Annotated in this window: 56 protein-coding genes (2 of these 56 only partly in view); 34 read left to right on the plus strand and 22 right to left on the minus strand. The window is 62.7% G+C overall.

Annotated elements, in window-relative coordinates:
• A protein-coding gene (amyA, locus tag GT753_RS02540; RefSeq protein ID WP_088381364.1) for an alpha-amylase crosses the window boundary here: on the minus strand, positions 1-328 show its beginning. 1,163 nt of this gene lie to the left of the window's left edge; the window shows 328 of its 1,491 coding nt (coding positions 1-328); it begins with the start codon at positions 326-328; its stop codon lies beyond the left edge, outside the window.
• Between the two features lie 500 nt (positions 329-828).
• Between amyA and GT753_RS02545 the strand changes: the two genes are divergently transcribed.
• Positions 829-1,734 carry a helix-turn-helix domain-containing GNAT family N-acetyltransferase gene (locus GT753_RS02545; RefSeq protein ID WP_041922195.1) on the plus strand — a complete coding sequence of 302 codons (906 nt, stop codon included), beginning with the start codon at positions 829-831 and terminating at the stop codon, positions 1,732-1,734.
• An 84-nt stretch (positions 1,735-1,818) separates the two neighbouring features.
• Positions 1,819-3,117, plus strand: a complete 1,299-nt coding sequence (locus GT753_RS02550) for an SLC13 family permease (protein WP_160125225.1) — start codon at positions 1,819-1,821, stop codon at positions 3,115-3,117.
• Here the strand turns inward: GT753_RS02550 and dapF are convergent.
• The 3 genes from dapF to GT753_RS02565 form a co-directional block, all read right to left on the minus strand.
• Positions 3,092-3,967, minus strand: a complete 876-nt coding sequence (gene dapF / locus GT753_RS02555; RefSeq protein ID WP_015377084.1) for a diaminopimelate epimerase — start codon at positions 3,965-3,967, stop codon at positions 3,092-3,094. The genes GT753_RS02550 and dapF overlap by 26 nt on opposite strands.
• A gap of 113 nt (positions 3,968-4,080) precedes the next feature.
• A complete protein-coding gene (locus tag GT753_RS02560; RefSeq protein WP_004939517.1) occupies positions 4,081-4,338 on the minus strand; it encodes a YdgH/BhsA/McbA-like domain containing protein in 258 nt (85 codons plus the stop codon).
• A 193-nt stretch (positions 4,339-4,531) separates the two neighbouring features.
• Positions 4,532-4,789 (minus strand): DUF1471 domain-containing protein, encoded by a 258-nt coding sequence (locus GT753_RS02565; RefSeq protein ID WP_015377085.1) that lies wholly within the window; start codon positions 4,787-4,789, stop codon positions 4,532-4,534.
• 175 nt (positions 4,790-4,964) lie between these two features.
• Here GT753_RS02565 and GT753_RS02570 point away from each other — a divergent pair, with 175 nt between their 5' ends.
• Positions 4,965-5,609: a TetR/AcrR family transcriptional regulator gene (locus GT753_RS02570; RefSeq protein WP_160125226.1), complete on the plus strand. Its 645-nt coding sequence runs from the start codon at positions 4,965-4,967 to the stop codon at positions 5,607-5,609.
• Positions 5,610-5,644: 35 nt separating this feature from the next.
• Here GT753_RS02570 and GT753_RS02575 read toward each other — a convergent pair whose 3' ends face one another.
• The 4 genes from GT753_RS02575 to GT753_RS02590 all read right to left on the minus strand — a co-directional run bounded on the left by GT753_RS02575 (position 5,645) and on the right by GT753_RS02590 (position 9,014).
• The gene (locus GT753_RS02575; RefSeq protein ID WP_004939506.1) at positions 5,645-6,463 is read right to left on the minus strand and encodes a MetQ/NlpA family ABC transporter substrate-binding protein; all 819 of its coding nucleotides are present in this window, start codon (positions 6,461-6,463) and stop codon (positions 5,645-5,647) included.
• A gap of 19 nt (positions 6,464-6,482) precedes the next feature.
• Positions 6,483-7,151, minus strand: coding sequence for a methionine ABC transporter permease (locus tag GT753_RS02580; protein ID WP_004939505.1), 669 nt, complete (start codon positions 7,149-7,151; stop codon positions 6,483-6,485).
• Positions 7,144-8,169, minus strand: coding sequence for a methionine ABC transporter ATP-binding protein (locus tag GT753_RS02585; protein ID WP_021503958.1), 1,026 nt, complete (start codon positions 8,167-8,169; stop codon positions 7,144-7,146). Before GT753_RS02585 ends, GT753_RS02580 begins: the two co-directional genes overlap by 8 nt.
• Positions 8,170-8,570: 401 nt before the next feature.
• Positions 8,571-9,014, minus strand: coding sequence for an acetyltransferase (locus GT753_RS02590; RefSeq protein WP_015377088.1), 444 nt, complete (start codon positions 9,012-9,014; stop codon positions 8,571-8,573).
• A 242-nt stretch (positions 9,015-9,256) separates the two neighbouring features.
• Here GT753_RS02590 and GT753_RS02595 point away from each other — a divergent pair, with 242 nt between their 5' ends.
• The 3 genes from GT753_RS02595 (at position 9,257) to GT753_RS02605 (ending at position 11,951) form a co-directional block, all read left to right on the plus strand.
• Positions 9,257-10,129, plus strand: coding sequence for an oxygenase MpaB family protein (locus tag GT753_RS02595; protein ID WP_015377089.1), 873 nt, complete (start codon positions 9,257-9,259; stop codon positions 10,127-10,129).
• A 162-nt stretch (positions 10,130-10,291) separates the two neighbouring features.
• Positions 10,292-11,395 carry a suppressor of fused domain protein gene (locus tag GT753_RS02600; protein ID WP_082996965.1) on the plus strand — a complete coding sequence of 368 codons (1,104 nt, stop codon included), beginning with the start codon at positions 10,292-10,294 and terminating at the stop codon, positions 11,393-11,395.
• A 28-nt stretch (positions 11,396-11,423) separates the two neighbouring features.
• A complete protein-coding gene (locus GT753_RS02605) occupies positions 11,424-11,951 on the plus strand; it encodes a cysteine hydrolase family protein (RefSeq protein ID WP_160125227.1) in 528 nt (175 codons plus the stop codon).
• Between the two features lie 32 nt (positions 11,952-11,983).
• Here the strand turns inward: GT753_RS02605 and GT753_RS02610 are convergent, their stop codons facing one another.
• Positions 11,984-12,859, minus strand: a complete 876-nt coding sequence (locus tag GT753_RS02610) for an NAD(P)-dependent oxidoreductase (protein ID WP_021503956.1) — start codon at positions 12,857-12,859, stop codon at positions 11,984-11,986.
• A 290-nt stretch (positions 12,860-13,149) separates the two neighbouring features.
• Here GT753_RS02610 and trpS point away from each other — a divergent pair, with 290 nt between their 5' ends.
• The 16 genes from trpS (at position 13,150) to GT753_RS02690 (ending at position 33,923) form a co-directional block, all read left to right on the plus strand.
• Positions 13,150-14,157, plus strand: a complete 1,008-nt coding sequence (gene trpS, locus GT753_RS02615; protein ID WP_160125228.1) for a tryptophan--tRNA ligase — start codon at positions 13,150-13,152, stop codon at positions 14,155-14,157.
• 117 nt (positions 14,158-14,274) lie between these two features.
• On the plus strand, positions 14,275-15,108 hold the full coding sequence (phnC, locus tag GT753_RS02620) for a phosphonate ABC transporter ATP-binding protein (RefSeq protein ID WP_004939485.1): 834 nt from the start codon (positions 14,275-14,277) through the stop codon (positions 15,106-15,108).
• A 41-nt stretch (positions 15,109-15,149) separates the two neighbouring features.
• Positions 15,150-16,082, plus strand: coding sequence for a phosphonate ABC transporter substrate-binding protein (gene phnD, locus GT753_RS02625; RefSeq protein WP_004939482.1), 933 nt, complete (start codon positions 15,150-15,152; stop codon positions 16,080-16,082).
• 78 nt (positions 16,083-16,160) lie between these two features.
• Positions 16,161-17,024, plus strand: coding sequence for a phosphonate ABC transporter, permease protein PhnE (gene phnE, locus GT753_RS02630; RefSeq protein WP_021503954.1), 864 nt, complete (start codon positions 16,161-16,163; stop codon positions 17,022-17,024).
• Complete coding sequence (gene phnE / locus GT753_RS02635) at positions 17,021-17,920, plus strand: phosphonate ABC transporter, permease protein PhnE (protein ID WP_033633798.1); 900 nt, start codon at positions 17,021-17,023, stop codon at positions 17,918-17,920. Before phnE (GT753_RS02630) ends, phnE (GT753_RS02635) begins: the two co-directional genes overlap by 4 nt.
• 230 nt (positions 17,921-18,150) lie before the next feature.
• Entirely contained in the window at positions 18,151-18,615 is a 465-nt protein-coding gene (locus tag GT753_RS02640) for a DUF1456 family protein (protein WP_004939471.1), read from the plus strand.
• 177 nt (positions 18,616-18,792) lie between these two features.
• Positions 18,793-21,360 (plus strand): putative mucin/carbohydrate-binding domain-containing protein, encoded by a 2,568-nt coding sequence (locus GT753_RS02645; RefSeq protein ID WP_031299709.1) that lies wholly within the window; start codon positions 18,793-18,795, stop codon positions 21,358-21,360.
• A gap of 223 nt (positions 21,361-21,583) precedes the next feature.
• On the plus strand, positions 21,584-23,413 hold the full coding sequence (gene atzF, locus GT753_RS02650; RefSeq protein ID WP_160125229.1) for an allophanate hydrolase: 1,830 nt from the start codon (positions 21,584-21,586) through the stop codon (positions 23,411-23,413).
• A 2-nt stretch (positions 23,414-23,415) separates the two neighbouring features.
• Positions 23,416-27,036, plus strand: coding sequence for an urea carboxylase (gene uca, locus GT753_RS02655; protein ID WP_160125230.1), 3,621 nt, complete (start codon positions 23,416-23,418; stop codon positions 27,034-27,036).
• A gap of 14 nt (positions 27,037-27,050) precedes the next feature.
• Complete coding sequence (locus tag GT753_RS02660) at positions 27,051-27,761, plus strand: GntR family transcriptional regulator (RefSeq protein WP_033634128.1); 711 nt, start codon at positions 27,051-27,053, stop codon at positions 27,759-27,761.
• Between the two features lie 35 nt (positions 27,762-27,796).
• Positions 27,797-29,065: an urea ABC transporter substrate-binding protein gene (gene urtA / locus GT753_RS02665; RefSeq protein ID WP_033633796.1), complete on the plus strand. Its 1,269-nt coding sequence runs from the start codon at positions 27,797-27,799 to the stop codon at positions 29,063-29,065.
• 56 nt (positions 29,066-29,121) lie between these two features.
• Positions 29,122-30,702, plus strand: a complete 1,581-nt coding sequence (urtB, locus tag GT753_RS02670; protein WP_160125231.1) for an urea ABC transporter permease subunit UrtB — start codon at positions 29,122-29,124, stop codon at positions 30,700-30,702.
• The gene (gene urtC, locus GT753_RS02675) at positions 30,702-31,778 is read left to right on the plus strand and encodes an urea ABC transporter permease subunit UrtC (RefSeq protein ID WP_031299706.1); all 1,077 of its coding nucleotides are present in this window, start codon (positions 30,702-30,704) and stop codon (positions 31,776-31,778) included. The genes urtB and urtC overlap by 1 nt, the downstream gene beginning before the upstream one ends.
• Entirely contained in the window at positions 31,775-32,581 is an 807-nt protein-coding gene (gene urtD / locus GT753_RS02680) for an urea ABC transporter ATP-binding protein UrtD (protein WP_015377102.1), read from the plus strand. The genes urtC and urtD overlap by 4 nt, the downstream gene beginning before the upstream one ends.
• A gap of 12 nt (positions 32,582-32,593) precedes the next feature.
• Complete coding sequence (gene urtE, locus GT753_RS02685; RefSeq protein WP_021503947.1) at positions 32,594-33,292, plus strand: urea ABC transporter ATP-binding subunit UrtE; 699 nt, start codon at positions 32,594-32,596, stop codon at positions 33,290-33,292.
• A 118-nt stretch (positions 33,293-33,410) separates the two neighbouring features.
• Positions 33,411-33,923, plus strand: a complete 513-nt coding sequence (locus GT753_RS02690; protein ID WP_160125232.1) for a DUF2165 family protein — start codon at positions 33,411-33,413, stop codon at positions 33,921-33,923.
• Between the two features lie 21 nt (positions 33,924-33,944).
• On the opposite strand, the gene GT753_RS02695 is transcribed toward GT753_RS02690, so the two are convergent.
• From GT753_RS02695 to GT753_RS02715, 5 genes are all read right to left on the minus strand, one after another.
• The gene (locus tag GT753_RS02695) at positions 33,945-34,457 is read right to left on the minus strand and encodes a GNAT family N-acetyltransferase (RefSeq protein ID WP_099982641.1); all 513 of its coding nucleotides are present in this window, start codon (positions 34,455-34,457) and stop codon (positions 33,945-33,947) included.
• Positions 34,458-34,481: 24 nt separating this feature from the next.
• Complete coding sequence (locus GT753_RS02700) at positions 34,482-34,829, minus strand: type II toxin-antitoxin system RelE/ParE family toxin (protein WP_015377105.1); 348 nt, start codon at positions 34,827-34,829, stop codon at positions 34,482-34,484.
• Entirely contained in the window at positions 34,789-35,049 is a 261-nt protein-coding gene (locus GT753_RS02705; RefSeq protein ID WP_033637606.1) for a type II toxin-antitoxin system Phd/YefM family antitoxin, read from the minus strand. The genes GT753_RS02700 and GT753_RS02705 overlap by 41 nt, the downstream gene beginning before the upstream one ends.
• Positions 35,050-35,117: 68 nt before the next feature.
• Positions 35,118-36,353, minus strand: a complete 1,236-nt coding sequence (locus tag GT753_RS02710; protein ID WP_160125233.1) for an FAD-dependent oxidoreductase — start codon at positions 36,351-36,353, stop codon at positions 35,118-35,120.
• Positions 36,354-36,429: 76 nt separating this feature from the next.
• On the minus strand, positions 36,430-36,999 hold the full coding sequence (locus GT753_RS02715) for a DUF4865 family protein (RefSeq protein WP_160125234.1): 570 nt from the start codon (positions 36,997-36,999) through the stop codon (positions 36,430-36,432).
• Between the two features lie 105 nt (positions 37,000-37,104).
• Between GT753_RS02715 and GT753_RS02720 the strand changes: the two genes are divergently transcribed.
• Positions 37,105-37,974, plus strand: coding sequence for a LysR substrate-binding domain-containing protein (locus GT753_RS02720; RefSeq protein WP_160125235.1), 870 nt, complete (start codon positions 37,105-37,107; stop codon positions 37,972-37,974).
• Here the strand turns inward: GT753_RS02720 and sseA are convergent.
• Complete coding sequence (gene sseA, locus GT753_RS02725; protein ID WP_160125236.1) at positions 37,971-38,816, minus strand: 3-mercaptopyruvate sulfurtransferase; 846 nt, start codon at positions 38,814-38,816, stop codon at positions 37,971-37,973. The genes GT753_RS02720 and sseA overlap by 4 nt on opposite strands.
• Before the next feature lie 106 nt (positions 38,817-38,922).
• Here sseA and GT753_RS02730 point away from each other — a divergent pair, with 106 nt between their 5' ends.
• Entirely contained in the window at positions 38,923-39,345 is a 423-nt protein-coding gene (locus GT753_RS02730) for an NUDIX hydrolase (protein WP_160125237.1), read from the plus strand.
• A gap of 9 nt (positions 39,346-39,354) precedes the next feature.
• Here GT753_RS02730 and GT753_RS02735 read toward each other — a convergent pair whose 3' ends face one another.
• From GT753_RS02735 to GT753_RS02750, 4 genes are all read right to left on the minus strand, one after another.
• Positions 39,355-40,020 (minus strand): hypothetical protein, encoded by a 666-nt coding sequence (locus GT753_RS02735; RefSeq protein WP_015377112.1) that lies wholly within the window; start codon positions 40,018-40,020, stop codon positions 39,355-39,357.
• Positions 40,017-41,042 (minus strand): AraC family transcriptional regulator, encoded by a 1,026-nt coding sequence (locus GT753_RS02740; RefSeq protein WP_160125238.1) that lies wholly within the window; start codon positions 41,040-41,042, stop codon positions 40,017-40,019. The genes GT753_RS02735 and GT753_RS02740 overlap by 4 nt, the downstream gene beginning before the upstream one ends.
• Positions 41,043-41,052: 10 nt before the next feature.
• Complete coding sequence (locus tag GT753_RS02745; protein ID WP_160125239.1) at positions 41,053-41,937, minus strand: oxidoreductase; 885 nt, start codon at positions 41,935-41,937, stop codon at positions 41,053-41,055.
• 81 nt (positions 41,938-42,018) lie between these two features.
• On the minus strand, positions 42,019-43,455 hold the full coding sequence (locus GT753_RS02750) for a PLP-dependent aminotransferase family protein (protein WP_021503937.1): 1,437 nt from the start codon (positions 43,453-43,455) through the stop codon (positions 42,019-42,021).
• A gap of 180 nt (positions 43,456-43,635) precedes the next feature.
• On the opposite strand from GT753_RS02750, the gene GT753_RS02755 reads away from it, so the two are divergent.
• From GT753_RS02755 to GT753_RS02765, 3 genes are all read left to right on the plus strand, one after another.
• Complete coding sequence (locus GT753_RS02755; protein ID WP_004939404.1) at positions 43,636-43,818, plus strand: DUF1127 domain-containing protein; 183 nt, start codon at positions 43,636-43,638, stop codon at positions 43,816-43,818.
• A 9-nt stretch (positions 43,819-43,827) separates the two neighbouring features.
• Complete coding sequence (locus GT753_RS02760) at positions 43,828-44,451, plus strand: glutathione S-transferase family protein (protein ID WP_004939402.1); 624 nt, start codon at positions 43,828-43,830, stop codon at positions 44,449-44,451.
• Between the two features lie 228 nt (positions 44,452-44,679).
• A complete protein-coding gene (locus tag GT753_RS02765) occupies positions 44,680-45,810 on the plus strand; it encodes a Gfo/Idh/MocA family protein (RefSeq protein WP_015377116.1) in 1,131 nt (376 codons plus the stop codon).
• A 102-nt stretch (positions 45,811-45,912) separates the two neighbouring features.
• Here GT753_RS02765 and GT753_RS02770 read toward each other — a convergent pair whose 3' ends face one another.
• From GT753_RS02770 to GT753_RS02780, 3 genes are read right to left on the minus strand one after another with little or no spacing between them, the layout of a single operon-like run.
• The gene (locus GT753_RS02770; RefSeq protein WP_160125240.1) at positions 45,913-47,784 is read right to left on the minus strand and encodes an amidohydrolase; all 1,872 of its coding nucleotides are present in this window, start codon (positions 47,782-47,784) and stop codon (positions 45,913-45,915) included.
• A 21-nt stretch (positions 47,785-47,805) separates the two neighbouring features.
• Positions 47,806-48,351, minus strand: a complete 546-nt coding sequence (locus GT753_RS02775) for an antibiotic biosynthesis monooxygenase (RefSeq protein ID WP_004939393.1) — start codon at positions 48,349-48,351, stop codon at positions 47,806-47,808.
• A gap of 48 nt (positions 48,352-48,399) precedes the next feature.
• Positions 48,400-49,044: a hydrolase gene (locus GT753_RS02780; RefSeq protein WP_004939390.1), complete on the minus strand. Its 645-nt coding sequence runs from the start codon at positions 49,042-49,044 to the stop codon at positions 48,400-48,402.
• Between the two features lie 140 nt (positions 49,045-49,184).
• Here GT753_RS02780 and GT753_RS02785 point away from each other — a divergent pair, with 140 nt between their 5' ends.
• The 7 genes from GT753_RS02785 to GT753_RS02815 form a co-directional block, all read left to right on the plus strand.
• Entirely contained in the window at positions 49,185-50,096 is a 912-nt protein-coding gene (locus GT753_RS02785) for a LysR substrate-binding domain-containing protein (protein ID WP_160125241.1), read from the plus strand.
• 43 nt (positions 50,097-50,139) lie between these two features.
• A complete protein-coding gene (locus tag GT753_RS02790) occupies positions 50,140-50,502 on the plus strand; it encodes a cell envelope integrity TolA C-terminal domain-containing protein (RefSeq protein WP_075684837.1) in 363 nt (120 codons plus the stop codon).
• 929 nt (positions 50,503-51,431) lie between these two features.
• Positions 51,432-52,490 carry a fatty acid desaturase gene (locus tag GT753_RS02795; protein WP_160125242.1) on the plus strand — a complete coding sequence of 353 codons (1,059 nt, stop codon included), beginning with the start codon at positions 51,432-51,434 and terminating at the stop codon, positions 52,488-52,490.
• Between the two features lie 13 nt (positions 52,491-52,503).
• Positions 52,504-53,433 (plus strand): ABC transporter substrate-binding protein, encoded by a 930-nt coding sequence (locus GT753_RS02800; protein ID WP_160125243.1) that lies wholly within the window; start codon positions 52,504-52,506, stop codon positions 53,431-53,433.
• Positions 53,434-53,494: 61 nt separating this feature from the next.
• The gene (locus tag GT753_RS02805; RefSeq protein ID WP_015377121.1) at positions 53,495-54,655 is read left to right on the plus strand and encodes an ABC transporter permease; all 1,161 of its coding nucleotides are present in this window, start codon (positions 53,495-53,497) and stop codon (positions 54,653-54,655) included.
• Positions 54,652-55,587: an ABC transporter ATP-binding protein gene (locus GT753_RS02810; RefSeq protein ID WP_016928556.1), complete on the plus strand. Its 936-nt coding sequence runs from the start codon at positions 54,652-54,654 to the stop codon at positions 55,585-55,587. The genes GT753_RS02805 and GT753_RS02810 overlap by 4 nt, the downstream gene beginning before the upstream one ends.
• Positions 55,584-56,199, plus strand: the 5' portion of a protein-coding gene (locus GT753_RS02815; RefSeq protein WP_160125244.1) for an ABC transporter permease. Its footprint extends 158 nt past the window's final position; the window shows 616 of its 774 coding nt (coding positions 1-616); its start codon is at positions 55,584-55,586; its stop codon lies off the right edge, out of view. The genes GT753_RS02810 and GT753_RS02815 overlap by 4 nt, the downstream gene beginning before the upstream one ends.

Raw genomic sequence — 56,199 nt, forward strand, 5'->3', positions numbered from 1 at the left:
CGCCGAGCTTGTGGTTGAACACCACATCGTAAAGCACGCCCACGCCGTGTTCACGCAGCGTATTGGCGGCATGTTCCAGCGCCGCCTTGTCGCCGTATTTGGTCGCCACGCTGCCTTTCTGGTCAAACTCGCCCAGATCGAACAGATCGTAAGTATCGTAGCCGACGGAGTAGCCGCCGGAAGCGCCCTTACAGGCGGGCGGCAGCCACAGATCGGTGATGCCCAGTTCGGCCAGGTGCGGGGCGCGCTCGGCGGCCTCCTGCCACAGTTTGCCGCCGTCGGGGTAGTACCAGTGGAAGAATTGCAGCAGGGTGGTTTTTTTCGTCATGAGCCAGCGTCCCGGTTAGCCAGAAGGAGAGAAGCAGTTAAAGCATGGGCTACTTTTGGCAAAAGGGACAATGGCGCAGGGAAGCGCGCGAAGGCAGGCGTAAATATGTAACCGACGTTGACGAGGTAGCGCTTGAGTTGTTGCTATCAAGTTTTTACGTTTTAAATTTTATCTTTTAAATTTCAAATGGATATTTATTTTATTTTTTGTTTTACCCACTTTTGCCGTTTTTATGCTCACTTTTATTGGATTTTTATTTCAACTTTAAATCTTAGTATGATTTTTAATTTTATTAATTTGTTTTAAATTGGATTTAAATGCTGTCATATGAAATATTTTGACATATTCAGGTGCCGGATTGGTTATTCATTCGCAATTGTTTATGCGTTATCGTTATGTTCAAAATTAGATAACACTATCAACCAATAACCCATCCAACGTAGCCTGAAGGTGGGAGAACAGGGGAGCATAACGCCGTGAACATCAGGGATTTCAGAGCATTGGCGCGCAATTTGGTCAGAGAATTCGGCATGTTGAACAAGCAGAGCAACGGCTCGCGCTTTTCGCCGCTGCAGATCCATCTGATGATCGAAGTCAGCGAGCAGCCGCTGGGCGTCACCGAGCTGGCGGCCCGGCTTTGCATCGACAAGGCCAGCGCCAGCCGGGCGCTGCGCAGCCTGGTGGCCGCCGGCGTGATAGAAACGGTGGATCATCCTGATGACAAGCGGCACAACCTGCATCGGCTGAGTAAACAGGGCGGCAAGACGCTGGCCGGCATCGAGAGCGACGCCGACGGTTTTATGCAGGCGGCGCTGGCGCAGTTGGACGACGATGAGCTGGCGAGCACCACTGCGGCGATGAAAAAGATGACCGCGGCGCTGCGCAGCGCGCGCAAACAGCGCGACGCCAATCTGCGGGTGCGGCCGATCGCCGAGCGCGACGATGCGGCGATGGCGGCGATCATTCGCGACGTGTTTCGCGAGTACGGCATGGACAAAATGGAAGGGGTCAGTCTGCACGATCCGGATCTCGATCGGCTGACCGGTCTGTATCGCGACAACGGCGGCCACTACTGGGTGCTGGAGCGGGACGGACAGGTGGTGGGGGGCGTCGGCATGGCGCCGCTGGCCGGCGAAGAGCCCGGCTATTGCGAGCTGCAAAAACTGTTTTTCAAACCCGGCGCGCGCGGGCTGGGCATGGCGCGCCATATGGTGGTGCAGGCGCTGAAGGCGGCGCGGGCGGCGGGGTATCGCTACTGCTACCTGGAAACCACCGAACAGTTGAAAGAGGCAATCGGGTTGTACTATGCGCTGGGGTTCACGCTGTTGACGGAACGGCGCGGCAATACCGGCCACCACGGCTGCAACGTATGCATGCTGAAAAATCTCCAGAGCGACGATATGTGAGCGGTTTCAAGGTTAGCGCCCGCGCCTTGTGTCACCCTGTTAACCGTTTGATAACAATCACAACGTTTTATCAGGGAGGAAACTATGTTGGGGGATCCGATGGCGCTGCCCGCGCTGGTCACGCTGGTGGTCATCGCGCTATGGGCCAGCGCCCGCTTGCCGGAGTATGTGGTCGCGCTGCTGTTCTTTGCGGCGGTGATGGTCTTGCAGCTGGCGCCCGCCGCGGTGACCTTTTCCGGTTTCGCGTCTTCCGCATTCTGGCTGGTGCTCAGCGGTTTTGTGCTGGGCTCCGCCATCCGCAGCACCGGTTTGGCGGATCGCCTGGCCAACCGACTCTTGCCGCATCTGGCCGGTTCCTGGCCCCGGCTGGTGGGCGGCGTGGTGGCGATAAGCTACGCGCTGGCGTTTGTCATGCCATCCAATATGGGGCGGATTACGCTGCTGATGCCGATCGTTATGGCGTTGGCCAATCGCGCCGGTCTGGCGGAAGGCTCGCGCGGCCGCATCGGTTTGGCGCTGGCGGTGGGGTTCGGCACCTTCCAGCTCTCCGCCAGCATCCTGCCGGCCAACGTGCCCAATCTGGTGATGAGCGGCGCGGCGGAAAGCGCCTATGGCAGCCATTTCGCTTATCTTTCTTACCTGCTGTTGCACGCCCCGGTGCTCGGGATCGCCAAAGGCGCGCTGCTGACGCTGTGCATCTGCGGCCTGTTCCGTGCGCGGCCGCAGCCGGTGGCGGCCGAGGCGGCGCAAACCCCGCTCAGCGCCGCCGAATGGCGGCTGATCGCGTTGTTGGGCGCCACGGTGTTGCTGTGGATGACCGACAGCTGGCACGGCATCGCTCCCGCCTGGGTGGGGTTGGCGGCAGCGTGTTTCTGCCTGTTGCCGCGTATCGGGTTTCTCAACGGCGAGCAGTTCGCCGTCGGGGTTAACGTGCGCACCTGTATCTACGTGGCGGGGATCCTGGGGCTGACCGCATTGGTCAGCCACTCGGGGCTCGGCGATCGGTTGGGCGGTGCGCTGCTGGCGATGATGCCGGATCTGCATGACAAACCGTTCGCTGCGTTCGGTTCGCTGGTGGGGATCACCGCGTTGCTGAATTTCGTGGTGACCGCCAATGGCGTACCGGCGCTGTTTACCCCGCTGGCGGAGGCGCTGTCGGCGGGCAGCGGTTTACCGCTGCTGACGGTGCTGATGACCCAGGTAATCGGTTACGCCACGCCGCTGCTGCCGTATCAGGCTTCGCCGATCGTGGTGGCGATGGGGATGGGCAAAGTGCCGGCGCGCGAGGGGCTGAAGCTGTGCCTGCTGTTGGCCGCGCTCAGCTTTGCGCTGCTGGTGCCGTTGGATTATCTGTGGTTCAGACTGCTGGGGTGGATCCCGTAAACAGCCCTGCGCCGCCGGCAAAACAATCTTCGTCCAGCGTCAGAGTGGCGATTTTATGCACCGGTCCGCGCATGCTGACCTGAAAATCGCCGCTGAAGGCGATCTGCAGCTCGCCGCCCGGCATCCGCACGCTAACCCGATCGCCGACTCGTCCCAACTTGCGCATCACGCTGGCGGCGGCGCAGCTGCTGCTGCCGGAGGCGAGGGTAAAACCGGCGCCGCGCTCCCAGATGCCGATGCGCAGCGTCTGGCGATCGACCACTTCCACCAGTTGTACATTGGTGCGTTTCGGGAACAGCGGATGGCGTTCAATCTGCGGTCCGAGCCGATGCACCTGCGCCAGATCCAGTTTTTCCACCGGCACCACGCAGTGCGGGTTGCCCATCGACACCAGCGAAACGCTTAACGTCTCCTCCCTCAGGGGCAGCGGATAGTTCAGCGCCTCCGGCAGATCGATCAACGCCGGCAGCGCCGCCGGGCTGAAATTGGCGCGCCCCATTTCCACCGTTATCTGATGCGCGTCTTGCGCCACCTGGCAGCGCACGTCGCCGCCGGCGGTGTGCACCAAAAACGGTTGATGGCCCACGCGGCCGCTGTCAAACAGATAGCGCGCGTAGATACGCAGGCCGTTGCCGCTCTTCTCCGCTTCGGAACCGTCCGGGTTGATGATGCGCAAGGTGGGATTGACGGCGTCGCCGCTGTCGATCAGCAGGCCGTCGGAACCGATGCCGTAATGCGGGTGGCACAGCAGGCGGATCTGTTCATGGCTCAGCCGATCGGCGACCGAACGGTGGCATACCAGGTAGTCGTTGCCCAGACCGTGATATTTGTGGAACAGCAGGGGAGTCATGGCGTTGCTCGGCTCAGCGGAAAAAGGTCGCTACAGCTTACAACAGAACGTTGGCGTTAAAGCAAGCAAAAGGCGGCCTGAGCCGCCCTTTTGCACGATTGCCGATCCGGCCATTAATTGTAGATGATCGCGGTGCCGTGCAGTTTATTGTCACCGGTGGTGGCGATGATCTGGAAGGATTTTGCGCCCGCCGCATCGGCTTTGGCCGCCAGTTTGTTTTCCAGGCTGCTCAGGTCGGACGCGCCGCTGACGGTGACGACGCCGGCTTTTTGCAGGTCGGCGGGTTGTGCGTTAACCAGTTCGGCGGCGAAGCTGCCGAAGGAGACGGAAGCCAGTGCGATGGCGGCGATGGTCATTTTCAGGTTTTTCATGGTCTTATTTCCTATCTTTGTTCTTTACGATGTTTGTTTTGTAAGGTCGTTAAATTAATTAACGATCGATAATTTAATGTTAGATGCCGGTTTGACGGATTGCAAATATTTTTTTAATGCTCGTTAATTAATTTTTTTTGACGCCCTGGCGTCGGGAGCAAAACTTATCGCGATCCGCTGGTTTAATTCATTGTTATTGATAGATTTCTGCGGTGCCGTGCAGCTGGTTGTTACCGCCGGCGCCGATGATACGGAAGGATTTTGCACCGGCCTGATCGGCTTTGGCGGCCAGGCTGCTTTCCAGCGAGGTCAGATCGGATGCGCCGCTGACGGTAATGACGCCCACTTTCTGCTGGTCAGCCGGTTGGTTCTGGACCAAATCAGCGGCGAAGCTGCCGAAGGAAATGCTGGCCAGAGTGAGGGCTGCTAAGGTTAATTTTAAGTTTTTCATAATGTTAATTCCTTTCCGATAACGGTGAATAGAGGGGTTTAATCCGCTTCGCTAAATTATCTTAACGATCGATAACTAAATGCTAATCGGTTCTCGACGAGGGCGCAATATTTTTTTATAATGATCGTTAAGTTATTTGTGCTAACCCTGCTGTGGAGCGGGACAGGAGAGAATGATGAGCATCAATGAAGAGGTCTGCGGCAAAAAGAGCCGTGGCAGGCCGAAACAATTTGATCGCGACCGGGCGCTGGAAAGCGCGCTCGATCTGTTCTGGCGGCACGGCTATGAAGCCACCTCGCTGGCCGATCTGGTGGAAGTGACCGGCGCCAAAGCGCCAACGCTGTATGCGGAATTCGGCAACAAGGAAGGGATGTTCCGCGCGGCGGTGGAACGCTATCTGCAAAAATACACCACCTGCACCAACCAACTGTTGGAACAGGCGTTGCCGGTAGCCGAGATCGTCGAGGCCTACGTGCGTTCTTCCGTCGAAGTGTTTACCGATCCCGATACGCCGTCAGGTTGTTTTATGGTGTGCGCCTCCGCCGCGCTGTCGTCCGCGTCCGACGACGTCGCCCAGATGCTGCGCAAAAAACATCATGCCCAGGAAGCGGCGCTGAAAGCCTGTTTCGATCGCAAGCTGCAGCAGGGGGAACTGCTGGCGAAGACCGACACCGCGCTGCTGGCGAAATACGTCATTTGTACCATTGAAGGCATGTCGGTGCAGGCGCGCGAAGGGGCAAGCCGCAGCGATCTGCTGCGGTTGCTGGAGGCGTTGATGCTGGTGTGGCCGCGGCTCAGCCAGATTGGCAATAAGGTGTGACAACCGGCCCGGCTTTTACCGGGCCGTTTAACCCATTACTGATTGACCGGGATCACCGCGCCCTGGTACTTCTCGCGAATAAAGTCCTGAATCGGTTTTGAGTGCAGCACTTTGACCAGCGCCACGATCTCCGGCTTGTTCACGTCGGCTTTGTGCACGGTGATGATGTTGGCGTACGGGTTGTTTTCGCCGCTTTCGACCGCTATCGGATCCTTGGTCGGATTCAGCCCGGCGTCGATGGCGTAGTTGGCGTTGATCACCACCGCGTCGCCTTCGTTGTTGTTATACATCTGTGGCAGCAGCGCGCCCTCAACGTTGGCCTGGAACTTCAGGTGTTTCGGGTTTTCCACCACGTCGGTGATGCGCGCGTCCACTTTGCTCACCCCCGGCTTCAGCTTGATCACGCCTTCCCGTTCAAAAATAGACAGGATGCGGCCTTCTTCCGCCACCGCGTCGCGCATGATGATTTTGCCGTTTTCCGGCAGATCTTTCAGGCTCTTGTACTTCTTCGAGTAGATACCGATAGGCTCAATATGGATCGCGCCGGCGCTGACGAAGTCGTAGCTCTTGTCGTCGGCGTGGTCTTTCAGCACCGAGTTCAGGTAAGGCACGTGCTGGAAATAGTTGGCGTCAATGTCATGGCTGGCCAGCGCAGTGTTCGGCAGGATGTAGTCCTGGAAGCGCTTGATCTGCAGATCGATGCCTTCTTTTGCCAGTATCGGTTTAGCCTGTTCGAGGATCTCGGCGTGCGGCACGTTGGAGGCGCCGACCACCAGCTTGGTCGCCGCGGCGGCGCCAAAAGAAGCCAGAGTGGCGACGGAGGCGAAAGCCAACATCAGTAGGTGCTTTTTCATCATCGTTTTCCTTGGTTAATTAACGTTTATCGAGCGTTCTTGTCAGGGTGTCGCCAATGAACTGAATGACGAAAACGATCAGCAGGATCGTCAGCGTCGCCACCAGCGTCACGTCACTGTGGTTGCGTTGGAAGCCTTCCAGATAGGCCAGGTTGCCCAGTCCGCCGGCGCCGATCACCCCGGCCATCGCGGTGTAGCTCACCAGCGCGATCAGGGTGACGGTGATGCCGGAAACCAGCGCCGGCGAGCTTTCCGGCAGCAATACGCGGAAAATCAGGGTGCGGTTTTTGGCGCCCATCGAGCGCGCCGCTTCGATCACTCCTTTGTCGACCTCGCGCAGCGCGATCTCCACCAGCCGGGCATAGAACGGCGCTGCGCCGACGATCAGCGCCGGCAGGGCCGCATCTGCGCCGAGAATGGTGCCGATAAGCGACTTGGTGAACGGGATCAGTAGCACGATCAGAATGATGAACGGAATGGAGCGGAAGACGTTGACCAACACGGAGATCAGCGAGTAGACCGCCCGGTTCTGCAACAGCTGGCCCTTCGAGGTTAAAAACAGCAGCACGCCGAGCACGATGCCCAGCACCAGCGTGGCCAAACCGGCGATGCCGGTCATGTACAGCGTTTCCCAGGTGGCGTCCCACAGTTGGTCCAGACGCAGGTGGGGGAACAGGGATTCAATCATGTTGGATAACCTCGACGGCGATGTTTCTTTCGTTCAGCAACTTGAGCATGTCGGCGACTTGTTGTTCGTTGCCTTCGGCGTGGATGTACAGTTCGCCGAACGAACCGTTGAGGGTGTGGCTGATCTTGCCGTGCAGAATGTTGATGGTCAGGGCGTAGCGCCGGATCACTTCAGAGATCACCGCCTGATGGGTTTGCACGCCGACGAAGGTCAACTTGAAAATCGCCCCCGGCAGGTGGGCGGTGAGCTGCGGGTTGAAGCTCTCTTCGGTGTCCGCATACTGCGACACCTGTTTGACGAACTGCCGGGTGATCGGCTGCTGCGGCCGGGTGAACACGTCGAGCACCGGGCCTTCTTCGACGATGCGGCCGTTTTCCATCACCGCCACGCGGTGGCAGATTTTGCGCACCACGTGCATCTCGTGGGTGATCAGCACGATGGTCAATTTCAGCTGACGGTTGATGTCCAACAGCAGGTCGAGAATGGCGTCGGTGGTCTGCGGATCGAGCGCCGAGGTGGCCTCGTCGCACAGCAGCACGCTCGGGTTATTGGCCAGCGCGCGGGCGATGCCGACGCGCTGCTTTTGGCCGCCGCTGAGCTGCGACGGGTAGGCGTTTTCGCGCCCCTGCAGGCCGACCAGCGCGATCAGTTCCGCCACGCGCGGCGCAATCTGCGCCTTGGGCACGCCGGCGATCTGCATGGAAAACGCGATGTTCTGGCTGACGGTGCGCGACCACAGCAGATTGAAGTGCTGAAACACCATGCTGATTTTCAGCCGCGCCTGGCGCAGATGGCTGCCTTTGGCGCGGGCGATATCGAAGCCGCCGACGTCGATGCGGCCGCTGGTGGGCGTTTCCAGGCCGTTGAGCAGGCGGATGAGGGTGCTTTTGCCGGCGCCGCTGTAGCCGATGATGCCGTAAATTTGCCCGGCCTCTACCGCCAGGCTGACGTTGTCTACCGCTACGACGCGGCCCTGTGTGCTGTCAAAAGTTTTGCAAACGTTCGAAAGAACGATCATAGCGAAGCGGATCCTTATCGATACATCACAGCATTCCGTCCAGAGCGCGGTGCGCCGGACAGAGATCGTTCGGCTTTTCGGCTGACGGAACCTCTGTTGCGGGTGAATACCGGGCAATCCTACCGAGGGTTGATAGTGACAGGAAGAATGTAAAATCTATTACTTATTCTGATTTGATATATAAGGCGGCGGGGGAGGCGGGGGAAGAAAACCGGCCGCAGGGCGGCCGGCGAGATTGATGACAAACCTTATACCCTTGCTGGGTTGGCAGAGAGCACCGAATAAAAAACAAGGAAAATCAATTTATTGATTTTCGGCTGATCACCACAAAGAGGGGAAAAACCACGCTTTTTCCCCTCTTTGTCAATAGACTGACCGGCCGCAGGGCGGCCGGCGGAGGGCTAGCGTTTGTCCAGCTTCATGTGCAGCAGCGGAAACGGGTTGCCCTGGCCGTCGAGCGGCGAGCGGCCGGTGATGACAAACCCGTAGTGGCGGTAGAAGCCGCTGGCCTGCGGATTTTGCTCGTTCACGTCCAGCTGCAGCTCATCGTGCAGCGTTTCCGCGTGGGTCAGCAGCGCTTTGCCCACCCCTTTGCCGCGCTGATCCGCGTCGATAAACAACATCTCCACCTTGTTGCCGTTCAGGCCGATAAAGCCGCAGGGATGCCCCGGGCGTTCTTCGGCCACCCAAACGTTGACCGCCGGCAGGTAGTCGTTCAGCACCAGCGGGAACAGCTGCGCGATGTTGTCTTCGGTTAAAAAATGGTGGGTGGCGCGCACCGAACGCAGCCAGATATCTGCCAATTGCGCGTTGTCTTCCGCCGCGCGTGCTCTGATGGTAATCATCGAACTCTCTGCTATCTAAGTTGAAGGAAAAGAAACTAGATAGAGGTTTTGTGGGGTTAGTGCCGAATTAACGTGGGTTAACGCCCTGCAAAGCGCCTCTGCAGTGGATCGAATAGGCCCGCCTTCTCGCAAGCGGTATAACAACTGTAATTCAGCAAGTTAATGCTTTCAACCGCCGCAGGGCGCAATGAGGCGCTCGCCGCGTGATACACTGGCCGCTGAATGAGCAAGAGGGCGGCAGGATGGAAGCGGTACGCGCAGCGATAGAGAAACAGGTGCTCAGCCTCACCGGGCTGGCGCTCGGCGGCGTCGATTTTGAGAATCCGCCCGGCGATCCGGGGCTGTTCGGCCCGCAGTCTGTCATCTGGCAGGTACATCGCGATTTCACGCCGATGCTGTGCGGCGGCGTCAGCGCCTTGCTGCTGCAAATGCTGCACCCGCTGGCGCTGGCCGGCGTATGGGATCACTCCAATTTTCGCGACGATATGATCGGCCGCCTGCGCCGCACCAGCCAGTTCGTGTCGGTCACCACCTTCGGCCCGACCGCCGAGGCGGAGCGGCTGATCGCCAAAGTCAAAGCCATCCATCTGCGGGTAACCGGCGTCGGCGGCGACGGCACGCCTTATGCCGCCAGCGATCCGGCGCTGCTGACCTGGGTGCACGTGGCGGAGAGCAGCCGCTTTCTGGCCAGCCACCTGCGCTACCGTAACCCCCATCTTTCCCGCGATTTGCAGGATCAATACTATCGTGAAGCGGCGCGCGTGGCCGCCGCGCTGGGGGCGACGGCAATTCCTCAGTCCTGCGCGGAGGTCGAAGAATACCTGCAGGCGATGCGGCCGCAGCTGGTGTGTGATGAACGCACGCAAGAGGTGGCGCGCATTCTGCTGAAGGCGCCGGCGCCGAGCGCATTGGCGCGCCCCCTCGGCGGGGTGGTGATGCAGGCGGGCATCGATCTGTTACCCGATTGGGCGCAGCGGCAGTTCGGTTTTCATCCGGGTGCGCTGCGGCGGCGGCTGGTGCGAACGGGCGCCGCCGGTTTGGGCAAGGTGCTGGGCGCGTCGATGCGCAACGGTTCCTATCAGCGTGCGGTGCGGCGCATCACTCAGCCATCATGAGCCGCAGCCGCTATAATTAGCCTTTGTTTATCTTCGTTTACGGCCGTTTTTGAGACTTTTACGGGTGATCCGGCCAGTAATGCGTTTTACACTTGGGGCAAAGCCACATTCCATTTTTGGCGCGCAGCCGATTCTGCCGCGCCCTGACCCTATTGAGGTGATATGAACGAGTCATACGTACTTGCTGAAGTCAGCAATGAGAACCAGACGCTGGTCGCGGTGGTTCAGCAAGATCACCGGGCAGCCTATTTTTATATCTATCCCGCCGAAGCCTACAGCGATCGCTATCAGGTGCGCGCCTGTTGGCTGCGCAATCTGGCCGCCGCGCCGCTGCAGGAAGATCGCGCCGCGCTGGAACAAGGGCAGCCGCCGATGCTGGCGGCGGAGTATTGCCGCAACCTGGAAGGGGAAGCGCCGCTGAACCCGGAAGGGCTGATGGTGGTGTGGAGCGAAAGCGACGACGGCGCGGCCCTGTGGTATTACGGCCAACTGTTGGCGGTGATCCCCGGCTGGAGCCTGTATATCGATCATTCGGTGTGCTATTCGGCCAGCTGTATCAAGGAGAGCCCACTGGCCTATCCGCTCGGTTCGGCCTCGACCAACACCCAATATGCGCTGGCGGAAAGCACCCGCCAGTTTTGGCGCAGCTGGCAGCGTGAAGAGGGCAATCCGTGGCCGAAGATGCAGCGCGATTTTCAGGCGCGCTATGAGCCGCATTTCGGCCCTTCGGTAAAATACTACGCCATCGATCAGGGCAAGTGGCCGCCGATGGCCATCACCCAGCACGAACGCGACGGCATCTATTACTTCCTCACCATGGGGGTCAGCATCCGGCCGATGCCGTGGGTGGAGATCCTGTTCAACGACGAGGCTTCGCGCTATCGCCGCATGGAGATGGCGATCGCCATCGACAGTCAATACATGACCGAAGACAACGCGGTGCAGATGGCCAGCGCGCTGGCCGGTTTCGCTCATGCGCCGTGGGCGCGGCTGACCTGGATCGGCGAAGGACATACGCTGGAGTCCGACGTGGCGCCGCTGGGCTATGAGGGCTATATTTTATCGTCGTCCTTCTACCCGCATCACGCGCACCTGGCTCTGCCGCAGCAGTATGGCGATCCGGTTAACCTGTTCTGGGCCAGCCCGGTGTTTACCGCCGAGCGCCAATTGGCGCACGCCACGCCGAATGGCGGGCACGATCTGGTGCACAGGCTGCGCGAGCAGGGCGTCGACCATATTTTCCGCCCGCGCCAGCCGGTGTGCTGACGCGCTTATCTTTTCTTCAGGAGCCGCCATGACCACCGCGCTGTTGATTATCGATGTGCAGGAAGGGTTGTTTACGCCGCCGCCGGCGGATGCCGCGGACACCGTTGCGCGCATCAATCAGCTGAGCGAGCGCGCCCGCCGGGCCGGTGCGCCGGTTGTCGTCATTCAGCACCATACGCCGGACGATGAGTTGCCGCACGGCAGCGCCGCCTGGCAAGTGCTCGCGGCGCTGACGGTGGCGCCGGGCGACCATCGGGTGGAGAAAACCACGCCGGACTCGTTCCTGCGCACCTCGCTCGGCGCGTTACTGATCGCCAACGGCGTATCGCAGCTGGTGGTGTGCGGCTACTCCACGCCGTTTTGCATCGATACCACGGTGCGCAGCGCGGCGGCGCGCGGCTATCCGGTGACGCTGGCGGCGGATGCGCATACCTGCCACGACAAATCCTATGCCGACGGCCTGCTGATCCGCACCCACCATAACGAGACGCTGTCGAACATCGACAGCTTCGGCGTGCCGATCCGCGCGGTGCCCGCGGCGGACATCGTGTTCTGAGAACGGAAAACGGGGGCCAACGCCCCCGTTCGTTATTTCAGGCCCGCCCGCCGCGCCGCCACCTTGGCCAGCGCCGCCCAGTCCAGATCCGCATCCCCCTGCGCCATCGCGTCGAGGAAGTTGTCTTTCAGCACCCCGGCGAACGGCATCGGCGTATGGCTGTCGGCGCCGGCGGCCAGCGCCAGCCCGACGTCCTTCAGCCCCAGCGCCAGCCGGAATCCGGCGGGTGAATACTTCTCGGCGGCGATCAGCGCGCCATAGCCCTGATAGGCCGGGGCGGCGAAGACGGTGCTGCTCAGCATCTGCAGGTAGTCGGCGCCGGACACGCCGTAGTTGCGCACCAGCGCGCTGCCTTCCGCCATCGCTTCAATGGCGCTGGCCAGCGTAAAGTTGGTGGCGATCTTGACCACGTTGGCCTGCGCCGGATCGGCGCCGAAGTGCCAGGTTTTCTGGCCGAGGGCATCGAACAGCGGCTGCGCTTGCTTCAGCCGCTCGCTATCGCCGGCCGCCAGAATATTCAGCTTGCCGGCGGCGGCCACGTCGACCCGCCCCAGCACCGGCGCGGCGAGATAGCCGATGCCGTGTTCCTCATGCAGCGTCGTCAGGCGTTTGGCGAGTTCGACCGAGATGGTCGCCATATTGATATGCAGCGCGCCCGGTTTCATTCGCTGCAGCAATCCGCTGTCCACCACCACCTGTTGCGTGGCGGCATCGTCGGCCAGCATGGTGATCAGCACGTCGGCATCGGCCAACTGTTCCGGCCGCTCGGCCTGCCGCGCGCCGGCGCTCACCAGCGGCTGCGCCGCCTGCGGCGAGCGGTTCCATACCGTTAAGGCGAAGCCCGCCTGCAACAGGTTGGCCGCCATGGCGCTGCCCATCCCACCCAGTCCGGCAAATCCGATCTTCATCATGCGCTCCTTTTTCAGGTTGAAGGTTTTACCCTAGCGCGCCGGGCCAGGAACGCAAATGCCGGAGTGTAACGTCGTCTTACGCATCGGCGGTGGGTTATTGACGCGCTGCCGCAGCGGGTATACCTTGATGCCATGAATATATCGATGCACTCCACCCACAATCAGTCATGGTGGCGCCTCTTCTGAGGCGGCACGAGTATTCACATCTCTTTTTAATGCCGCCGGTTTGGCGGCATTATTTTTTGTGGCGTTGATCCGGCGGTCTACAGACCTTCAGGAGCACTGTCATGAGCTACACCATTCTTACCGGCGATCGCGCCACCGGCCCACTGCATTTAGGGCACTTCGTCGGCTCGCTGCGCCAGCGCGTGGAACTGCAGCACCAGCATAACCAAACGGTGATGGTAGCGGATTTGCAGGGCCTGACCGACAACGGCAACAATCCGCAAAAAATCAGCACCAACGTGCTCAACGTAGTGGCTGACTATCTGGCGGTCGGCATCGATCCGCACAAGACCACCATTTGCCTGCAGTCGGCGCTGCCGGCGTTGGCCGAGCTGACGATGTACTACCTCAATCTGGTCAGCGTGGCGCGGCTGGAACGCAACCCGACGGTGAAAAGTGAAATCGCCGAGAAGGATTTCGCCCGCAGCCTGCCGGCCGGCTTTTTGATCTATCCGGTCAGCCAGGCGGCGGACATCACCGCCTTTGGCGCCACCCACGTGCCGGTCGGCGAGGATCAGTTGCCGATGCTGGAGCAAACCAACGAGATCGTGCGGCGCTTCAACCACATCGTCGGCCAACCGGTGCTGACGGAGTGCCAGCCGCTGTTGAGCAACGTCGGGCGTCTGCCGGGGCTGGACGGGCAGGGCAAGATGTCGAAATCGCGCGGCAACGCCATCCCGCTTGGCGCCGGCGCCGACGAGGTGCACAAGGCGGTGATGAGCATGTTCACCGATCCCGGTCATCTCAACGTCAGCGATCCCGGCCGGGTGGAGGGCAACATGGTGTTCACCTATCTGGACGCCTTCTGCGAAGACGCCGCGCTGGTGGCGGAGCTGAAGGCGCACTACCGGCGCGGCGGGTTGGGGGACGTGAAAATCAAACGGCTGCTGGAGGATTGCCTGCAGAGCCTGCTCGAGCCGATCCGCACCCGCCGCGCCGAATTCATCGCCGATAAAGGCGAGCTGACGCGCATCCTGCAGCATGGCACCCGCCGCGCGCATCAGGTCAGCCGGCAGACGCTGCAGCAGGTCAAGGCGGCGCTGGGGCTGGACTTCTTTAGCCTTGAATGATGCGCACGCCGGGGCGGCACGCGTCACGCCCCGGCCATAAAACCATCATCCCACTGTCATAAACTTATTCGTTAATAGGTGCCCATAATGATTAGCCACTGAAACCAGAGAAATCATATGGCTCAGGCACTGTTAAAATTGGCGCAGCACGAGTTCCCAGGGCAGCACGCCGCCGCATCCCGCAAAGTGTTATCGGTAAAGGGGCTCGGTAAGGCCTATAAAGCGCAGCAGCGCGTGCTGGATGACATCAATTTCGATCTGCACGCCGGCGAGTTCGTGGCGGTGATCGGCCGTTCCGGCGCAGGCAAGTCCACGCTGCTGCATACCCTCAACGGCACCATTCCTTCCAGCTGCGGCGAGATGCTGCACTTCGAAGACGATGGCGTGGCGCAGGATATCGCCCAGCTTGCCGGCCGCCAGATGCGCCAGTGGCGCGCGCGCTGCGGCATGATCTTCCAGGACTTCTGCCTGGTGCCGCGGCTGGACGTGATGACCAACGTGCTGCTGGGGCGCCTGAGCCACACCTCCACCCTGAAATCCTTCTTCAAACTGTTCGATGACGCCGACCGCGCTCGCGCCATCGAGCTGTTGCAGTGGCTCAACATGCTGCCGCACGCGCTGCAGCGCGCCGAGCACCTCTCCGGCGGCCAGATGCAGCGCGTCGCCATCTGCCGCGCGCTGATGCAAAATCCGCAAATCCTGCTGGCCGATGAGCCGGTGGCGTCGCTCGATCCGAAAAACACCCGCCGCATCATGGACGCGCTGCAGAAAATCAGCGAAGACGGCATCGCGGTGATGGTGAACCTGCACTCGGTCGAACTGGTGAAAGAGTATTGCTCGCGGGTGATCGGCATCGCCCACGGGAAGATCGTGTTTGACGGGCATCCTTCGCAACTGAACGAGCGGATCCTGCACCAGCTGTATGGCGAAGAAGCCAATCAGATCCATTGAAGCACTTTTGACCTTTACCCTTTACACACAAGGCACACCTAATGAAAAAAGTATTGAGTCTGACCACCCTGATGGCCGGCGCGATGATGGTCTTTAATGCTGCCGCAGCGGATGCGCCGAAAGAGCTGAACCTGGGCATTCTCGGCGGCCAGAACGCCACCCAGCAGATCGGCGATAACCAGTGCGTGAAGCAGTTCCTGGACAAAGAGCTGAACGTCGATACCAAGCTGCGCAACTCGTCCGACTATTCCGGCGTGATCCAGGGCCTGCTGGGCGGCAAGATTGACCTGGTGCTCAGCATGTCGCCGTCGTCGTTCGCCTCGGTCTACATCAAGGATCCGAAAGCGGTGGACATCGTCGGCATCGCGGTCGACGACGTCGACCAGTCGCGCGGCTACCATTCGGTGGTGGTGGTGAAGGCCGGCAGCCCATACCAGAAACTGGAAGACCTGAAGGGCAAGGCCATCGGCTTCGCCGATCCGGACTCCACCTCCGGCTTCCTGATCCCGAACCAGGCGTTTAAAAAGCTGTTCGGCGGCACGGTCGACAACAAATACAACAACACCTTCTCCAGCGTCACCTTCTCCGGCGGCCACGAGCAGGACATCCTCGGCGTGCTGAACGGCCAGTTTGAAGGCGCGGTGACCTGGGCGTCGATGATCGGCGACTACAACACCGGCTACACCAGCGGCGCGTTCACCCGCATGATCCGCATGGATCACCCGGACCTGATGAAACAGATCCGCATCATCTGGCAGTCGCCGCTGATCCCGAACGGCCCGATCCTGGTGAGCAACTCGCTGCCGGCCGACTTTAAGGCCAAAGTGGTCACCGCCATCAAGAAGCTGGATAAAGACGATCACGCGTGCTTTATCAAAGCGATGGGCGGCAAACAGCACATCGGCGACACCACCCTGGCGGAATACCAGACCATCATCGATATGAAGCGCGAGCTGACCAAAGGCGACCGTTGATTCCCGGCTGCCTCGGCCGCCCGAATGAAGGGGTTCAGCATGCTGAACCCCTTGTTCCATAACGATGGAAGACCTGTTTTGAATACCGATTTCGCACACTATTACCAACGGATCCGCAGCAAGCAAAAGCGCGAAGCGCTGCTGTGGTCGCTCGGGCTGGTGGTGCTGTACCTGGGCGCCGGCAACCTCGCCGAGTTCAACCTGCACACCGTCTGGGTGTCTATTCCGCACTTCTTCGACTATCTGGCCGAAACCGTGCCGACGCTGCACTGGCACCTGCTGTTCGCCGACGGGCGCACCGAAGGCTCGCTGGCCTATTGGGGCTATCGCCTGAACATCCAGTTGCCGCTGATCTGGGAGACCCTGCAGCTGGCGCTGGCGGCGACCATTTTTTCGGTGCTGGTGGCGACCGTGCTGGCGTTCCTGGCGGCCGGCAACACCTATACTCCGGCCTCGGTGCGGCTGGCGATCCGCACGCTGGTGGCGTTTCTGCGCACCATGCCGGAGCTGGCGTGGGCGGTGATGTTCGTGATGGCGTTCGGCATCGGCGCCATTCCCGGCTTCCTGGCGCTGGCGCTGCACACCATCGGCAGCCTGACCAAGCTGTTCTACGAATCGATCGAAACCGCCTCCAACAAACCGGTGCGCGGGCTGGCGGCCTGCGGCGCCACGCCGCTGCAGCGCATGCGCTTTGGCCTGTGGCCGCAGGTGAAGCCGGTGTTTCTCTCCTACAGCTTCATGCGGCTGGAGATCAACTTTCGCCAGTCGACCATTTTGGGGCTGGTGGGGGCGGGCGGCATCGGCCAGGAGCTGATGACCAACATTAAACTCGACCGCTACGATCAGGTCAGCATGACGCTGCTGCTGATCATCGTGGTGGTTTCCGTGCTCGACTATGTGTCGGGCGAGCTGCGCAAGCGCGTGGTGGAGGGGGCAAAATGACAGCGGGCACTCCGGCGTCGGCGGAAACGCTGCGCCAGCTAAAACAGCAGCATCCGGCGATCTTCGCGCAGCAGGGGCGTTACCTGCGCACCGTCGGCCTGATCGCCTTGGCGATCGTGCTGTACTACGTGTTCTTCTTCCTGGTCTTCGGCATTAGTTGGCCGCAGTTTATCAACGGCTGCCAGCAGCTGGGGCGCTATTTCCTGCGCATGTTCGTCTGGCATGACTTCGCCAACTGGCCGTTCATGTACTACTTCCAGCAGATTGGCATCACCATCGCCATCGTGTTTGCCGGCACCATCACCGCGTCGCTGATCGCGCTGCCGCTGTCGTTCTTCGCCGCGCGCAACGTGATGTCGACGCCGTTGCTGCGGCCAATTTCGGTGCTGGTGCGCCGCTTGCTGGACGTGCTGCGCGGTATCGATATGGCGATCTGGGGGCTGATCTTCGTGCGCGCCGTCGGCATGGGGCCGCTGGCCGGGGTGTTGGCTATCGTGATGCAGGATGTCGGGCTGCTGGGCAAACTGTACGCCGAAGGGCACGAGGCGGTGGACAAGTCCCCGAGCCGCGGCCTGACGGCGGTGGGCGCCAACGGGTTGCAGAAGCACCGCTACGGCATCTTCACCCAGTCGTTCCCCACCTTCCTGGCGCTCAGCCTGTACCAGATCGAATCCAACACCCGCTCTGCGGCGGTGCTGGGTTTCGTCGGTGCCGGCGGCATCGGCCTGGTGTACGCGGAGAACATGCGGCTGTGGAACTGGGACGTGGTGATGTTCATCACCCTGATCCTGGTGGTGGTGGTGATGATCATGGACAAGGTCTCGTCGCTGCTGCGCAACAAGTACATCATCGGCGAAGACATCCCGCTGTATCAGCAAAAAAGCCAAATCGATTGAGAAACCCCTTGCCGATCCCTATACTGCCGCACATTCAAGGTGTGCGGCCATACCCGTCATACTTGGAGCTGCCTCTTTGTTGGCTGCATTTGCGCGCCCCGGTCACATAGTTAACTATGCTCCGGGGGCTTACAAATTTGCCGCCGCGATGCAACTCCAATTATTTTGGGTATGGGGCATTTTTTTACAATGCGCACGTCCCCGTTAGACAAATAAGGCAATGCAATCCCATGATGAACAACGACGTGCTGCGCAGCGTGCGCTATATGCTGAGCATTAACAACGCCAAAATGGTCGAGATTATCAAACTGGACGATTTCGAGGTGGCGGTGTCGGCGATGGACGCTTACGTGATCAAAGAAGGCGAGCCGGGCTACGAGAAGTGCCCGGACGAAGTGATGGCGCACTTCCTCAACGGCCTGGTGTTCTTCAAACGCGGCAAGGACGACAAGTTCCCGGCGCCGGCGGTTGAGCTGCCAATCACCAACAACCTGGTGCTGAAAAAGCTGCGCGTGGCGTTCGAGCTGAAAGACACCGACATGCACCAGATTTTCACCGCGGTGGATTTCCGCATCTCCAAGCCGGAGCTGAGCGCGCTGTTCCGCAAAGAGGGCACCAAGAACTACCGCCCGTGCGGCGATCAGATGCTGCGCTACTTCCTCAAAGGGCTGGCGCAGCGCGTTCGCGGCGAGTAACGCGCAGCGTTCATCGAACATCAGGCGCAATCGCAAGGTTGCGCCTTTTTTATTATCTTTCTCCCGCCCGCCGTTGTTGTACTGGCCCTCAGCCATCCGTCATCGATGGAGGGCGTGCCGCCTATCCGGTTACTTTTTCATGGTCAATTCAATCACCCAAACCATGAGGAAAGCAGGATGCCAACCATCACGAAAACCCAATCACTTTACACGTTGACCCGGCCTGTCTGGCTGGATGCGGCAGGCATGAGCAAAGGCATCGATCACGATCGCCAGCACCTGGGCATCATTCTCGCCGCCGGGCAGGTGCTGCGAGTGCGCCAGACCAACGCGGCGTTTACCGGCAAGCTCACGCTGCGCTTGCTGAATGACGACAGCAAAACGGAGGCGGAATTCAGCGTTGGCGCGAGCTGGGTCGAGGCCCAGGTCAATGCCGTCTCGGTGCCGTTCATCGATACGCCGTATGGGCAGGGCGAGCCGGTGCTGGAGTTCGAGTACCCGGACACGGCGAAAGCGCTGCCGGTTTATCGTCGTGGCGAAAACGAAGCCGCGTTCTTTGCCCGCTGGGACGATCGGGACGCCGAGTTTGCCCTGGTCGATGCGGAGTACGCAGTGTTGCTGGTGCCGAAAATCAGTAAACCGGCGCTGAAGTCGCTGGGCGACGCGAAAAACATCGACGGGCTGATCGCCTACTACGATCGCATTTTCACTTTCTACAATGCGCTGACCGGCGTCTCGTTCGAGGCTGAACACGAATCCGATCGCAATATTCGCAACCGCTACTTTATGAAGGCCGATAAGCATGGCGCCGGCGCCGCGTATTACGGCGGCCGCTGGACGGCGGAAACCAGCAACTCGGTCAGCAGCTTCTGGCTGACGCCGAAAGACAGCAACTGGGGCAGCCTGCATGAGATCGCGCACGGCTATCAGGGGCACTTTATGGGCGACAAATATTTCTCCACCGGTGAGATGTGGAACAATATTTATGCCGCTTGCTATCAGGACGTGATGCTGGGGGAACGCAAATACCAGGAGGGGTGGCTGTATAACTACGGCAACGCGGCCGGCGTCGAGAAGAAAATCATCGATCTGATCGCTCAGGGCACGCCGCTCAACCAGTGGGATCTGCGCTCCAAGCTGTTCTTCGCGATGCTGATGGTCGACAAGGCAGGCAAGAACGCCTTCACGCACTTTAATCAGCAATATCGTCAAAGCTGCAACACGCCGGGCTTCGTGCCGTCGGAACATGCCTTGCTGGATCTGCTGTCGGCAAGCTTCGCCGCGGCCGGTGAGCAGATCGACGTGACGCCGTTCGTCGAGCTGACCGGCGGCGTGATCACCCAAGCGCAGCGCGATCGCAACGCGTTCAGCCACGCCAAGGCGGTGTATCCGCTGTATCAACTGGTGGACGCGCAGAGTCTGCCGGCGGTGCAGGCGCAGCTGAAGCTGGATTCCTCGCTGCGGCTGGTCGACTCCTGCCAGCTCAAGGCCAGCGGGCTGAAAGGCGACGTCACCCTAAGTCTGGATATCGATGACTTTGCGCAGATCTACGGTGAAGATCTGATCCTGATGGAAGGGGCGCGCTATGCCCACAAAGTCCGTATCGACACGCCGACCCTGGCGCTGACTGCGCTGCCGATCGGCGTGTATACCCTGCGGTTGCCGACCGGCAAAGATCGTAAATATCGGCCGACGGCGGAATACCTGACGGTGAAACAGGGGAAAAACGCGGTGACGCTTCGCTTTGAGCGCAAAGCCGCTTCGCCGATCGTTTCTCAGGAGATCAATCTGTTGGGCCTGAGCGATGCGGTCTTTGCCACCGTGGTCGTCGATCGCGCCAAAGGAGCGGTGGTGGTTGACGTGACCAGCACCACGCCGCACGCCTACTTCCCGGGTGAAACCTATGCACGGGTGACGCTGCGCGATCGGCAGGGCGCGGTGCGCTTCAGCAAGGAGATTCAGGGCACTCAGGCTACCTTAAGTCATGACGAGCTGCCGTTTGCCGAGGGCGATGACATCGAGATTTACCATGTGGAGCCGAGTCGGGTGCGCCTGAATCCGGCGGCGACCGGGGTTATCGATAATAAAAACAAAACCAACGTGCTGCGTATCGAAAAAAGCGGGCTGAAAAACCCGGCGCTGTCCGGCGATCCTGAACAAGCGCTGCTGGCGCGCCTGGAACAGGCGGCGCAGCGTTTGCGTCATCTGCTGCCGGCTTACTATGCGCCATCATCGTCGTTCAAAGATGATATTTATCTGGCGATCGGCGCCTTTGCCGAGCCGCAGCGCGAGTCACTGTTGGCGACCTATCGGGATTGCCTGCCGGCCGACAATACGCCGCCGGGTGCCAACGTCGGCAATGCGTTTACCGTGGCTGCCAAAGGGATCGGCGATCGCCAGTTCCTGACCGGCGCCATCGATCTGGTGAAGAAAACCGTTACTGTCACGCTGGCGGCGGGGATTGCTCACCACTACTTTGCCGACAGCTACGCCTTCCTCAGCGTGACGGATGCGGACGGCAATGTCTTGCTCAGTTACGACGTCATCGGCAGCCAGAATCAACCGGCCAAAACCTGGGTGTTGCCGCTGTCGGGTTACGGCGGTGAAGTGATTCAACTGCGGCATGAAGAGCCGGACAACCGCTTGGCGATCGTCAACGAAATGCAGCACCTGCGGCTGACGGAGAAGGGCAAGCAACAGACCTACTGCATTACGCCGGTCGGTTTGAAACGCATCAACGACTGATCCCCATCGGCCTGCGGGGCGGCGAGTGTCGCCGCCCCGTTTTTTCCTCTGCGTCATCCCGCCATTGCACTCTTTTTGTTCTCCCGCTGCGCGCCGCTGGTGCAGCCCGTTTGCCGCTGCTGTCATAAGTTTTAATTATAATTTATTGAAATCATGAGATTAAAAATTGGCACGACGGTTGCTCTGTTGGATCCCATCTTGTGTACCAGATGGAATTCAGCCGATGAGCGAACCTGTTGAAGCGTGCGGTTTTACCCTCAGTGAATGGCAGCACCATTATCAAACCCGTCCGGCGGGCGAGCGCCTTGCCTGCGTCAGTGTGACGATCGAAACGCTGGTCGCCGGCCTGAACCCGGACGATAACGCCTGGCTGTATCTCGCCACGTCGGCGCAGCGCGAGCAGCAGTATCGGCAGCTGGCACAGAGGCTCGAAGCGGTCGCCGGCGATCTCAGCCGCCTGCCGCTGTTCGGCGTGCCCTTTGCCATCAAAGACAATATCGACGTCGGCGGCTGGCCGACCAGCGCCGCCTGCCCGGCGTTCACCTATCAGGCCGCGGCGGACGCCACCGTGGTCGCCCACCTGCGCGCCGCCGGGGCGATCGCCCTCGGTAAAACCAACCTCGACCAGTTCGCTACCGGGTTGGTGGGCACCCGCTCACCTTATGGCGCGGTGGTCAACAGCTTCGACAGCCGCTACGTCAGCGGCGGTTCCAGTTCCGGCTCCGCTTCGGTGGTGGCGCGCGGCCTGGTGCCGTTCGCGCTGGGCACCGATACCGCCGGTTCGGGGCGCGTGCCCGCCGGGTTCAACAACATCGTCGGGCTGAAGCCGACCAAGGGGCGGTTGTCCAATCGCGGCGTGGTGCCGGCCTGCCGGTTGAACGACACCGTTTCGATCTTCGCGCTGACGGTGGCCGATGCCGCGCAGGTGGCGGAGCTGGCGAGCGGCTTTGACGCGGCAGATCCGTATTCCCGCGCCGATCCGCATACCGCGCCGGCGGATATCCCCGCCGCGCCGCGTTTCGCCGTTCCCGCCCAGCTGGAGTTTTTCGGCGACGTGCAGGCCGAGCGGGCGTTTCACCGAGCGCTGGCGCAGCTGCAGGCGGGCGGCGCCACGCTGGAACCCCTCGATTTCGCGCCGTTTCGCACTCTGGCGGAACAGCTGTATTACGGCCCCTGGGTAGCGGAGCGCACGGTAGCCATTGAGCAGGTGCTGGAAGCGAACCCGCAGGCTATCGATCCGGTGGTGCGCGGCATCGTTGGTAACGGCCTCGGCTACAGCGCCTGCGACGCCTACAAGGCGGAATACCTGCGCGCCGAGCTGGCGCGGCAGATCGCCCAGCGGCTGGCGCCGTTCGACGCGCTGGTGGTGCCGACCGCGCCCACTATCCGCACCCTGGCGGAGATGGCGCAGGAACCGGTGCTGTTCAATTCGCAGTTCGGCACTTACACCAATTTCACCAACCTGGCCGATCTGAGCGCGCTGGCGCTGCCGGGACCGCTGCGCGAAGACGGTCTGCCGGCGGGCATCACCCTGATTGCGCCCGCCTGGCATGACCGGGCGCTGGCGGCGTTTGGCCTGCGCTGGCAACGGCAAAGCGCCTTGCCGCTCGGCGCTATCGGCCGGGCATTGCCGCCGCAGCCGGCGCCGGCCCCGTCTTCGGGACACGTGCGTCTGGCGGTAGTAGGCGCTCACCTTAGCGGCATGCCGCTCAACGCCCAGCTGACGCAGCGCGACGCGGTGTGGGTAGAGCAAACCGTCACCGCCCCCTGTTATCGCCTCTACGCGCTGGCCGATACCGATCCGCCGAAGCCGGGGCTGGCGCGCGCGGCGCAGGGGGCGGCGATCCGCGTAGAGCTGTGGGACATCCCGCTGGCCCGTTTTGGCGAGTTTGTGGCGGAAATCCCGGCGCCATTGGGCATCGGCACGCTGCTGCTGGCGGACGGCCGGCGGGTGAAGGGGTTTATCTGCGAAGCCTGGGCGCTGGAAGGCGCCACGGATATCACTGAGTTTGGCGGCTGGCGCGACTATCTCGTCAGCATTAAGGGGGCATGAACATGTTTACTACCGTACTGATCGCTAACCGCGGCGAAATCGCCTGCCGCGCCATTCGCACCCTGAAACGCCTGGGCGTCACCAGCGTGGCGGTTTATTCCGACGCCGACCGCAATGCGCCGCACGTCACCGAAGCCGACAGGGCGGTGGCGCTCGGCGGCGACAAGGCCGCCGACAGTTACCTGCGCATCGACAAGATCCTCGCGGCCGCGGCGGCCACCGGCGCGCAGGCGATCTACCCCGGATACGGCTTTTTGTCCGAGAGCGCCGAGTTTGCCGACGCCTGCGAGGCGGCGGGCATTGCCTTTATCGGCCCGACGGCGGCGCAGATACGCGAGTTCGGCCTCAAGCACCGGGCGCGCGAGCTGGCGGCGTTGGCCGGGGTGCCGATGACGCCGGGTACCGGCTTGCTGGAGAGCGTTGAGCAGGCGGTCGCCGCCGCCGCGCGCATCGGCTACCCGGTGATGCTGAAAAGCACCGCCGGCGGTGGCGGCATCGGCCTGACGCGCTGTGACGACGAGGCGGCGCTGCGCGACGCCTACGACAGCGTCAAACGGCTGGGGGAGCAGTTCTTCCGCGACGCCGGCGCCTTTATCGAACGCTTCGTCGATCGGGCGCGCCACGTCGAGGTGCAGATTTTCGGCGATGGCCAGGGGCAGGTGGCGGCGCTCGGCGAGCGCGACTGTTCACTGCAGCGCCGCAACCAAAAGGTGGTGGAGGAAACCCCGGCGCCGCATCTGCCGGCGGCGACCCGCCAGGCGCTGCATCGGGCGGCGGTGGCGCTGGGCGAGTCGGTGAATTACCGCAGCGCCGGCACGGTGGAGTTCATTTACGACGCCGCGCGCGACGAGTTTTATTTCCTGGAAGTGAACACCCGCTTACAGGTAGAGCACCCGGTTACCGAGATGGTCACCGGTCTGGATCTGATCGCATGCATGCTGCAGGTGGCGGCGGGTGACGCGCTGGATTGGGCGGCGTTGCGCCGCGCACCGCAGGGCGCGGCGATCGAGGTGCGCCTCTATGCCGAAGATCCGCTGAAAAACTTCCAGCCCAGCCCCGGCGTGCTGACCGAGGTGCATTTCCCTGACGACGTGCGCCTCGACGGCTGGGTGGCGACCGGCAGCGAAGTTTCGGCGTTTTACGACCCGATGATCGCCAAGCTGATCGTGCACGGCGCCGATCGGGCGCAGGCGCTGGAAAAACTGCGCGTGGCGCTGGCGGCGACCCGTTTGCACGGCATCGCCACCAACCTCGACTATCTGCGGCAGGTGATCGCCACGCCGCAATTTCAGCGCGGCGACGTCTGGACGCGCCTGCTGGACGATTTGCGTTTCCAGCCGCACTGCCTCGAAGTGCTGCAACCCGGCACCTACAGCAGCGTGCAGGATTATCCCGGCCGCCTCGGCTATTGGGACATCGGCGTGCCGCCGTCCGGCCCGATGGACGACTTCGCGTTTCGGCTGGCCAACCGCATCGTCGGCAACCATCCGGCGGCGGCCGGGCTGGAGTTTACCCTGCAGGGGCCGACGCTGCGCTTTCACTGCGACGCCACCATCGCGCTGACGGGCGCCAGCTGCCCGGCCGATCTGGACGGCGAGGCGGTTGCGTATTGGCGGCCGATTACGGTGCGGGCCGGGCAGGTGCTGACGCTGGGGCGCGCTACGCACGGCTGCCGTACCTATCTGGCGGTGCGTAACGGCTTCGACGTGCCGGTATATCTCGGCAGCCGCTCTACCTTCGCGCTCGGGCAGTTCGGCGGCCACGCCGGGCGCACCTTGCGCGTGGCGGACATGCTGGCGATCGCCCAACCGGCGCTGGCGGCCAGCACCACGCCGGCGCCGATCGCCGCGCCGCAGGCGATGGACGACAGCCTGATCCCGCACTACGGCGATCAATGGCACATCGGCGTGCTGTACGGGCCGCACGGCGCGCCGGACTTTTTCACCGCCGAATCGATAGAGGCCTTCTTCGCCACCGACTGGCAGGTGCATTACAACTCCAACCGCCTCGGCGTGCGCCTGGCGGGGCCGAAGCCCGAGTGGGCGCGGGAGGACGGCGGCGAAGCCGGTTTGCACCCTTCCAACGTGCACGACTGCGAGTACGCCATCGGCGCGATCAACTTCACCGGCGACTTCCCGGTGATCCTGACCCGCGATGGGCCGAGCCTCGGCGGCTTCGTCTGCCCGGTGACCATTGCCAAGGCCGAACTGTGGAAAGTGGGGCAGGTGAAGCCGGGCGACCGCATCTGTTTCCATCCGATCGGCTTCCGGCAGGCGCAGTCGCTGGAGCAGGCGCAGCTCGGCAGCATCGAAGCGCTGGCGGCGGTGAAGGCCATCACCCTGCCGCCGCCGGATCTGGCCCCGGCGGAGACCGTTTCCGCCGCGGTGCTGGCAGCGCTGCCGGCGGCGGAGGGGCGCCCGGCGGTGTCGTATCGCCAGGCGGGGGACGGCTACATCCTGATGGAGTACGGCGACAACGTGCTCGATCTGGCGCTGCGCCTGCGCATTCATCTGCTGATGCAGTCGCTGCGTGAGGAGGCGATACCGGGCGTGGCGGAGCTGTCTCCGGGCGTGCGTTCGCTGCAGATCCGCTACGACAGCCGGCAGATTAGCCAGGCCGACCTGCTGCAGCGCCTGCTGGCGCGCGAACGGGCGCTGGGGGACGTCAGCCGCCTGAAGGTGCCTACGCGCACCGTGTGGCTGCCGATGGCGTTTGAGGATTCGGCCACGCTGGGGGCGGTGGATCGCTATCAGCAGACGGTGCGCGCCTCGGCGCCCTGGCTGCCGAACAACGTCGATTTCATTCAGCGCATCAACGGCCTGAGCCGACGCGAGCAGGTGCGCGACATTCTGTTCGACGCCAGCTACCTGATCCTCGGGCTGGGGGACGTGTACCTCGGCGCGCCCTGCGCGGTGCCGCTCGATCCGCGCCATCGCCTGCTGAGCTCCAAATACAACCCGGCGCGCACCCATACCGCCGAAGGGACGGTCGGCATCGGCGGCATGTACATGTGCATCTACGGCATGGACTCGCCGGGCGGTTACCAGCTGGTGGGGCGCACGCTGCCGATCTGGAACAAATTCCTCAAAAACCCGCAGTTCACCGCCGGTGAGCCCTGGCTGCTGCGCTTTTTCGATCAGGTGCGCTTCTACCCGGTCAGCGAGCAAGAGTTGGACGAGCAGCGCGAAGCGTTCCGCGAAGGGCGCATGCAGGTGCGCATCGACGAGAGCGAGTTCGACTTCGCCGCCTACACCCGTTTCCTGGCCGACAACGCCGGGGCGATCGCCGACTTCCAGCATCGCCAGCAGCAGGCGTTCAGCGCCGAAGTGGCGCGCTGGCGCAGCGATGACGACGAGGCCGAGGCGCAGCTGTTGCCGCCGGAGGAAGAAGACGCCATCGACGGCGATCTGGTCAGCGCCGATCTGAACGGCAGCGTGTGGAAGATCTTGGTGGAACCGGGGCAGGCGGTGGCGGCCGGGCAGCCGCTGATCGTGGTCGAGGCGATGAAAATGGAGCTGGCGGTCACCGCGCCGCGCGCCGGGATCGTTAAGCGCATCAGCTGCCGGCAGGGGCGGCCGGTCGGGCCGGGCGACGCCCTGCTGTGGCTGGAAAAGGCGGTCTGAACGGAGAAGCGATGATGCAAATCACCAACGGAGAGCACAAGGCGCGCCCGGAGGGGCTGGCGGAGCGCATTTATCTGCAGCTCAAGGCCGACATCTTCGAGTTTCGCCTGCTGCCGGGCGATCGCTTCAGCGAAAGCGAGGTGGCGCAGCGCATGGCGGCCAGCCGCACGCCGGTGCGCCAGGCGCTGTTTCGGCTGGAGCGCGAAGGCTATGTCGAGGTGCTGTTTCGCAGCGGCTGGCAGGTGCGGCCGTTCGATTTCGCCTACTTCGAAGAGCTGTACGACCTGCGCATCGTGCTGGAACAAGAGGCGGTGAAACGGCTGTGCGAACGCCCGGCCGGGGAAACGCCAGGCGCGCTGGCGGCGCTGAGCCGTTTTTGGGCCGAAGCGCCGCGCCTGGCGGACGGCAAGGCGGTGTCGCAGCACGATGAGCAGTTTCATCAGGCGTTAGTGGCCGCGGCGGGCAACGGCGAAATGGCGCGCATTCACCGCGAACTGACCGAAAAAATCCGCATCATTCGCCGGCTGGATTTCACCCAGCAGGCGCGGGTGGACGCCACCTACCGCGAACACGCCGCCATTTTGCAGGCGATCCTGCAGCGGCAAAGCGGGGCGGCGCAAACGCTGCTCGGCGAGCATATCGCCGTCAGCAAGGCAGAGGTACGAAAAATAACGCTGCACATGTTGCACCAGGCGCGGGCTCAGCAGCCTGCGCGCTCGGCGTAACGATTTTGATTTCACACACATCAGGAGTTTGAACTATGCAACGTCGTCGTTTTATCAAAGCTTTTGCGCTGTCCGCCGCCGCGATCGGCCTGGGCCTGGCCTGGAGCGCGCAGGCCGCCGACACCATCAAGGTCGGCATTCTGAGTTCGCTCTCCGGCACCATGGCGATTTCCGAGACGCCGCTGAAGGATGTGGCGCTGATGACCATCGACGAGATCAATGCCAAAGGCGGGGTGCTCGGCAAAAAGCTGGAGCCGGTGGTGGTGGATCCGGCCTCCAACTGGCCGCTGTTCGCCGAAAAGGCGCGCCAGCTGCTGAGCCAGGACAAGGTGGCGGCGGTGTTCGGCTGCTGGACTTCGGTGTCGCGCAAGTCGGTGCTGCCGGTGTTTGAGGAGCTGAACGGACTGTTGTTCTATCCGGTGCAATACGAAGGTGAAGAGATGTCGCCAAATGTGTTCTACACCGGCGCGGCGCCGAACCAGCAGGCGATCCCGGCGGTGGAATACCTGCTGAGCGAGGACGGCGGCGGCGCCAAGCGCTTCTTCCTGTTGGGCACCGATTACGTCTATCCGCGCACCACCAACAAGATCCTGCGCGCCTTCCTGCACAGCAAAGGCGTGCAGGACAAGGATATCGAAGAGGTCTATACGCCGTTCGGCTACAGCGATTACCAGACCATCGTCGCCAACATCAAGAAGTTCGCCGCCGGCGGCAACACCGCGGTGATCTCCACCATCAACGGCGATTCCAACGTGCCGTTCTACAAAGAACTCGCCAACCAAGGCGTCAAGGCCACCGACGTGCCGGTGATCGCCTTCTCGGTCGGCGAGGAAGAGCTGCGCGGCATCGACACCAAACCGCTGGTGGGCAACCTGGCGGCCTGGAACTACTTCGAATCGCTGGATAACCCGACCAATAAACAGTTTGTCAGCCAGTGGAAAGCCTACGCCAAGGCGCACAATCTGCCGAATTACGCCACCGCGGTGACCAACGATCCGATGGAAGCCACTTACGTAGGCCTGCACATGTGGGCGCAGGCGGTGGAAAAGGCCGGCACCACCGACGTCGATAAGGTGCGCGCGGCGATGGCCGGGCAAACCTTCGCCGCGCCGTCGGGCTTCACGCTGACCATGGACAAAACCAACCACCACCTGCACAAACCGGTGATGATCGGCGAGATCGAGAGCAACGGCCAGTTCAACGTGGTGTGGCAGACCGAAGCGCCGGTGCGTGCGCAGCCGTGGAGCCCGTATATCGCCGGCAACGACAAAAAACCGGATTACCCGGTGAAAGGCGGCAAGTAACGTCACTCAGCGCCGGCGCGGCTCGACGCGCGCCGGCCCAACAGAAGAGGCAGCTGATGCAATCTCCGTTTTTATCCTCTCTGCGCGCCGGGCTGTGGCTATTGTGCGCCTGGCCCCTGCTGGCGCAGGCCGGGCCGGCCGATGAGTTCGCGGCGGCCACTCGCGCGCAGCAGGCCAAACTGCTGCAGGCGTGGGCGGCCGAGCCGGATCCTGCGCGTCTGCCGTTGCTGCAGGGGCTGCAGCAGGAAACCGTGGCGATCGACGAGGCGAAACGCGCCTTTATCCGCCAGGGCGACCGCTATCTGCCGCTTGAAGGTGAGGCGGCCCCGGTTGGCGAGCCGAAGAAGGTGTGGCTGAACAACCGGCTGCGCATTCTGATCGCCAACGCGTTGTCGGCGCAGCGGCTGGTCAGCGCGGATGCGGCGGTGCGGCTGCAGGCGGCGACCGCGCTGCAGCGCGAGGCGCAGGGCGAACAGTTGCCGCTGTTGACCCGGCGGCTGGGGCAGGAGAAAGACCCGCAGGTACGCGACGCGCTGAGCATTGCGCTGGCGAACCTGCAATTGACCGACGCCAGCCCGCAGGTGCGCTTCAATGCAGTGCGGCTGCTGGGGGAATCGGGCGAGCCGGAAACCCGCGCGCGGCTGCAAGCCTTGACCGACGCGGCCAATGAGCCGGACGCCGCGGTGCGCGCCGAGGCGCAGCGCAGCCTGCAGCGCGTGCAGCATCGCCTGATGATCGGCGATCTGCTCGGCCAGGCGTTCAGCGGCCTGTCGCTCGGTTCGATCCTGCTGCTGGCGGCGCTTGGTCTGGCGATCACCTACGGCCTGCTCGGCGTCATCAATATGGCGCATGGCGAAATGCTGATGCTCGGCGCCTATTCGGCCTATCTGGTGCAGGGGCTGTTTCAACAGTTTGCGCCGCAGTGGCTGGCGCTCTATCCGCTGGCGGCGCTGCCGGTGGCGTTCGCCATCACCGCCGGGATCGGCATGGCGCTGGAACGCACGGTGATCCGCCACCTGTACGGCCGGCCGCTGGAAACCCTGCTGGCCACCTGGGGCATCAGTCTGGTGCTGATCCAGCTGGTGCGGGTGCTGTTCGGCGCGCAGAACGTCGAGGTCGCCAACCCGGCGTGGCTGTCGGGCGGCGTGCAGCTGTTGCCGAACCTGGTGTTGCCGTGGAACCGCATCGCGGTGATCGCGTTCGTGCTGCTGGTGCTGGCGTTGACCTGGCTGTTGCTGAACAAGACCCGGCTCGGCATGAACGTGCGCGCGGTGACGCAAAACCGCGCGATGGCCGCCTGCTGCGGCGTGCCCACCGGGCGGGTGGACATGCTGGCCTTCGGGCTGGGTTCCGGCATCGCCGGGCTCGGCGGAGTGGCGCTGTCGCAGTTGGGCAACGTCGGGCCGGAGCTGGGGCAAGGTTACATCATCGATTCGTTCCTGGTGGTGGTGCTCGGCGGCGTCGGCCAACTGGCGGGGACGGTGGCGGCGGCTTTCGGCCTCGGCATCGTCAATAAGATCCTCGAACCGCAGATCGGCGCCGTGTTGGGCAAGATCCTGATCCTGGTGCTGATCGTTCTGTTTATTCAAAAGCGTCCGCAGGGGCTGTTCGCCCTCAAGGGCAGGGTGATTGACTGATGAGCCAACCATTGACCGTAACCGGCGTGCAGAAAGCGCCCCGGCTGGCGTTGAGCATCGGCGCGCTGGCGTTGCTGGCGCTGTTGGTGATGCCGTTCTTGACGCTGTTGCCGGCGGATCATCCGCTGGCGGTGTCCACCTATACCCTGACGCTGGCGGGCAAGATCCTGTGCTACGCGGTGGTGGCGGTGGCGCTCGATCTGGTGTGGGGCTATGCCGGGCTGCTGTCGCTCGGCCACGGGCTATTCTTCGCGCTCGGCGGCTACGCCATGGGCATGTACCTGATGCGGCAGGCGGCGGGCGACGGGCTGCCGGCATTTATGGCGTTCCTCTCCTGGAATGAGCTGCCGTGGTTCTGGAGCGGCACCCAGCATTTCGCCTGGGCGCTGTGCCTGATCGTGCTGGTGCCGGGCCTGCTGGCCTTCCTGTTCGGCTACTTCGCCTTTCGCTCGAAAATCAAAGGGGTGTATTTCTCGATCATGACCCAGGCGCTGACCTATGCCGGCATGCTGCTGTTCTTTCGCAACGAGACCGGCTTCGGCGGCAATAACGGCTTTACCGGTTTCACCACGCTGCTCGGCTTTCCCATCACCGCCGCCGGCACGCGGGTGGCGCTGTTCCTGGCGACGGTGCTGCTGCTGGCCGCCAGCCTGGCCATCGGCTTTGCCCTGGCGCGCAGCAAATTCGGCCGGGTGCTGACCGCGGTGCGCGATGCGGAAAACCGCCTGACCTTCTGCGGCTACGACCCGAAGGGCTTCAAGCTGTTCGTCTGGACGCTGTCGGCGGTGCTGTGCGGGCTGGCCGGCGCGCTCTATGTGCCGCAGGTCGGCATCATCAACCCCGGCGAAATGTCGCCGACCAACTCGATCGAGGCCGCCATCTGGGTGGCGCTCGGCGGGCGCGGCACGCTGGTGGGGCCGCTGCTCGGCGCCGGCATCGTCAACGGCGCCAAGAGCTGGTTCACCATGGCCATTCCCGAATACTGGCAGTTCTTCCTCGGCCTGATGTTTATCGTCGTCACGCTGTTTCTGCCCAAAGGAGTGATCGGCCTGCTGCGGCGGAGGAAAACCTCATGAAGGCGATGCAAGTGACCGACGAACTGTTTACCCATCCGCTGCCGGCGGACAAATACCGGCAGCAAACCGATCCGGTGCTGCAGCTCGACAACGTCAACGTCAGCTTCGACGGTTTTCGCGCGCTGACCGATCTGTCGCTGCGCATCGGCGTCGGCGAACTGCGCTGCGTGATTGGCCCCAACGGCGCCGGCAAGACCACGCTGATGGATGTGATCACCGGCAAAACCCGGCCGGACAGCGGCAGGGTGTTTTACGACCAGACCGTCGATCTGACTCGGCTGGCGCCGATGCAGATCGCCCACGCCGGCATTGGCCGCAAGTTTCAAAAACCGACGGTGTTCGAGGCGCTGACGGTGTTCGAAAATCTGGAGATCGCCCAGAAAACCCGCAAGTCGGTGTGGGCCTGCCTGCGCGCTCGCCTGAGCAGCGAGCAGCGCGACCGCATCGACGAGATGCTGAAGACCCTGCGGCTGGGGCATGAGCGCCACCGGCCCGCCGGGTTGCTGTCCCACGGGCAGAAACAGTTTCTCGAGATCGGCATGCTGCTGGTGCAGGAACCGCACCTGCTGCTGCTCGACGAGCCGGCGGCCGGCATGACCGACGCCGAAACCGACTACACCGCCGAACTGTTCCGCGAGCTGGCGGGCAAGCATTCGCTGATGGTGGTGGAGCACGACATGGGGTTTGTGGAAACCATTGCCGATCGCGTGACGGTGCTGCATCAGGGACAGGTGCTGGCGGAAGGATCGCTGGCGCAGGTGCAGGCCGATGAACGGGTGATTGAGGTATATCTGGGGCGCTGAGGAGGCGTAATCATGCTGCAGGTAGAGGAATTGAATCAGTTTTACGGCGGCAGCCACATTTTGCGCGGCCTGTCGTTCGAGGCGCGCATCGGCGAGGTGACCTGCCTGCTGGGGCGCAACGGCGTGGGCAAGACCACGTTGCTGAAATGCCTGATGGGGCTGATCCCGGCGCGCAGCGGCAGCGTCCGTTGGCAGGGCGAAGCCATCACCGGTAAAAAGCCGCATCAGCGGGTGCAGGCGGGCATCGCCTATGTGCCGCAGGGGCGGGAAATCTTCCCGCGTCTGACGGTGGAGGAAAATCTGCTGATGGGGCTGGCGCGCTTTTCCGGCGCCGACGCGCGCGCGGTGCCGGATCCGATCTATGACCTGTTTCCGGTGCTGCGGCAGATGAAGGATCGGCGCGGCGGCGATCTCTCCGGCGGGCAGCAACAGCAGCTGGCGATCGGCCGGGCGCTGGCCTGCCGGCCGCAGCTGTTGATTCTCGACGAACCGACGGAAGGGATCCAGCCTTCGGTGATCAAGGAGATCGGCGCAGTGGTCAAACAGCTGGCGGCGCGCGGCGATATGGCGATCCTGCTGGTGGAGCAGTTCTATGACTTCGCCGCCGATCTGGCGGACAGCTATCTGGTGATGTCGCGCGGCAGCATCGTGCAGCGCGGCGCCGGCAGCAATATGGAACAGGACGGCGTACGCGCGCTGGTGGCGATTTGAACGAAAAAATGGGAGCCGCATGTCTGAAAGTCGTGCCGTTGTTTTTCCTTGCTGATGTTATGGATTAATCTAAAAGGCGTTCTTTATTAATCCCTTGCCATGGATAGCTAACATCATCATGAATGAAATCACTGTGTCACGCCTCGGTTGCATCGTCCTGTCCCTGTTTCCGGCTCTGTGGGGGTTGTTCAGTCTGTTGAACAATACGGCGGATTTCGCCGGCACCGCGCGCAATGCGGTTGGGCCGCTGCTCGCCATGCAGGATACTTATCAAACGCCGGGGCTGATGTGGCGCGCGATCCGCGCCGACTGGGCCTGCATGTTGGGGTTGGCGGTCATCACCACGCTGGAAACGCTGGCCGGCCTATTCGCGGCCGCGGGCGTGGTGCTGATGATCGGGCGATTGAAAGCCCCTTACGCCGCCTTCGCCAAGGGCAAAGCCTGGGCGATGTTGGGGGCGCTTTGCGCGATCGCGGTGTGGGGCGTCGGCTTTATGGTGGTCGCCGGCGACTGGTTTATGGCCTGGCAGGCCAAGAAGGATCCGTTGGCGGTGCAGCTGGGGGCGCTGATCTATCTGGCGCCCAATGCGTTTGCCTTGCTGTTCCTGATGCTGCAGCGGGAGCCGCGTTAACGAAGGCGGAGTGGGGCGCGGTTACAGCGCCTTGCTCATATACCAGATGCCTATCGAGCCCTGGGCGCTGGTGTAGCAGGTCTCGCCACACATGCTCAATCCCTGGCGCTGATAAAAACGTTGGGCGCGGGTGTTGCGTTGCAGCACCTCCAGCCACAGCGTTTTTTGCCGACGGTCGATAGCCCGCTGCTGCACCTGTTCGAACAGGTGCTGGCCAAAGCCGTTGCCGGCATGGCCCGGCAGGAAATAGATTTTCTGCAGCTCTGCGCCGATTTGTTCGGTTGGTGCCAGCAGGCTGTCGAAGTTCACCCGCGCATAGCCGACCAGGGCATCATTCTCATAGGCCAACAGCCAGCACACGTCCGGCTGGCGCAGCGTCCGTTCCAGCGCGGAGACGGAAAAATCCTCGGCCAGAAAGGCCTCCAGCTCGTGCGGGTAGTGCCACAGCTCACCGAAGTGCGAACGATAGGTGCTGATGCCGATATCGCGCACCTGGGTTAAATCTTCTACCAATGCCTGACGGACGGTGAACATCTGTGCCCCTTTGAGTAAGAAGAATTACAGCCGTTGTTCCAGATGCCGGTGGGGCACCATCGCCTGATGCAGAATGGCAAGAACGGTGATGCCGGCAGGGCGGCTGCGGTAATAGATCCTATGGCTGGCGTAAGGAAAACTGCGTATTTCTTCGCCCAGATCGTGAAAGTGGGCCTTACCCGCTTCCGGCATATCCGCCAGATGATGCATGACCTCCCTCAACTGCTCAAGATAGCGGCGAGATTGCGCTTGGCCCCAGTGCTCGACGGTGAAATGGCGAATAGCCAGCAGATCTTGTTGGGCTTGCGGGGTGAGGCGAAACGCGGGCATCTCAGTCGGTTTCATCGGTGAGCAGACGGTTGAAGAAGGCATCGCCGTCTACCGCCTTACCGGCGTCTTCCTCGGCGGTAGCCTGCGCGATTTTTTGCTGCAGCGCGCGTAATTTGAGATCTTCCAGCGCCTGGTAATCTTCTACCGACATGACGACGGCGACCGGTTTGCCGTTGCGATTGATTTGCACCGGTTCACGCTGCGCCTTGAGCAGCAAATCGCCGAATTGGGTTTTCGCCTCGTTCGCGCTGAGTGCGTACATTTAATCGCTCCAGTTAATTAAATCGTTCGATTTAACCATTATACGGTGCGATGAAAAAATCACCAATGTTATTCCGGCGGGTTGGTTTCGTTGGACAGATGTCGCGGCGTTTCGCGGCGAAAGCCCAGGCCGATGATGCGACCGAACAGGCGCGGCAGCCAGCGGCTGTTGCCGACGCGGGCGATCAGGCGCGAGCCGCCGGCGGCGCGGCGCTGACCCGGCTTACGCTGACTCATTTTGATCTGCAAAAACTGGATGGCGCGAGTGGGGAATTCGCGCCGGCGCTGCACGCTCAGCAGATGCTTCAGCTGCAGCCGATGCTGGCGCAGCGGCGGGATCAGGGCGTTGGCGGCGGCCACCGCGTCCTGAATCGCCAGGTTGACGCCCACGCCGCCGATCGGCGACATGGCGTGCGCGGCGTCGCCGATGCACAGCACCCCCGGTTTGGCCCAGCGATCCAGACGATCAATGCGAATGCTCAGCAGTTTGACCTGATCCCACTCGACGATCTCCTGCAGGCGATCGTCCTGGAACGGCGCCACCTCGGCGAGGTGCAGTAAAAATTTCTCCAGCCCGCTGCGGCGGATCGCATCGAAGCTGCCTTTATCGATCGAGTAACCGCACTGCCAGTAGTCGCCGCGATCGATCATGATGAAGTTCTGTTTCGGCCCGGTGTGGCCCATCGACCAGGCCGGATCGCCCGGCTGCTTGCTGAGCTTCATCCACAAGACGTCGCGCGGCGCGCCGAAGGATCGGCTGCTGAGCGCCGCCTGTTCGCGCACCACCGAGTTGCGGCCGTCGGTGCCGACCACCAACTGGCTGCGCACGCGGATCGGGCCTTCCGGCGTATCGGCCAGCACGCCGCACACCTGGCCGCGGTCGTACAGCAGCTCATGAACCTGCGTTGAGGTCAGCAGCCTGAAGTTGGGGAAGGCGGCGGTCTGCTGGGCCAAAAAGTTGAGGAACTCCCACTGCGGCATAAAGGCGATAAATTTGCAGCGCGTCGGCAGGCGGCTGAAATCCGCCAGCTTGATGTCGCGTCCGGCGACTTCGGCATGCAGGGATTCCGCGCGTTGGTGCGGCAACGTCAGCAGTTCGTCGAGCAGACCCAGCTGATGCATGACTTCCAGCGTCGACGGGTGAATGGTGTCACCGCGAAAATCACGCAGAAAGTCGGCGTGCTTCTCCAGCACCGTCACGTCGATCCCCGCCCGCGCCAGCAGATAGCCGAGCATCAGCCCGGCGGGGCCGCCCCCCACGATGCAGCAGGTGGTGGCGTAAGGTGTGATCGGTGATGACGGCATGACGGTTGACCCCGGAGAGCGGCACGCATCCCGCGAGCCGCAAGTGAATGTTTAATGTTGATAATGATTATCAATATCAAGTTTGACTGTCAACCCGCGGCGCAGTGTGGTCAAAGGGGATGGACAGATGGCCGACGCGGAACAGCTGGCCGTTTTGCGGCCGTGCCTGCGGCGGTTCACGCCATAAATCCAGCCGCACTAACCGCCACTCGGCGGGGTCGAACGCCACGATGGAGGCCAGCGCGCCGGGCGCCGCCTGCTGTTGCCGACGCAGCGCAGGGAGATCGCTGTAGGGGATGATGGCCTGTTCCTGACAGGTTGCCCAGGCGGCCTCGGCCAGATGAGGGCGATCGAAATGCGTCAGCCACGGCAGCCAATGATTGACGCGCGGCCAGCCGAACGCCTGGCTGAGGCCTCTGAAACCTTCGCCGGCCAGGAAATCGTTCATGCCGGCGCTGCTGTTCCACAGGTAGAAGGGAGCGTAGAGATTTTCGGCGCTGCCTTCGCTGCGCTGCGCGTACAGATAGGCTTTGACGATCAGCTGCGGGCAGGCGTCGAGCCGATGGCCGAAATCGGCGATGCGGCGGCGGACGATCGCCATGTCGTAATCGGCGGGCAGGGTGAAACGGTATTGCATCGCGAGCATAAGGATTCTCCGCAAAGACATTGACCGGGAGAGCGTGACACGCCATCTTTATCAGTAAAATCGGTATTATTTTGATTGATGGTTCAGAAAATCAGGATGGTCAGCATGGGGCGAATCACGTTCGATCTCGAGGATTTGCGCAGCTTCGTCACCGGCGTCGAGCTGGGCAGCTTCGCCAAGGCGGCGGAACGGCTGGGACGTTCGACGTCGGCGGTCAGCGCTCACCTGAAAAAGCTGGAGCAGCAGGTCGGCGCGCCGATCCTGCGCAAGGCCGGACGCGGCATGGTGATGACCGAGGCGGGGGAAACCCTACTCGGTTACGCGCGCCGCCTGCTGGAGCTCAATGACGAAGCCGCCGCCGCGGTGCGCGGGTTGGATCTGCAGGGCACGGTGCGGCTGGGGCTGCAGGAAGATTTCGGCGAGACGTTTCTGCCGCAGGTGTTGGGCAGCTTCGCGCGCGCCAATCCGAAGGTGCGCATCGAGGCGCGCATCGCCCGCAATGCCGAGCTGATCGACTGGGTGCTGAAAGGCCAGCTGGATCTGTCGCTGGCGTGGGACGGCGGTTTGAGCACGCCGTTTCATCAGGCGCTGGGGCAGCGGCAGTTGCACTGGATCGCGTCGCCAGGCTTCGCGCTGGCGCCGTGGCGAGAAGGGGACGAACCCTTGCCGTTGGTGATGTTCGACGCACCCTGTCTGATGCGCAGCGCGGCGACGCAGGCGCTGGATCGCGCCGGCATTCCCTGGCGCATCGCCTTTAGCAGCCGCAGCCTGAACGGCGTTTGGGCGGCGGTGAGCGCCGGGTTGGGCGTCACGGTGCGCACGGCGGCGGGTTTGCCGCCCGGCCTGTCACCGTTGGTGCCCGAACTGCTGCCCGTTCTCGGCCAGCTCGGCGTGGTGCTGCACCGCGCCGAGGATCAGCCCTCGGCGGCCGTGCAGCGGCTGGCGCAGATCGTGGTCGAGCGGATCGAAACCTAATCTTTGGCGATGGGCTGTTTGCCGCTCAGCTGGCCCCATTCGCTCCAGGCGCCGTCATACAGTTTGACCTGCGGGGCGCCGAGCGACAGCAGGCCGAACGCCAGCACCGCCGCCGTCACGCCGGAGCCGCAGCTGGTGATGATCGGGCCGTTGATATCCACGCCCTTGTCGCTGAAGGTTTGGCGCAGCGCCTCCAGCGATTTGAAGCGGCCGTTTTCCAGCAGCTCGCCGTACGGAATGTTGATGCTGCCGGGAATGTGGCCGCGGTGCAGGCCGGGGCGCGGCTCCGGCGCTTCGGCATAAAAGCGCGGCGCGGCGCGCGCGTCGAGAATTTGCACCGGCGTGCCTAACGCCTGTTCCACTTGCCGCATATCCACCACCGCGTCGGCGTTGAACCGGGCGTTGAACGCCTGCGGTTCAGGCTGCGCCGGGCCGGTGGCCAGCGCCTGGCCCTGCGCTGTCCAGCCGTTCAGCCCTTCGTCCAGTACGTAAACATGCTGGGCGCCGAAATTGCGGAAGGTCCACCAGCCGCGCGGCGCGGAGAACTGGTTACCCTCATCGTAAATCACCAGGGTATCGCGCTCGCTGATGCCCAGCTTGCCCACCGCCGTGCCAAACTCCGCCGCCGTCGGCAGCATGTGCGGCAGCGCGGTGTTTTTGTCCGCCACTTCGTCGATGTCGAAATAGACCGCGCCGGGGATATGGCCGCGTTCGAACTCGGCAAGCATGTCCTTTTTCGGCGTTAGCCCCACCGGCGACATCCGGACGTCGATCACCACCAGATTTTCATCGTTGATATGTTGCGCAAGCCATTGAGGGGTCACCAGAAACGGAGAGTTCATCGTTATTGTTCGCCTGTTGTGAAAACGGATTTTCACTATACACCAGGCCGCGCGGGGATGAAGTATGATGTTCAGTCAAAGGCAATGGGCAGGGAGCGGAAAAATCATGACGGACGAGGCGTTTGGCGGGGCCAAGATCGCGCTGCTGTGCGATGGTTTCCTGCTGGTTTACCAACGGGACGATAAACCGGGCATTCCGTGGCCCGGCCTGTGGGATCTGCCCGGCGGCGGGCGGGAGTACGGCGAAACGCCGCTGCAGTGCGTGCAGCGGGAGACGCAGGAAGAGTTCGGCGTGGCGATCGCCGAACGTCAGGTTGTCTGGCGGCGGCGCTACGACGGCATTTTGCCCGGCTATCCGCCGACCTGGTTCATGGCCGGGATGATCACTCCGGCGCAGATCGCCGCCATACGTTTCGGCGACGAGGGGCAGCGTTGGCGGATGATGCCGGCGGAGCAGTTTATTCACCATCCGCAGGGTATCGAACACCTGCGCCGCCGGGTGGCGGAGTATTGGCGGCAGGGCGGTTAACCCCGTTGTTCAGGATGCCGCCAGCCGGTTGATCTGCGCCGGTTCGATGATGCGCAGCGCGCTTTCCCGTCGCGCCACCGCCAGCATCGCCCGCCCGATTCGTTCGGTGCTGCTTACCCGGGCGGGAAACAGCCGCAATGCGCCGAGCCACAGCGGCTTGAACAGCCGATAGGCCAGATCGTAGAGGCGGGTTTTGGAGCGAATGCCGTGCAGCGGCACAATGGCGCCGGGGCGGAACATCACCGCGTGGAACGGCAGCGCCAGCAGCGCGTTTTCGGTGGCGCCCTTGACCCTGGCCCACATGCTGCGGCCGCGTTCGCTGCTGTCGGTGCCGAGGCCGGAGACGTAGACGAAGATCATCGACGGATTCAGCGTCGCCAACGGGCGGGCGGCGGCCAGCGTCAGATCGTAAGTCACCGCGCGATATTCAGCTTCACTCAGGCCGGAGGACGAAATCCCCAGGCAGAAGAAGCAGGCGTCGTAGCCGGCGAGCTGCGGCTCCAGCGCCGACAGATCACGCAGATCGGGCACAGAAAGCTGGCGCAGTTTGGCGTGGCTCTGGGCCAACGGGCTTCGGCCGATGCTGAGCACTTCGCTGACGCGCGGATCGTGCAGGCATTCCCGCAGCGCGCCCTGGCCCACCATGCCGCTGGCGCCGAAAATAATCACTTTCATGCTCTGTTCTCCCACTGGCCGGCGGCGCGCTGCGTGCGCCAGCGGCTGGGCGTCAGCGTTTCCCACTGAATAAAGGCGCGGCTGAACGAATTCAGCTCTTCGAATCCCAGCACAAAGGCGATTTCGCCCGGTTCAAGGTCGGTTTCCGCCAACAGCCGGCAGGCGGTGCGGTGGCGGGTTTTGTCCAACAATTGCTGGTAGCTGTAGCCGTGCTGTTGCAAGCGGCGCTGCAGCGTGCGCGGGCTGAGATAGAGTTCAGCGGCCACGCTGTTGACGCTGGGGCGCTGGCCGCGCATGCTGCGGCTGAGGATCGCCATCACCTGCGTGGGCAGATCGTGCGCCGACTGAGATTTGGCCAGCTCCGCCTCCAGCCCCGGCAGCAGCACCGCCAGCATGGCCTGGTTGTAAGTGACGAAGGGTTGACGCATCAACGCGCGATCGAACACCAGCACGTCCAGCGGGGCGTTGAATGTCACCGGGCAGCCGAAATAGCGCGCCAGCGGCGAGGCGGCGTCCGCTCGCCGGGTCAATTCGATCGCCTGCGGCTGCAGGGGCAAGCCGGTGCCGCGCCGACACAGGGCCGTGATGGCGGCGAACATGGCGTCGATCAGCAGCGCCGGCGCGTGGCCCTCGCTCATGGTCCAGCGGGTGTGCAGGCGCATGCTGTCGCCGTCTTCCACCAGCATCAGCTCTTCCGGGCAAACCAGCCGTTTATAGCGCGCCACCTTTTGCAATGCTTCGCCCAGCGTGGCGGAATGCAGCGCGGCGATCAAGGCAATGTCATAGTGTTCCGGCGCCGCCTCGCCGCCCAGACGCAGACCGAAGGCGGTATCGTCGTTCAACTGCGGCAGACTGCGCCAAAGAGAGAAGAACTGTTGCGTAGTGAGTTTAATCTTGTCGCGCCGTTCGCCGAACAGCCCGGCGGGCAACCCGGCCAATCGGCCGAGCTGCTCGATATCGACGCCCTGCGCCGCCAGGTGTACCGCCAGTGCGCCGGAAACCGGAATTTGATCGCTGCTCAATGCGGGCTCCTTAGGGTTTTCCCGTCACCACCGCCGCCATCGCGGCGTGATCCGGCGAGCTGTCGTCGTGGTCGGTGCTCAGGCTGAGAGTGCGAAACGCGGCGTCCTCCGCCTGGCGTTCTGCCAACACCTGCGCCGCCATATGCACTGCGTCGCTGCCGAGCAGCAGGCGTAGCGGAGGGGCTTCCAGCGCCGCCAGCTGCAGGATCGCCTGCGCCGCCTTGGCCGGATCGCCGGTTTGGCTGCCGTTATGCTGCTGCAGGAAGGCCAGCATTGGCCCCAGCGTCGGCTGATAGGCTTCGCCGATCGGCGCAATGGTCATTGAAGAACCGGCCCAGTCGGTGCGGAAGCCGCCGGGTTCGACCATCGTCACCTTGACGCCGAAGGGGGCCATCTCTTTGGCCAATGATTCGGAGAACCCTTCGACCGCCCACTTGGCGGTATGGTAGGCGCTGAGGCCGGCAATGCCGAGGCGAGCGCCGATGGTGGCGATCTGGATGATATGGCCGCTGCCCTGCAGGCGTAATATCGGCAGCGCCGCGCGGGTGACGTTGAACACGCCGAAGAAGTTGGTTTCGAGCTGCGCGCGAAAATCGGCTTCATCGGCTTCCTCCACCGGCGCGATATTGCCGTAGCCGGCGTTGTTGACCAGCACGTCCAGCCGACCAAAGCGTTCAATCGCCGTGCGCACCGCGCGTTCGGCGGCGGCGGCGTCGGTGACGTCGAGCGCGATCGTGGCGACCCGATCGCCGTAGCGTTCCACCAGCGGCTGCAGCTGTTGCGGCTGACGGGCGGTGGCGACCAGACGGTGCCCGGCGGCCAACACCGCCTGCGCCAGCTGTTGGCCCAGGCCGCGGGAACTGCCGGTGATTAACCATACCTGTGACTGAGACATCATGACCTTCCTGATTGCGAGTGGGTGTGATGCCACTTTAGAGCGCCGGGCAGCGCAGCGATAATCCGATCGCGTCAAGATTTAATCCGATTGCGCCAAACTGTCGGCCGGCATCAGCCGCTGGATGGTGGCGCCGACCTTCTGCACTGCCAGCTCGATCTCTGTCGTCAGCGTCGGCGCATAGTTGATGCGCAGGCAGTTGCGGTACTTGCCGGCGGCGGAAAAGATGCTGCCGACGGCGATTTGTACGCCTTGCTGTTCAAGATGGCGGTTCAGCCGCAGGGTGTCGAACGCTTCGTCCAGTTCGATCCACAGCATAAAACCGCCGCGCGGCCGGCTGACGCGGGTGCCGGCCGGGAAGTGTTTCAGGATAAGATCGGTCATGCGGTCGCGGTTCTGCTGGTAGCGTGCGCGCATGCGCCGCAGGTGCTGCAGGTAATGCCCGCCGCGGATAAATTCGGCGATCGCCAGCTGCGGCTGGGTGGCGGTGGCGCCGGAGCCGATGAACTTCATGTGCAGCACCCGTTCCAGGTAGCGGCCGGGCGCGATCCAGCCCACGCGCAGCCCCGGCGCCAGCGTTTTGGAAAACGAGCTGCACAGCAGCACGCGGCCGTCGTCGTCGAATGACTTGATGGTGCGCGGCCGCGGGTAGTGATAGGCGATGTCGCCGTAGACATCGTCTTCGATGATCGCCGCGTCGTGACGCTGCGCCAGCGTCAGCAGCCGCTGTTTGTGGGCGTCGGGCATGATGTAGCCCAGCGGATTATTGCAGTTGGGCGTCAGCAGGATAGCCTTGACCGGCCACTGTTCCAGCGCCATCTCCAGCGCCGCCAGGCTGACGCCGGTGAGCGGATCGGTGGGGATTTCCAGCGCCTTGATGCCCAGCCCCTTCAGCGTCTGCATGGTGCCGTGGAAGCAGGGCGAATCGACCGCCACGATGTCGCCGGGTTGGCAAACGGCGCGCAGCCCGGCGGAGATTGCTTCCTGACAACCGGTGGTGATCAGCAGCTGATCGGGGCCGATTTGGCAGCCGGAGTCCAGCAGCAGACGGGCGACCTGTTCGCGCAGCGCGGCCACGCCCTGAATGCTGTCGTAATACAGGCTGCGTAGGTCGCCGTGGCGGGCGGCGTTGCGCAGGGCGACGATCAGCGGTTTCATCGTCGGTTCGGCGATATCCGGCATGCCGCGCCCCAGCTGGATCAGGCCTTCGCGCGGCCGGCTGCGCACCAGTTCCAGCACCTGCTCCCATTGCGAAATGTCCACCGGCCGCTGCACCGGCGCCGTCATGGCGGGCAGCTCGGCCTGCGCGCGCCGCGTATGCACGAAGTAGCCCGACTTCGGCCGCGCTTCCACCAGGCGCTGTTCCTCGAGCAACCGGTAGGCTTGCTGCACTGTGCTGATGCTGACGCCGTGCTCCTGGCTCAACGCGCGCACCGAAGGCAGGCGATGGCCGGCCGGATACAACCCTTGCTGAATGCGTTGGCTGAGAATGGCGGCCAGCGTGGCGTAGCGTGTCATACAGAGGCCTCTCATCGGTGGTCAGGATTAAAAAACCGGTACAGATACGTTCAAAATAAACCATTCAGCGGGTTTTTTGGCGCAGCTGTATGAAAAAAATAGCGCCAGCGTGAATCTGTATTGTTTTTTGCCTGGCGCGCATCATCACTACCAGGCGAAAACATCAGGGGGGATAATAAAATGGCTCTGTTTGATGGCATGACGATGTGGCGACGGGTAGGCTGGTCACGCTGGCGTTGGTATTTGTTGCGTCGCAGAACGCGCAGAGAGTTACTGCTGCTGAACGACAGGCAGCTGGCGGATATCGGCCTGACGCGGGCGGAGGCCTGGAGGGAAGGGTATAAACCGTTCTGGAGAGAATAAGGAAAGTCAATGCTGAAATTATTGGGTAAAGCCTCATCGATCAACGTGCGCAAGGTGTTATGGACCTGTCAGGAGTTGGGGCTGACGCTGGAACGGGAGGACTGGGGCAGCGGTTATCGCTCCACGCAGGAGCCGGCGTTTTTGGCGCTGAATCCCAACGGCCTGGTGCCGGTGCTGATCGACGGCGAGCGGGTGCTGTGGGAGTCGAATACCATTTGCCGCTATCTGGCGGGGCGGGAAGGGCGGCAAGATCTGCTGCCGCAGGCACCCGGCGCGCGCGCGGCGGTGGAGATGTGGATGGACTGGCAGGCCACCGATCTGAACGGCGCCTGGCGCTACGTGTTTATGTCGCGGGTGCGTGGGCATGCGGATTATCAGGATGCCGCCAGCCTGGCAGCCGCCGAGCGCGAATGGAACCGGCTGATGGGCTTGTTGGACGCACATCTGGCGCAGCACGGCCCTTATGCCGCCGGCGCCGCCTTCACGCTGGCGGACGTGGTGCTGGGGCTGTCGCTGAACCGTTGGCTGATGACGCCGTTCGAGCGGCCGCATTATGCGGCGCTGGCGGCCTATCAGCAGCGCCTGCTGCAACGCCCTGGCTACGTGCAGCACGGTGCTAACGGTTTACCGTGATATGAAATAAACGGTTCATTTCATCTTGTCCGGATACGCCCCGCCGTGTCCGGACTTTCCTCATTACATCATCCCGTCAACGTTTCATGAACGGCATCACGAATATGAACTTTATTTTCCTGTGTACTTGTTATTGAAATTTATATTCCATATAAACCCGTTATCAACCGGCGCGTTTCATTGAGCGACGCCTGGTTCTACGCAGAGTTTTGGTCACGGGAGAAAATGATGAAACAGGTACGCGTTGGGTTAATCGGCACCGGTTATATCGGGCGTTGTCACGCTATCGCCTATGCGCAGGCCGCCACGGTCTTTCCTCTGAAAGGGGACCTGGTGCTGGAGATGCTGGCGGAAGTGACGCCCGAGCTGGCGGCGCAGCGCGCCGCCGAATTCGGCTTTGCGCGCTCGACCGGCGACTGGCGGCAGCTGGTGGCCGATCCGGCGATCGATGTGGTGGACATCTGCGCCCCCAACTTTTTGCACAAAGAGATGGCGCTGGCGGCGATCCGCCACGGCAAGCACGTGTATTCGGAAAAGCCGCTGGCGCTGGACGCCGCCGACGCGGCGGAGATGGTGCAGGCCGCGCGCGCTAAGGGGGTGAAAACGCTGGTCGGTTTTAACTACATGAAAAACCCCACCAGCCAACTGGCGCGCGAAATTATCGCCAACGGCGAAATCGGCGAGGTGGTGCATTTTTACGGTACCCACAATGAGGATTATCTGGCCGATCCGCGCACGCCGATCGACTGGCACTGTCGCCGCGCCAGCGCCGGGTTAGGCGCGCTCGGGGATCTGGCGGCGCACATCGTCAATATGGCGCACTACCTGGTGGGCGATATCGTGGCGGTTTCCGGCGATATGCAGACCGTGATCAAACAGCGCCCGGATCCGCAAGACCCGACGCGCCTGCACCCGGTGGAAAACGAAGATCAGGCCAGTGCGTTGCTGCGTTTCGCCGGCGGCGCGATGGGCACTATCGAAACGTCGCGCATTGCCTGCGGGCGCAAGATGGGGTTGACCTATGTGGTCACCGGCACCAAAGGCACACTGAGCTATACCCAGGAACGGATGGCGGAGCTGAAGCTGTATCGGCACGATGAACCGGCGGAGCGGCAGGGGTTCAAGACGTTGCTGGTGGGGCCGAAGCACCCGGACTATGCGGCGTTTTGCATCAGCGCCGGGCACGGCATCGGTTTTAACGATCAGAAGACGGTGGAGATCCGCGATCTGGTCAACGGCATCGCCGCGGGCGATCGCATGTGGCCGGACTTTGAAGAGGGCTGGAAGGTGTCGTGCGTGCTGGACGCGATAGCCGCCTCCGCCGAACAGCGGCGCTGGCTGGAGATCAACCGCGATTGAAAATGAAATGGCGCTCTCCCGTGGACAGCGCCATTAATTTATTATGTTGCCAGCTTAATAGCTTATTAAGTTAACTTTATAATAAGTTATTGGCTTGATAACTTAGAACGAGAAACACGAACAGCCGAACGCGCCCCAGAAGGCATTCTCGTCCGACACCGGGATGCTGGAACGGCGCGCGATGTCATGCTGGTGTGCGTGCACGCCGCACGGGCCGCAGCATTGATGCGCCTGGCTCACTACCCCGACGTGGGCCGCCGCCGGCGGCGGTGCTGAGCGATAATGGCCCGGCACCTGGGTGACCGGCGACCACTTCGGCAGCACCGGCAGCGGCGGCGGCGCCAGCGGCGAGAAGCTGCCGGCGGCGTAGACCACTTTGCCGTCCACCACCGTCATCACCGACTCGATGCCTTTGATCTGCTCTTCCGGCACGCTGAAATAGTCCTGCGACAGCACCGCCAAATCCGCCAGTTGGCCGACCTTGATCTGGCCTTTCTTGCCCTGCTCGGTGGAGAACCAGGCGCTGCCTTGCGTCCACAGCATCAGCGCCGTTTCTCGATCCAGCCGCGCGCTGTCGTCGTACATCGCCATGCCGCCGACGGTGCGGCCGGAGACCAGCCAGTACAGCGCCGTCCACGGGTTGTAGCTGGCGACGCGGGTGGCGTCGGTGCCCAGCCCGACCGGCAGCTCGGCCGCCAGCATTTTCGCCACCGGCGGCGTATGTTTGGTGGCTTCGATGCCGTAACGGTCGGCGAAATACTCCCCCTGGAACGCCATGCGGTGCTGCACCGCAATGCCGCCGCCCAGCGCCTTGACGCGCTCGATATTGCGCTCGGTAATGGTTTCGGCGTGGTCGAACAGCCAGTGCAGGCCGTTGAACGGAATATCGCGGTTCACCTTCTCGAACACGTCCAGCATGCGGCTGATGGATTCGTCATAGGTGGCGTGCAGGCGGAACGGCCAGCGGTGCTCGACCAGATGGCGAACCACTCGCTCCAGTTCGTCTTCGGTGCCCGGCGGCAGATCCGGGCGCGGCTGCAGGAAGTCTTCGAAGTCGGCGGCGGAAAACACCAGCATCTCGCCGGCGCCGTTGTGGCGATAGAAGTCGGTGCCCTGGCCCGGTTTGAGCATATCGGTCCACAGCTCGAAGTCTTCCAGCTCCTGTTTAGGCCGCTGGGTGAACAGGTTATAGGCGATGCGGATGGTCAGCTGCTTTTTCTCGTGCAGCTCGGCGATCACCTGATAATCTTCCGGGTAGTTCTGGAAGCCGCCGCCGGCGTCGATGGCGCTGGTGAGGCCGAGGCGGTTCAGCTCACGCATGAACTGGCGGGTGGAGTTGACCTGCTGCTCCAGCGGCAGCTTCGGCCCTTTCGCCAGCGTGGCGTACAGGATCATGGCGTTGGGTTTGGCGATCAGCATACCGGTCGGGTTGCCGTTGGCGTCGCGCTGGATCTCGCCGCCCGGCGGGTTCGGCGTGTCTTTGGTGTAGCCGACCACCTTCAACGCCGCGCGGTTGAGCAGCGCGCGATCGTAGAGATGCAGAATAAATACCGGCGTGTCCGGCGCCGCCTGGTTGATTTCGTCCAGCGTCGGCATGCGGCGCTCGGCGAACTGGAATTCGGTCCAGCCGCCGACCACCCGCACCCATTGCGGGCTCGGGGTGCGCAGCGCCTGTTCTTTCAACATGCGCAGCGCGTCGGCCAGCGAGGGCACGCCTTCCCAGCGCAGCTCCAGGTTATAGTTCAGGCCGCCGCGGATCAGGTGCAGGTGCGAGTCGTTCAGGCCAGGAATGGCGGTGTGGCCGTGCAGATCGATCACCTGGGTTTCCGGCCCGGCGTGCTGCATGACTTCGCTTTCGCTGCCGACCGCCAGAAACTTGCCGTCGCGGATGGCGACCGCTTGCGCGGTGGGGTGTTGGCGGTCAACGGTGTGAAACTTGCCGTTGGTGATGATCAATGAAGCGTGGTGGTTCATAACATTCTCCCGGCGAACCGCCTAACGGCGGGTCAGCCATTGATGAAAAACGCGAGTCACGATAGGCATCCACAGGTACACCACCAGGGCGACCACGGTGGCGTCATTGAGAAAATGGCCGAGCAGCGAGCCGTCCAGCTGCGGCAGCACCCGTCCCCAAAACCAGGGCACCAGATTGGTGGATGGAAAGATCACCAGCAGGGTGATGATGAATTGCTTCCACTGGGGCGGCTGGCGCACGCTGGGGTTGGGCGGGGTAAACCAGAACTCTGCGCCGGGGCGGATCTCGATATGGTCGTTCTCCAGCAACAGCGGAGTGACTTCTTCGATGTATTGCTTGCGCTGCGGCGAGTTGAGCCAGCGGTAGAGATTGTCGAGATTATCGAAGCGGACCAGCACCGTATAGGCCTGTTCGTCGCCGGAAGGGCGAATCACGTTGACGCCTAAATGGCCGGTGAAGCCCGCGGCGTCGGGCATGATGCGGTTCAGCCAGGCCTCATAGGCCTGTTCGTTCCCCGGCGCCAAACGGTGGGTGATCACCAGCGTGACATGCTGCGGATGGGCCATAAAACCGACTCCTGAAAATACCCCGGCGCGAGGCCGGGGCAAGGGGAATTATTTCACCGTGCGGGCCGGTGCGTGGTGCACCATGGTGTAAGCGTAGTCGACGCCCATGCCGTACGCGCCGCTGTGTTCGCGCACCAGCGCCATCACCGCGTCGTAGGTATCTTTGCGCGCCCAGTCGCGTTGGTACTCCAGCAGCACCTGCTGCCAGGTCACCGGTACGGCGCCGGCCTGCACCATGCGGTCAATCGAACGTTCGTGCGCATCGACGGAGGTGCCGCCGGAGGTGTCGGTCACCACATACACTTCATAGCCGGCTTCCAGCGCCATCAGCGCCGGGAAAGTCAGGCACACCTCGGTCCACAGCGCGGAGATCACCAGCTTTTTACGGCCGGTGGCTTCCACGGCTTTAACGAAGGCCGCGTCTTCCCAAGAGTTCATCGAGGTGCGTTCAATCGGGGTGATTTCAGGGTGTACCGCCAGCAGTTCCGGCCAGATATAGCCGCTGAAGCTTTCGGTTTCGACCGAGGTGAAAAGGGTGGGAACGTTGAAAATCTTGCCTGCCTTCGCCAAACCAACAACGTTGTTTTTCAGTTGCTGACGATCAATATTAGCCACGCCGAAGGCCATTTGTGGTTGATGATCGATAAAAATCAGTGCGGAATTGTCTTTATCAAGCAGTTGAAACTTGGACATAATTTACCTTCCCAGTGATATTTCGGTTGAACATCTGATGAGTGTAACGCCGATAAAACCCATGGTAGGCAGAGGGCGATTTCAAAGATACCGCAGAATTTTTGCCGACTTGTTGAGTTTTTTTATACACGGGAGAAAGCATGAGATTAAACCTGGAAGCGCTGCTGATTTTGGACGCGCTGGACCGGCACGGATCTTTCGCCGCCGCGGCCGCCGCACTGTTTAAAACCCCTTCGGCACTGAGCTATATGGTGCAAAAGCTGGAGAACGATCTCGACATCACCCTGCTCGATCGCTCCGGGCATCGGGCGAAGTTCACCGATACCGGCAAGTTGATGCTGGAAAAGGGGCGGGTGCTGCTGCGGGCGGCGCAGGATCTGGAGCAGCAGGCGCGCTATGTCGAAAACGGCTGGGAAAGCGAAATCACGCTCGGGATTGACGCCTCTTTCCCGTTTGCCCGCCTGTTGCCGCTGATCGACGAGTTCTATCGGCAGCATCACCATACCCGGCTGCGTTTCAGCCACGAAGTGCTGGCCGGCTCCTGGGAGTCGCTGGTCTACGGTTGCGCCGACATTATCATCGGCGCCATCTGCGAGCCGCCGTCACGGGTGGGCTATGCGTTCAGCAGGCTGGGGCAGCTGGATTACGTGTTCGCCGTCGCGCCGCAGCATCCGCTGGCGGCATTGCCGGAACCCTTGCCGAAGGACGAAATCCGTCAGCACCGGGCGGTGGTGGTGCGCGACACTTCGCGCGTCAAAGCGCCGCAGAGCCTGAATCTGCTGGAAGAGCAGGATACGCTGACGGTCTTCGGTTTCGACGCCAAGCTGCAGGCGCAGCTGGCCGGGCTGGGCTGCGGCTATCTGCCGCGTTCTTTGGCGGAACCTTACCTGAACAGCGGCGAACTGGTGGCGAAACGCGTTGAATCGGAACGCTGCAGCGACATCGCCTATTTCGGTTGGCGGGAAAGCGCCAGCGGCCTGGCGGCCAAATGGTGGCGCGAACGGCTGCAGCGCTACGCGGACGACGGCGAGGCCTACCCGGCGGCGCAGTGAGGGCCGCTCGATAAGGATAAATCCCCCAATAAGGACATCGGGAATGAAAAAGACACTAAGCCTGTTGGCGTTGTTGCTGCTGAGCGGCTGCGGCGCCGGGCGTGAGGCCGGCATACCGTTGCCGCAGGCCCCGGCACTGGCCGCAACGCAGCTCAGTTACCCGGAGCGGGTGCATAACGCGGTGAGCCGCGAGCTGCGCTTGCCGGAACATGCGCACGGTCAGCGTTGTACCCTCGCTATCCGTTTGCAGCCGGACGGCAAGCTGGCGAGCAGCAAGATCGTAAGAGGCGATGCGCCCCTGTGCGCAGCGGCGAGCGCTGCGGTGCAGCGCGCGCAGCTTCCGCCGATGGCCAGCGCTACCGAATACGCGCTGTTCAACGCCGTGGTGCTCGATTTCGTTCCCTGAAGGGATATGACCGACGGGCCGTCTGCGCGGCCAATGCTTGTCAGTTAGCGTTTTTTTGAAGTACTCGTGACGTTTTCGGTCGATAAATGAGAGGTGCATCATGAGGCTCCTGCACCTCGACCGAGCCAGGGGCCGAAAGGCGCGGCCCCTGGCAATCCGCGCCTTTGCCCTATCAGACGGTTGGCTTTGCCAACGTTACTCAGCCCATCCCTGGGCCTCGCCCCTTCGGGGCCGCTGCAAGCAGCGTTCAAATCTGCTCCAGGCAGATTTGTCCTCGCTCCGCCATACCGCATTGAGGCCGGTTGCGACAGGCGTCCCTGCCTGTCTCACCTGAAACCGCCGTCCATGGCGGTTTCGCCTAATGCGCTATGCCTGCGTTCGGCGTCTTCAAGGGCGTCCAATACCGTGCTCATCTCCGATTCGTCTTCTTTGCGATATATGGGTTGCCCGGTAGCTGCCAGCTCGGGTGTTGACCTTTGGCGCGCATCACCGGCTGCCGAGCAAGACAGCGTTGTCAGGGGCAACCGGCCAGGGAAGGCCGGTTGAGGCGAGACTAACAGGGACGTTTGTCGTAGCCGACCCGCCCGACAATGCAGACGCGGCGAGGGCATCCGCACAGCGGACAGACGGTGTTAAGCGAAGGCGCGGGTGGAGGGGCCGCGCCTTCGGCCCCTCCAATTGCCGTTCATTGTAGTAACACAGAAATGCGGAACATTTACGGCAATTCAGGCTACACAAAACACACAAAGATGGGATAAAAAATGCCAGTCAGGTTTAACTGACTGATATTACCGCCTGCGCGGCCCGTTTTTTCGCTTTGCCGCGTACGCAACCCGCTGAATTTTCACTTAGCTTTGCCATTTTCGTTATTTTGAACGTCACTGCGGCTCACCGATACTGGGGGAAAATCCCCAACCGCGAGCCGCAGCATGTCCCACGCCCACTATTTGCACCCTGAACAACGCGACCGGATCCGGCGGCTTCATCGGCGCTGGCACTGGCGGCTGGAGTTGCCCACCTGGGGGATCATGGCGGCGGTGTACGGCGGCTGGTTTGGCGTGGCGCATTATTGGCAGGCGCTGGGCCCGTGGCTTGGCGCGCCGCTGCTGATCCTGCTGACCACCGGGTATATGTCGCTGCAACACGAGCTGATCCACGGCCATCCGACGCGCTGGCCGCGCGTCAATCAGCTGTTCGGCTTGTTGCCGCTGGCGGTGTGGTATCCCTACGGGCTGTATCGGGATTCGCATCTGCGCCACCACCGCAACGACCACCTGACCGATCCGCATGAAGATCCCGAAAGTTACTACTTCAGCGCCGCGCAGTGGCGGCGTTATCCCCGCCTGCTGCCGTTGTTGGCCGCGGTGCGCAATACGCTGATCGGCCGGGTGCTCCTCGGCCCGGCGCTGGATATCGTCACCACGCTGTTCGGCGCAGTGAAGACGCTTGCAGCGGGCGATCTGCGCGCCTGGGCGATGTGGCTGGCGCATCTGTCGCTGTTGGCGGTGCTGCTGCACTGGCTGCAGATGCAGGGCATCGGCGCGGCGTTTTACCTGTTGGCCATCAGCTACCCGGCGCTGGCGCTGACCAAGGTAAGATCGTTTTTTGAGCATCGCGCCGTGGACGCACCGCAGGCACGTTCTATTATTAATGAGGCGGGCTGGCCGTGGCGGCTGCTGTTTCTCAATCTGAACTACCATTTAGTGCATCACGATTTGCCCGGCTTGCCCTGGTATGGCCTGCGCGAAGTCTATCTGGCGGAACGCGAGGCGTATCAGCGCCGCAGCCAGGGATTCGTCGCGCAGGGTTATGGCGAGTGGCTGCGCGATTACGCGCTGACGCCGATTGACGTCGGCGTGCATCCGCTGAGCGCCGGCGAACGGCGGGAGGAACGCGATGTCCTGCCGAAGAAAAAACTTATTGCGCGCTGGAAGCGCGTTTCTCAGGATTTTCCAACCGAACTGGCCCATGAGCCGGAAAACATATAACCAGAGGAAAAGTATGGCAATCACCTTATCACGCGGACGTTCCTTTGCCGTCGCGCTGGCTCTGCTGGCCGTCGGCGGTCTGGCACAGGCGGCCGACTCGGTGCGCGTCGGCTCCAAGATCGATACCGAAGGTTCGCTGCTCGGCAACATCATCGTGCAGGTGCTGGAAGCCAACGGCATCAAAACCACCAACAAGCTGCAGCTCGGCACCACCAAGGTGCTGCGTGGCGCCATCACTTCCGGCGAGATCGACATCTACCCGGAATACACCGGCAACGGCGCGTTTTTCTTCTCCGATGAGAAAGACCCGGCGTGGAAGAACGCCCAGGCCGGCTTCGAGAAGGTGAAGCAGCTCGACTACGACAAAAACAAAATCGTCTGGCTCGATGCGGCGCCGGCCAACAACACCTGGGCCATCGCCATTCGTCAGGACGTGGCGGACGCCAACCATCTCAAAACGCTGGCGGATCTCGGCAAGTGGATCAACGGCGGCGGCAAGTTCAAGCTGGCGGCCTCGGCGGAATTTATCGAGCGGCCGGATGCGCTGCCGGCGTTCCAGAATGCCTACGGCTTCAAGCTGAATCAGGATCAGCTGCTGTCCCTGGCTGGCGGCGATACGGCGGTGACCATCAAGGCGGCGGCGGAGCAGACCTCCGGCGTCAACGCGGCGATGGCCTACGGCACCGATGGCCCGGTGGCGGCGCTGGGGCTGCAGACGCTGGCGGATCCGAAAGGCGTACAGCCGATCTACGCGCCGGCGCCGATCGTGCGCGAAGCGGCGCTGAAGGCGCACGCCAATCTGCCTGAGCTGCTGAAGCCGGTGTTCGCCTCGCTGGACGGGCCGACGCTGCAAAAACTCAACGCGCAGATCGCTGTGGAAGGCCAGGACGCCAAACAGGTGGCGGCCGCTTACCTGAAAGAGAAAGGGTTTGTTAAGGGATAATGCCGAGGTGCCCCCTTTGCCGTCGGGAGAGGGGGTAAACCGAGGGAGCCGGAGCGTTTCTTTGACTATCGCCGTAAAACATCGCGTCTTGTTGACGCTGTTCATGCTGTTGCTGCTGGCCGCGTTCGGCCTGCCGTTCCTCAGTTATGCCCCCAATCGCCTGTTGTCGGGCAAAAGCCTCTCCTTGTTCTCCCTGCTGCACGGCCCGGCGCTGTGGCTGCTGTTGCCGCTGGCGGCATTGGCGATCCTCAGCCTGTTGCCGCCGACGCGGGGGCGGGCGCTGCTGGCGGCGTTGGCCGCCTGCGGGGTGCTGACGCTGGCGTTCTGGATCAGCGGGCAGGCCGCCGGGCGTCTGGCGCAGGAGGGATCGCGCCTGGCACGCACTTCCTGGGGCAGCGGCTGCTGGTTGACGATGGCGCTGAGCCTGCTGATCGCCGCCGACGCCATGGCGCGTCTCACCGCGTCGCACCTGCGGCGGATGCTCGGCAACGCGCTGGTGCTGGTGCCGCCGGCGCTGCTGCTGTTCGGCCATCAGCTCGATCAGCTGTCGCTGCTGAAGGAGTACCATAATCGGCAGGAGGTGTTTGACGCCGCGCTGTTGCAGCACCTGACCATTCTGCTGGCGACGATGGCGCCGGCGCTGGCGATCGGTGTGCCGCTCGGGGTGCTGTGTTTTCGTTCCGAGCGCTGGCAGCGGCCGATCTTCTCCGTGTTGAACATTATCCAGACCGTGCCGTCGATCGCGCTGTTCGGCCTGCTGATCGCGCCGCTGGCGGGGTTGGCGGTGGCGGTGCCCTGGCTGGCGGAACACGGCGTCAGCGGTATCGGCATGGCGCCGGCGATCGTGGCGCTGGTGCTGTACGCGCTGTTGCCGCTGGTGCGCAGCGTGGTGGCGGGGCTGCAAAGCGTGCCGGCCGGCGTGATTGAGTCCGCCACCGGCATGGGGCTGACGCGCGGGCAGATCTTCCTGCGCGTGCAGCTGCCGTTGGCGCTGCCGCTGTTCCTGACCGGCGTGCGCATTCTGGCGGTGCAGACCGTCGGCATGGCGGTGGTGGCGGCGCTGATCGGCGCCGGCGGTTTTGGCGCCATCGTATTTCAGGGGCTGCTCAGCAGCGCGCTGGATCTGGTTCTGCTGGGGGTGATCCCGGTGGTCATGATGGCGGTCATCGTCGATTCGCTGTTTAAATTTTGGGTTTCAATCCTGGACGTATCGCGCCGATGATTCACTTTGAGCAAGTCAGCAAAATTTTTCAGGGCAAGCCGGCGGTGGACGATCTCACGCTGCACATCGCCGAGGGCGAATTCACCGTGTTGATCGGCACCTCGGGTTCCGGTAAGTCCACGACGTTAAAAATGATCAATCGCCTGATCGAACACGATCGGGGCAAGATTCTCTTTGCCGGCGAAGAGATCCAGTCGTTCAAACCGCAGGATCTGCGGCGGCGCATGGGCTATGCGATCCAATCGATCGGCCTGTTTCCGCACTGGACGGTGGAGGAGAACATCGCCACCGTGCCGCAGCTGCTGAAATGGCCGCGCGCGCGCATTCGCGATCGGGTGACCGAACTGTTGGAGCTGCTGCATCTGGAGCCGGATCTGTTTCGCCGTCGCTATCCGCACCAGCTGTCCGGCGGGCAGCAGCAGCGGGTGGGGGTGGCGCGCGCACTGGCTGCCGATCCCGAGGTGTTGCTGATGGATGAACCGTTCGGCGCGCTGGATCCGGTCACCCGCGCGGCGCTGCAGGCGGAGATCGCGCGCATCCATCAGCTCTCCGGCCGCACTATCGTGCTGGTGACGCACGACATCGACGAAGCGCTGGGCCTGGCGGATCGTCTGGTGCTGCTCGATCAGGGGCGGGTGGTGCAGCAGGGCACGCCGCTGACGCTGTTGACCGCCCCGGCCAACGATTTCGTGCGTGATTTCTTCGGGCGCAGCGATCGCGGCATCAAGCTGCTGTCGCTGGGGACGGTGGCGGAGCGGGTGCGGCCCGGTGTCGCCGGGGGCGAGCCGATCGCCGCCGCCATGAGCCTGCGCGAGGCGCTGTCGGTGTTCGTGGCGCGCGGAAGCGACTGCCTGCCGGTGGTGGATGAACGGGGCGAAGCGTTGGGGGTGTTGCACTTCAACGATCTGATCGCCGGGCAGGCGCTGTCATGAGCGGGCGCATCGGGCGCCTGCTGCGCGATCCTTTGCCCTGGACGCTGGCGCTGCTGTTGGCGCTGGTGTTCGGTATGGATCATCTGCGCGGCCTGTTCGCCGCCTGGTTCCCCGATCTGGAGCGGCCCATTTATCAGCAGGACAGCTTTATCGCGCTGGTGGGGGCGCACCTGTCGCTGGTGGCGATCTCCAGCCTGATTGCGGTGGCTCTCGGCGTGGCGGCGGGCGTCGCCGTGACCCGACGCGGCGGCCGGGAGTTTCGTTCGCTGCTGGAAACGGTGGTGGCGGTGGGGCAGACCTTCCCGCCGGTGGCGGTGTTGGCGGTGGCGGTGCCGGTGATGGGCTTCAGCGAGCAGCCGGCGATCATCGCGCTGGTGCTGTACGGCCTGCTGCCGATCCTGCAGGGCACGCTGGCGGGCATCGAATCGGTGCCGCCCGCCACGCGCGAGATCGCCCGCGGCGTGGGGATGAGCGCCTGGCAAATTCTGTGGCGGGTTGAACTGCCGCTGGCGGCGCCGGTGATCGTCGCCGGGATCCGCACCTCGGTGATCATCAACATCGGCACGGCGGCCATCGCTTCCACCGTCGGCACCAAGACGCTCGGCTCGCCGA

This window comes from Serratia sp. Z4 (assembly GCF_009900725.1).
Classification (GTDB): domain Bacteria; phylum Pseudomonadota; class Gammaproteobacteria; order Enterobacterales; family Enterobacteriaceae; genus Serratia; species Serratia nematodiphila.

Bases quoted from the DNA above. Each gene is read 5' to 3' on its own strand.
- GT753_RS02550 (WP_160125225.1), top strand. From the start codon at position 1,819: ATGTTGGGGGATCCGATGGCGCTGCCCGCGCTGGTCACGCTGGTGGTC.
- dapF (WP_015377084.1), bottom strand. From the start codon at position 3,967: ATGACTCCCCTGCTGTTCCACAAATATCACGGTCTGGGCAACGACTAC.
- GT753_RS02560 (WP_004939517.1), bottom strand. From the start codon at position 4,338: ATGAAAAACCTGAAAATGACCATCGCCGCCATCGCACTGGCTTCCGTC.
- GT753_RS02565 (WP_015377085.1), bottom strand. From the start codon at position 4,789: ATGAAAAACTTAAAATTAACCTTAGCAGCCCTCACTCTGGCCAGCATT.
- GT753_RS02570 (WP_160125226.1), top strand. From the start codon at position 4,965: ATGAGCATCAATGAAGAGGTCTGCGGCAAAAAGAGCCGTGGCAGGCCG.
- GT753_RS02575 (WP_004939506.1), bottom strand. From the start codon at position 6,463: ATGAAAAAGCACCTACTGATGTTGGCTTTCGCCTCCGTCGCCACTCTG.
- GT753_RS02580 (WP_004939505.1), bottom strand. From the start codon at position 7,151: ATGATTGAATCCCTGTTCCCCCACCTGCGTCTGGACCAACTGTGGGAC.
- GT753_RS02585 (WP_021503958.1), bottom strand. From the start codon at position 8,169: ATGATCGTTCTTTCGAACGTTTGCAAAACTTTTGACAGCACACAGGGC.
- GT753_RS02590 (WP_015377088.1), bottom strand. From the start codon at position 9,014: ATGATTACCATCAGAGCACGCGCGGCGGAAGACAACGCGCAATTGGCA.
- GT753_RS02595 (WP_015377089.1), top strand. From the start codon at position 9,257: ATGGAAGCGGTACGCGCAGCGATAGAGAAACAGGTGCTCAGCCTCACC.
- GT753_RS02600 (WP_082996965.1), top strand. From the start codon at position 10,292: ATGAACGAGTCATACGTACTTGCTGAAGTCAGCAATGAGAACCAGACG.
- GT753_RS02605 (WP_160125227.1), top strand. From the start codon at position 11,424: ATGACCACCGCGCTGTTGATTATCGATGTGCAGGAAGGGTTGTTTACG.
- GT753_RS02610 (WP_021503956.1), bottom strand. From the start codon at position 12,859: ATGAAGATCGGATTTGCCGGACTGGGTGGGATGGGCAGCGCCATGGCG.
- trpS (WP_160125228.1), top strand. From the start codon at position 13,150: ATGAGCTACACCATTCTTACCGGCGATCGCGCCACCGGCCCACTGCAT.
- phnC (WP_004939485.1), top strand. From the start codon at position 14,275: ATGGCTCAGGCACTGTTAAAATTGGCGCAGCACGAGTTCCCAGGGCAG.
- phnD (WP_004939482.1), top strand. From the start codon at position 15,150: ATGAAAAAAGTATTGAGTCTGACCACCCTGATGGCCGGCGCGATGATG.
- phnE (WP_033633798.1), top strand. From the start codon at position 17,021: ATGACAGCGGGCACTCCGGCGTCGGCGGAAACGCTGCGCCAGCTAAAA.
- GT753_RS02640 (WP_004939471.1), top strand. From the start codon at position 18,151: ATGATGAACAACGACGTGCTGCGCAGCGTGCGCTATATGCTGAGCATT.
- GT753_RS02645 (WP_031299709.1), top strand. From the start codon at position 18,793: ATGCCAACCATCACGAAAACCCAATCACTTTACACGTTGACCCGGCCT.
- atzF (WP_160125229.1), top strand. From the start codon at position 21,584: ATGAGCGAACCTGTTGAAGCGTGCGGTTTTACCCTCAGTGAATGGCAG.
- uca (WP_160125230.1), top strand. From the start codon at position 23,416: ATGTTTACTACCGTACTGATCGCTAACCGCGGCGAAATCGCCTGCCGC.
- GT753_RS02660 (WP_033634128.1), top strand. From the start codon at position 27,051: ATGCAAATCACCAACGGAGAGCACAAGGCGCGCCCGGAGGGGCTGGCG.
- urtA (WP_033633796.1), top strand. From the start codon at position 27,797: ATGCAACGTCGTCGTTTTATCAAAGCTTTTGCGCTGTCCGCCGCCGCG.
- urtB (WP_160125231.1), top strand. From the start codon at position 29,122: ATGCAATCTCCGTTTTTATCCTCTCTGCGCGCCGGGCTGTGGCTATTG.
- urtC (WP_031299706.1), top strand. From the start codon at position 30,702: ATGAGCCAACCATTGACCGTAACCGGCGTGCAGAAAGCGCCCCGGCTG.
- urtD (WP_015377102.1), top strand. From the start codon at position 31,775: ATGAAGGCGATGCAAGTGACCGACGAACTGTTTACCCATCCGCTGCCG.
- urtE (WP_021503947.1), top strand. From the start codon at position 32,594: ATGCTGCAGGTAGAGGAATTGAATCAGTTTTACGGCGGCAGCCACATT.
- GT753_RS02690 (WP_160125232.1), top strand. From the start codon at position 33,411: ATGAATGAAATCACTGTGTCACGCCTCGGTTGCATCGTCCTGTCCCTG.
- GT753_RS02695 (WP_099982641.1), bottom strand. From the start codon at position 34,457: ATGTTCACCGTCCGTCAGGCATTGGTAGAAGATTTAACCCAGGTGCGC.
- GT753_RS02700 (WP_015377105.1), bottom strand. From the start codon at position 34,829: ATGCCTTCTTCAACCGTCTGCTCACCGATGAAACCGACTGAGATGCCC.
- GT753_RS02705 (WP_033637606.1), bottom strand. From the start codon at position 35,049: ATGTACGCACTCAGCGCGAACGAGGCGAAAACCCAATTCGGCGATTTG.
- GT753_RS02710 (WP_160125233.1), bottom strand. From the start codon at position 36,353: ATGCCGTCATCACCGATCACACCTTACGCCACCACCTGCTGCATCGTG.
- GT753_RS02715 (WP_160125234.1), bottom strand. From the start codon at position 36,999: ATGCTCGCGATGCAATACCGTTTCACCCTGCCCGCCGATTACGACATG.
- GT753_RS02720 (WP_160125235.1), top strand. From the start codon at position 37,105: ATGGGGCGAATCACGTTCGATCTCGAGGATTTGCGCAGCTTCGTCACC.
- sseA (WP_160125236.1), bottom strand. From the start codon at position 38,816: ATGAACTCTCCGTTTCTGGTGACCCCTCAATGGCTTGCGCAACATATC.
- GT753_RS02730 (WP_160125237.1), top strand. From the start codon at position 38,923: ATGACGGACGAGGCGTTTGGCGGGGCCAAGATCGCGCTGCTGTGCGAT.
- GT753_RS02735 (WP_015377112.1), bottom strand. From the start codon at position 40,020: ATGAAAGTGATTATTTTCGGCGCCAGCGGCATGGTGGGCCAGGGCGCG.
- GT753_RS02745 (WP_160125239.1), bottom strand. From the start codon at position 41,937: ATGTCTCAGTCACAGGTATGGTTAATCACCGGCAGTTCCCGCGGCCTG.
- GT753_RS02750 (WP_021503937.1), bottom strand. From the start codon at position 43,455: ATGACACGCTACGCCACGCTGGCCGCCATTCTCAGCCAACGCATTCAG.
- GT753_RS02755 (WP_004939404.1), top strand. From the start codon at position 43,636: ATGGCTCTGTTTGATGGCATGACGATGTGGCGACGGGTAGGCTGGTCA.
- GT753_RS02760 (WP_004939402.1), top strand. From the start codon at position 43,828: ATGCTGAAATTATTGGGTAAAGCCTCATCGATCAACGTGCGCAAGGTG.
- GT753_RS02765 (WP_015377116.1), top strand. From the start codon at position 44,680: ATGAAACAGGTACGCGTTGGGTTAATCGGCACCGGTTATATCGGGCGT.
- GT753_RS02770 (WP_160125240.1), bottom strand. From the start codon at position 47,784: ATGAACCACCACGCTTCATTGATCATCACCAACGGCAAGTTTCACACC.
- GT753_RS02775 (WP_004939393.1), bottom strand. From the start codon at position 48,351: ATGGCCCATCCGCAGCATGTCACGCTGGTGATCACCCACCGTTTGGCG.
- GT753_RS02780 (WP_004939390.1), bottom strand. From the start codon at position 49,044: ATGTCCAAGTTTCAACTGCTTGATAAAGACAATTCCGCACTGATTTTT.
- GT753_RS02785 (WP_160125241.1), top strand. From the start codon at position 49,185: ATGAGATTAAACCTGGAAGCGCTGCTGATTTTGGACGCGCTGGACCGG.
- GT753_RS02790 (WP_075684837.1), top strand. From the start codon at position 50,140: ATGAAAAAGACACTAAGCCTGTTGGCGTTGTTGCTGCTGAGCGGCTGC.
- GT753_RS02795 (WP_160125242.1), top strand. From the start codon at position 51,432: ATGTCCCACGCCCACTATTTGCACCCTGAACAACGCGACCGGATCCGG.
- GT753_RS02800 (WP_160125243.1), top strand. From the start codon at position 52,504: ATGGCAATCACCTTATCACGCGGACGTTCCTTTGCCGTCGCGCTGGCT.
- GT753_RS02810 (WP_016928556.1), top strand. From the start codon at position 54,652: ATGATTCACTTTGAGCAAGTCAGCAAAATTTTTCAGGGCAAGCCGGCG.